Source organism: Burkholderia sp. Ac-20353, assembly GCF_017104785.1.
Classification (GTDB): domain Bacteria; phylum Pseudomonadota; class Gammaproteobacteria; order Burkholderiales; family Burkholderiaceae; genus Burkholderia.
The window spans coordinates 55,143-110,872 of sequence record NZ_JAAGPL010000011.1 but is presented as its reverse complement, the minus strand read 5'-3'; the positions used below and the strand labels follow the sequence as shown (position 1 = coordinate 110,872).

The window sequence follows — 55,730 nt, the reverse complement described above, 5'->3', positions numbered from 1 at the left end:
GCTTCCCTCGCTGGACGAACTGCAAAATATGCAGCGCTCGTTTACGCAAACAAGGCAATGGCGCACCTGGGTGGAGCTGATGCTGCGCGAATGCGAGAACTGCCAGCCGACACAAGCCGAGCTGGCGGACCTGATCAATGTCAGCGCGCATACGCTGGCCCGCAGATTGCGCGAGGAAGGGTGCAGCTTCCGGGAGCTGTCCGGGACCATTCGTCACCAACGGGCGTTGGAGATGCTGAGTCAGGGGAGATATTCAATCGAGCAGATTGCCGGGAGACTTGGCTACGAACAGGTTTCAAACTTTAGCCATGCCTTCTCAAAAATCGAAGGCATCAGTCCGCGAACAGCTAAGGATGCCTTACATCGATAGGATGCTGCTCCGACATTCCTGGCTAACGGACGGCAATAGGAGGGGCGTCAAATCGGTCACGCGGGGTAGTCAGCAAGTGCTTTATTGAAAAGGAAATTTATACGGGGCTACAAGGCGTACCCACGCTAGGCTTAGGTGCCCCTATCTGGAAAATTGCTCGAAAATCAAAGGCTCCCCTGAGCATCGTTCATTCTCCCTGATCAAGGTCCGCCGTACCCCTCACGCCGGGTTAACGTGCAAGTTAATAGTGAGTGATCACTTACATCAGGATCGACTAGTTGTTCGAACACCACCGAAAACGAAGATTGCGCGCATACCCCGTATCTCAAAAATTTGATCGACACTTTCTCATAAATTAGACACGTCAAGCACCAATTGCAAAAAAATGCGTCTTTTATTCAAAGACAACATATTGAGACTGCGGACATCTTTTCTGAGAGACAACAAAAGTCAACAACAAACAACACATCCGCCTCCGCCCCCGTACCGGCAACCGTCAAACAAACTGTACCGGTACCGTACCGCCAACCGTCGCTAAACTGCCTCCATCCCCCCGCTTCACCGATGGAGATCACCACCATGGAATTCCTCACGCTCAGCGCGCTGCCCGCCGGCATGCTGTTCGCGCTCGTCACGTCGATCACACCCGGCCCGAACAACACAATGCTGCTCGCATCGGGCGTCAACTTCGGATTCCGCCGCACGATGCCGCATCTGTTCGGCATCAGCACCGGCGTCGCGATCCTGATGCTGTGCGTCGGTTTCGGCCTCGGCGAAGCATTCAAGCGCGTGCCGGTGCTGTACACGCTCCTCGAGATCGCGAGCGTCGCCTACCTGCTGTATCTCGCGTGGCGGATCGGTACGTCGGGCGAGGTCCGCGCGAACGGCGGCAAGGCGCGGCCGATGACGTTCATCGAGGCCGCCGCGTTCCAGTGGGTCAACCCGAAGGCATGGATGATGGTGCTGACCGCCGCGACGACGATCCGGCTGTCCGCCGACTACGGTATGAACGCCGCGTGGATGGCCGTCGTGTTCATCCTGATCGGCTTCCCGTGCATCAGCCTGTGGGCCGCGTTCGGCCTCGGCCTGCGGCGCTTTCTGTCGAACCGCCGCGTGCTGCGCATGTTCAACGTCACGATGGCCGTGCTGCTGATTCTGTCCCTGTATCCGCTCGTCGAGCACCTGCTGCCGCAGTGAGCGCACGCTAACGCGCGCCCGTTGAGATTCGCCGTGTGCAGGCGTACGCTTGTATTCCGGGCGCGCAGAACCGCTTCGCCGGTCGAGCCGCCACTGTCGGGAGACGACCGATGAAGCCAATGCTGAGAACGGGCGAGCACATCGAAGGAATGCACTGGATCGCCGAATATCACCAGCTGACGCATGACATCCGGGTATTGCGCGAAAGCATCGAGGTCGGCACGTATTGCGCGCCGCCGACCTTGTTCGGCGAAGAGGAGGACATGGGCGCCCCCAACCTCGCCGATCATCGCAGCCGCGATGCCGCGCTCCGCGCGTATCTGCGTCACTTCGTCAAGGAACACGACGCGGAAGAATAGCGGCGCGCACGCCGCGCCACCTCGATCAGTGTCCGAGCGTCTGCGCACCGGTCGGCGTCTGCTCGACCTCGTGCGGCCGCGCCATCTGCTTGATCAGCAACGCAACGCACGACAGCACGCCAGCCACGGCAATCGTCGCGAACACACCTGCGAACGTGAAATGGCGGCGCGTCAGTTCAGCGACGAGGAACGAACCCGCGATCCCGCCGAAGCGCCCGACGCCGAGCATCCACGCGACGCCGGTGCCGCGCCCTTCCGTCGGATAGAACGCCGCGGCCAGCGCCGGCATCGACGATTGCGCGGTGTTCATCAGCACGCCGGCGACGAACACGACCAGCACGAGCAGCCCGACATTGCCGGCCGCCTGCCCGATCGCATAGACGCTGACGGCCGTCAGCGCATAGCACACGGCGATCACGCGGTTCGCGTTGAAGCGGTCCATCAGCACGCCGCACAGCACGGCGCCGACGCCGCCGAGCGGGAACAGCGCCGAAATCAGCGTCGCACGTTGCGGAGAAAGCCCTGCGTCCTTCAGCAGGATCGGCATCCAGTTGATCGACGCGTAGAAGATCACGAGGCCCATGAAGTACGCGAGCCACAGCATCACCGAACCGACGAGGTACGACCGCGACAGCACGACGCCGGCCCCCTTGCTGCCCGTGTGCGGCGCAGTCTCGGTCATCGCGAACGAGCCGGCGTTCAGCGCGTCGCGCGAAATGCGCGCGAGCGTCGCGCGGATCCGCTCGACGGGCTGGCTGTTCGCGACCATGAAGCGCACCGATTCCGGCATCTTGACGAGCAGCAGCACACCGAGCACCAGCGGCGTCACGCCGCCGAGCATCAGCACGCTGCGCCAGCCGAAATGGGGAATCATCCAAGCGGCGAGGAAGCCGCCGAAGGCCGCGCCGAGCGGAAAGCCGCAGAACATCAGGTTGATCACGGTTGCGCGGCGCTTGTCCGGGCAGAACTCGCCCATCATCGTGACCGCGTTCGGCATCGCGGCACCCAGCCCGACGCCGGTCACGAAGCGCAGGATCGTGAGCTGCCCGATGCTCGTCGAAAACGCGGAGACGAAGCAGGCGACGCCGAACAGGAATACCGAACCGAGCAGCAGCGAGCGGCGCCCGAGGCGATCGGACAGCGGGCCTGACACGAGCGCGCCGCATGCGAGCCCGAACAGCGCGGCACTCAGCACGGGCGCGAGATCGGGTTTCGTCAGATGCCATTCGGTCAGCAGCGATGGCGCGATGAAGCCGATCGCGGCGGTATCGAAGCCGTCGAGCAGCACGATCACGAAACACATCGCGAAGATGAGCCACTGAAAGCCGCCGAACGGCTGCTCGTTGATAAAGGTCTGTACGTTGACGACCGTGGTGCGATTCATCGCTTGTCTCCTGGGAACCGGCGTCAGCGCATTGGCGCTACGCTGGTTCGATGCCTTGCGGTCAACCAGCGTTGGCGCTTCAGCGCTTGCCCTGGTCCCGTTCAAAGCCGATCTGTAAACGGCGCGGCTCTTGGGCCGCGTCCTTCCTTTGCTTGCGCGCCGCAACCGGTGCGCAGCGCGCCGAAGCATTGCCGGCGCGGCTTTACGTCATCGATCGCATACCGCGACGTGCGTCGTGACATGTAACCGACCCGGCGTCAGCCAGCCGCACCCAGGCGGCCCCACCTAGCCGGCCACATCCTGTTCCTTGAAGATCCGGTCCGCGAGATGGAACGCCGAGTTCGCCGCCGGCACGCCGCAATAGATCGCGGTCTGCAGCAGCACTTCCTTGATCTCGTCACGCGTCACGCCGTTGTTGCGCGCGGCGCGCAGATGCAGCGCGAGTTCCTCGCCGCGGTTCAGCGCGACCATCATCGCGATGGTCAGCAGGCTGCGCGTGTGGCGCGGCAGCCCGTCGCGCGTCCAGATCTCGCCCCATGCATAGCGCGTGATCAGGTTCTGGAATTCATCGGTCACCTCGGTGCGGTTCTCGAGCGAACGGTCGACGTGCGCATCGCCGAGCACCGCACGGCGCACCTTCATTCCCGCTTCGTAACGTTGCTGGTCGTCCATCGCGAACTCCTCAGGCGGTCAGGAAATCGAGCAGCGCGCGGTTGAAGCCGTCGGTGCATTCGATGTTCGAGATATGCGCGGCATCGAATTCGACGTGCTGCGCACCGGGAATCGCAGCCGCGAGCGCGCGGCCCTGGTCGGGCGGCGTCGACAGGTCGTGCGCGCCCGTCACGACGAGCACCGGCAGCGCGATGCCCGTCACTTCGTCACGCAGGTCGGCCACATTGAGCGCGTCGCAGTTCGCCGCATAGCCGTCCTTGTCGGTATGCACGAACGTGTCGCGGATTGCATCGATCAGGCGCGGCTCGCGCTCGGCGAACCCATTCGTAAACCAGCGCGGCAGCACCGCATCCGCGAGCGCCGCCATCCCTTCGGTGCGCGCCTTCTGCGCGCGCGGCCCCCACACTTCCGGCGAGCCGATCTTCGCGGCGGTGTTCGCGAGCACCGCGCGCCCGATCCGCGACGGAAAACGCGCGGCGAGCGCGGCGCCCGTCAGGCCACCCATCGAGATCCCGCAGAAATGCGCGCGCGCGATGCCGACGTGATCGAGCAGGCCGATCACGTCGCCCGCGAGCTGGTCGACCGTGTACGAGCCGGCCGGCGCGGCCGAGTGGCCGTGGCCGCGCGTGTCGTAGCGCAGGATGTTGAAGTGCTGCGTGAGCGGACGGATCTGCGGCGCCCACATCTGCAGGTCGGCACCGAGCGAGTTCGAGAAGACGAGCCACGGCGCGTCGTCGCGCGCGGCGCGATCGATCCGGTAATGCAGTTGCACGCCGTTGACAGTGGCGAAAGGCATCAGTGTTCTCCTTGTGGAATCGCACTCGCGCAAGCGGCGAGCACGGCGTCGACATAGGCCTGCGCCTCGCCGACGTAATGTGCAGGATCGAGCAGCCGCGCGAGCGCATCGCGCGACAGATGGGCGGAAACGGCCGGATCGGCAGCGAGCACGTCGAACAGCGGCGCGCCGGTGCGTACCGCTTCCTTCGATGCGTGTTCGACGACGTGGTGCGCATCGAGCCGGCCGATCTTGTCGCCGAGCGCGAGCATCACCGCCTCGCCGAGGATCAGGCCATGTGTCAGGTCGAGATTGGCGGCCAGGCGCTCGGTATTGACGTCGAGGCCCGCGACGATCTGCGCGATCTGCGCAAGCGCGCCGCCCGTCAGGCGTGCGAGGTCGGGCAGCGCATCCCATTCGGCCTGCCAGCCGCCGAGCGCGCGCTCGTGCTCCTGGACCATCCCCGCGAACACCGTCGCGACGAGGCCCGGCGCACGCACCGCGGCCGTCAGCACGGCCGCGCAGCCGACCGGATTGCGCTTGTGCGGCATCGTCGACGAGCCGCCCTTGCCGGCCGCGGCCGGCTCGCCGAGCTCGCCGACTTCGGTCTGCATCTGCAGCGACACGTCGCGCGCGATCTTGCCGAGCGTACCGGTCAGCATGCCGAAGCATGCAGCGGCCTCGGCGATGCGATCCCGCTGCGTGTGCCACGGCACATCCGGCACCGCGAGTTTCAGGTCGCCGGCAAGCGCGGCCGTCACGCCGCGCGCGTGCTCGCGCAGGCTCGCGAGCGTGCCCGCCGCGCCGCCGAACTGCAGCACCAGCGCACGCTCACGCAATTCAGCGAAACGCGCGCGGTGACGCAGCAGCGCATCGAGCCATTGCGCGAACTTGAGGCCGAGCGTGATCGGCAGTGCCTGTTGCAGCCACGTGCGGCCGATCATCGGCGTCGCGCGATGCGTGCGGGCCAGCTCGGCCAGCGATGCGCAGGCTTCATCGAGCATCGGTTCGAGCACGTCGAGCGTGTCTCGCAGCTGCAGGACTGTCGCGGTATCGATGATGTCCTGGCTCGTCGCGCCCCAATGCACGAATTTCGCGGCGTCGGGGTCGTCGGCCTTCACGCGCGCGGTCAGCTGCTTGACGAGCGGAATCGCGAGGTTGCCGCCGAGCGCGGCATCGCGCGCGAGCGCGTCCGCGTCGAGCCGGCCGGCATCGCACGCGCGCTCGATCGGCGCAACCGCGGCAGCGGGAATCACCTGCTGCGCGGCAAGCGCGCGAGCGAGCGCCGCCTCGACGTCGAGCATGCGCTGGATGGTCGCGCGGGGCGACCAGATCCGGTTGAGCGGCTCGGTGCCGCAGATGAGGGAGGTCAGGCGGGCGCTGTCTTCGAGCATGGCATCAGGATGGGAAACGGCGTGCGCCTATTGTCCACCGAAGCTCGCCGGCGTGCGCTTCAAGCGCACACCGGCTGCTTCCGGTTCAGGCGGCGGCCTTCTGCGTTGCGTCGATGAGCGGCACGCCGGTCAGCTTCTGCAGCTCGTCGAACGACAGGTCGGTGAAGATCTCGGATACCGTGAGGCCGTCAGGCGTCACGTCGAGCACCGCGAGATCCGTATAGATGCGGCTCACGCACTGCACGCCCGTGACCGGGTACGAGCACTGCGCGACGATCTTGCTCTCGCCCTGTTTCGTCAGGTGCTCCATCATCACGAACACCTGCTTCGCGCCGATCGCGAGATCCATCGCGCCGCCGACCGCGGGAATCGCGTCGGGTGCGCCCGTATGCCAGTTCGCGAGGTCGCCCGTCGCGGACACCTGGAACGCGCCGAGCACGCAGTAGTCGAGATGGCCGCCGCGCATCATCGCGAACGAATCGGCGTGGTGGAAAAACGCGCCGCCTGTGAGCAGCGTCACGTGCTGCTTGCCGGCGTTGATCAGCTCGTCGTCTTCGTCGCCGGGCGCGGGCGCCGGGCCCATGCCGAGCAGGCCGTTCTCGCTGTGCAGGAAGATTTCCTTGGCGGGATCGAGGTGGTTGCCCACCAGCGTCGGCACGCCGATGCCAAGGTTCACGTACGCGCCTTCGGGAATATCCTGCGCGACGCGCTTGGCCATTTCATCGCGGGTCAATCGTTTCATCTGGGTTCTCCTGTCGACCGGAGTCAGCGCTTTGGCGGCTACTCCGGTCTCATGCATGGCTCGGGCGGTCAGGCGGCTTCGGATGTGGCGCTTTCTGCGGCACGGTCTGCGGCCAGTTCGGCCGCATGCGCGGCCTGCGGCACTTCGACGATCCGCTGCACGAAAATGCCCGGCGTCACGATGTGTTCCGGGTTCAGCCCGCCGAGCGGCACGACTTCCGATACCTGGACGATCGATACTTTCGCCGCGCTCGCCATGATCGGCCCGAAGTTGCGCGCGGTCTTGCGGAACACGAGGTTGCCCCAGCGGTCGCCCTTGTACGCCTTCACGAGCGCGAAATCGGCGTGGATCGGCTTCTCGAACACATAGAGCTTGCCGTCGATCTCGCGCGTTTCCTTGCCTTCGGCCAGCTTCGTGCCATAGCCGGTCGGCGTGAAGAACCCGCCGATGCCGGCGCCCGCCGCGCGGATGCGCTCGGCGAGGTTGCCCTGCGGCACGAGCTCGAGCTCGATCTCGCCCGCGCGGTACAGCGCGTCGAACACCTGCGAATCGCTCTGGCGCGGGAACGAACAGATGATCTTGCGCACCCGCTTCGCCTTCAGCAGCGCGGCGAGACCGGTCTCGCCGTTGCCCGCGTTGTTGTTGACGATCGTCAGGTCGCGCGCGCCCTGCTCGATCAGCGCGTCGATCAGCTCGGACGGCATGCCGGCCGTGCCGAAGCCGCCGATCATGATCGTCGCGCCGTCGTAAACGTCGGCGACCGCCGACTGAAGCGAATCGAAAATCTTGTTGACCATGTCTCTTCCTGATACGTACCCGCGGCACGATGCGCGGCTGTCGATGGAACACGCGTGTGCCGCGTGCCGCGCCGGGCCCGTATCCGGATCCGGCATTTGTTCGCTATTCGAACCTAGATTCGATTAGCGAACGATGGCCGATCATAGGGTTACGCACAGCGCGTTGTCAAGGCGGGTTCCTTCGGAGGCCGCCTCGTCGTCGAACGGCAGGCCGACGTAGTTCTCGGCGAGCGCCTGCGCGGCCGCCCGGGAGCGCGTCACATACTTGAGCTCGGCGAGTTTCAGGCGATTGACGAACGGCGTGTCGTCCGCGGACGGGTGCAGCATGTTCGTCATGAAGTACGAGAAGTGCTCGGCGCGCCACACGCGCTCGAGGCAGGTGGCCGAATACGTGTCGAGCAGCGCCGCGTCGCCGTGCCGGTAACGCGCGCCGAGCGCGCGGGCGAGCGCACGGACGTCGGCCACCGCGAGATTCATCCCCTTCGCGCCGGTCGGCGGCACGATGTGCGCGGCGTCGCCGGCGAGGAACAGGCGCCCGTACTGCATCGTCTCCGACACGAAGCTGCGCATCGGCGTCACGCTCTTCTGCGTGATCCGGCCCTCGGCCGGCGTCCAGCCCGTGTCGTTCGAAAAACGCGTGTGCAATTCGTCCCAGATCCGCGCATCGGACCATTCGTCGAGGTTCTCGTCCGGCCGGCATTGCAGATAGAGCCGCGTGACGGCGGGCGAGCGCATCGAAAACAGCGCGAAGCCGCGCTCGTGGTGCGCATAGACGAGCTCGTCGAGCGACGGTGCCGCGTCGGCCAGGATGCCGAGCCACGCGTATGGGTAGACCCGCTCGAACGTGCGCTGGTGTTCGGCCGGAATTGTCTGCCGCGCGATGCCGTGGAAACCGTCGCAGCCGGCGATGTAGTCGCAGTCGATGCGGTCCGCGCGGCCGTCCGCATGCGTGAAGGTCACGAACGGCTGGTCGCCGTCGATGTCGTGCAATGCGACGTCGCTGACCTCGAAATGCATCGCGTGCCCGTGCTCGACGCCGGCCGCGATCAGGTCGCGCACCACTTCGTGCTGGCTGTAGACGGTGATCGCGCGCCCGCCGGTGAGCCCGGTCAGGTCGATGCGGTGACGCTGGCCCGCAAACAGCAGCTCGATGCCGTGATGCTCGAGCCCTTCGCGGCGCATCCGGTCGCCGAGGCCGGCCGCGTTCAGCGTGTCGACCGTGCCCTGCTCGAGCACGCCGGCGCGGATCCGGTTCTCGCAATACTCACGCGAGCGCGCTTCGACGAGGATCGAATCGACGCCTTGCAGGCGCAGCAGATGGGAAAGCAGAAGGCCGGACGGACCGGCGCCGATGATCGCGACCTGGGTGCGCATTGTTCGTCTCCAGAACACTGGTTCGAATAATGAAACGAATTTCAGCGCTTTCCCGACTATGCGGCAACGCGATTCAGGAGATAAGTTGTATACGTTTTACGAATATGGGTGCCGCGATGGACGCGCTCGATCTGAACCTGATTCCCTACCTCGTCGCGCTCGACGACACGCGCAACGTGAGCCGCGCCGGCGACCTGCTCGGCGTGAGCCAGCCGCGCGTGAGCGCGGCACTCGGCCGCCTGCGCGAATACTTCGGCGATCCGCTGTTCGTGCGGACGTCGCACGGGATGGAGCCGACGCCGCGCGCGCTGGCGCTGTTGCCCGCCGCGCGCGACGCGCTCGCGCAGATCGAACGCGGGCTCGTCGCGCCGCACGATTTCGATCCGGCGGCGAGCACGCATACGTTCTCGATCGCGCTGTCGGACGTCGGCGAGATCGTGTTCCTGCCGAAGCTGCTGCAGGCGTTCGCGACACTCGCGCCGCATGCGAACCTGCGCTCGGTGTCGCTGTCGCACGATGAACTCGGCCGCGGCCTCGAAGCCGGTTCGATCGATCTCGCGGTCGGCTATTTCCCCGATCTCGACGGCAACAACATCTTCCAGCAGCGGCTCTTCACGCACCGCTTCGTGTGCCTGATGCGGCGCGGCCACCCGCTCGAACGGGCGCGGCCATTCACGGTCGAGCAGTTCCTCGCGTGCGGGCATGCGGTCGTGCGCGCCGAAGGGCGCAGCCAGGAAGTGCTCGAGAAATACCTCGCGAAGCAGCGGATGCATCGCCGCGCCGTGCTCGAGACGCCGCACTTCATGAGCCTGCCGTTCATCCTGAGCCGCACGGACCTGATCGCGACGGTGCCGCACGCGATCGGCTATGCGTACGCGGCCGAGCATGCGTTCATCACGCCCGTCGAACCGCCGCTGCCGCTGCCGCGCTTCGATCTCAAGCAGCACTGGCACCGCAAGTTTCACAACGATCCGCGCCTCGCGTGGCTGCGCGGCGTCGTCGCGTCGCTGTTCAATGACGAGCAGGACGAGTGGCCGAAGTAAGCGGGCAGCACGAGCATCGAAAGCATGAAACAATGCTCCCGATCGCGCCGCCGCAGGCGGCCGTACTCGATGGAGCGAATACATGGGTAAAAAATCCTCGCGGCCCGAACCGGCCGCGTCCCGGCCGAGCCGTTCGGAAGCCGAGGAAGCCGTCCGCGTGCTGCTGCGCTGGGCCGGCGACGATCCGGCGCGCGAAGGCCTCGTCGATACGCCGGCGCGCGTCGTGCGCGCTTACGAGGAGTTCTTCTCCGGCTATACGATCGAGCCGCGCGACATCCTCGCGCGCACGTTCAGCGAGGTCGACGGCTACGACGAGATGATCGTGCTGAAGGACATCCGCTTCGAAAGCTACTGCGAGCACCATATGGTGCCGATCATCGGCCGCGCGCATGTCGCGTACCTGCCGAACCACCGCGTCGTCGGCATCTCGAAGCTCGCGCGGCTCGTCGACGCGTTCGCGAAGCGGCTGCAGATCCAGGAAAAGATGACCGTGCAGATCGCCGATACGCTGTTCGACGTGCTGCAGCCGAAAGGCGTCGGCGTGATTCTCGAAGCCGCGCATCAGTGCATCTCGACGCGCGGCATCCACAAGCCGGGTGTCGAGATGGTCACGTCGCGCATGCTCGGCACGTTCCGCACCGATCCGTCGACGCGGCGCGAATTCCTGTCGATCGTCGCGAATCCTTCTTCAGTGAACCTGACGAATACGTAAATGCAGCCTACGAAGCAAACGGCCGATGCGCCCGTGGTACTCGTGACCGGCGCCGCGCGCCGCGCGGGGCGCGCGTTCGCCGAGTATTTCGCCGCACAGGGCTACCGCACCGCGATTCACTACGACCAGTCGGCCGACGCCGCGCACGCGGCCGCCGCTGCGATCGCCGCACGCGGGCCGGATTCGGCGGCGCTGCAGGCGGACTTGTCCGATGCCGCGCAGATCACCGCGCTGATCGACGCCGCCTATGCGCGCTTCGGCCGCCTCGACGTGCTGATCAACAACGCATCGGTGTTCTGGCAGGACCATTTCCCGAGCTTCGACCTCGCCGCGTTCGACCAGGCGTGGAGCGTCAATTGCCGCGCGCCGATCCTGCTCACGCGCGCGTTCTACGAGCGTGCGCGTGCGGCGGGCAAGCAAGGTGTGGTCGTGAACGTCGTCGACCAGAAGATCAAGGAAAACTTCCATCGCGACCACTTCAGCTACACGGTCGCGAAAGCGGCGCTCGGCAACCTGACGCAGATGCTCGCGCTGTCGGCCGCGCCGGTGCTGCGTGTTAACGCGGTGTTCCCGGGCCTGATGCTGCCGAGCGACGACCAGACCCAGGCCGACTTCGAACACGCGAGCCGCGCATCGACGCCGCTCGAGCGGATCGCCGGCCCGGACGATGTCGCGCGCGCGATCCTGCTGCTGACCGGCGCCGCATACAACGGCGTGGATTTTGTCGTCGACGCGGGGCAGAACCTGATCCGTGTCGATCAGGACGTGCTGTACAAGCACCGTTCGCCGACCGGCGAGCACTGACACCGGCGTACCAGGTTTCGCGCTTCGAACGATCCGTCCGGCAATGACCGTGACACGGCGCGCGTCCGGCGCCGTGTCCGCGCCGTATCCGGCTACTCGGCCTTTATCGGCCTCTATCAACCTTCACGGCTTCTCCGCGCGGTCGCCTTCGCGCACCTTGCCCTGCGACACGCTCGTGCACGGCGGCACGCTGTGCGTGAGCCACACGTTGCCGCCGATCACCGAGCCGCGGCCGATCCTCACGCGGCCGAGAATCGTCGCGCCTGCATAGATCACCACGTCGTCCTCGACGATCGGATGGCGCGCGTTGCCCTTGACGAGCGCGCCGTCACCGTCGGCCGGGAAGCTCTTCGCGCCGAGCGTGACGGCCTGGTAAACACGCACGCGCTCGCCGATGATCGCCGTTTCGCCGATCACCACGCCGGTGCCGTGGTCGATGAAGAAGCTCGGCCCGATCTGCGCGCCGGGGTGGATATCGATGCCGGTGGCCGAATGCGCGATCTCGTTGATGAAGCGTGCGAGCAGCGGCACGCCGAGCTGGTGCAGCGCATGCGCAAGCCGGTGGTGCATCATCGCGAGCACGCCGGGATAGCACAGCAGGATTTCGGTGATGTGCTGCGCGGCCGGGTCGCCCGCATACGCGGCCTGAATATCGCTGACGAGCAGCGCGCGGATCGCCGGCAGCTGACGGCCGAATTCGCGCGCAATGCCGAACGCGCGCTCCTCGAGTTCGGCAAACGGCGTGTCCGAGTGTTCGGGCAGGAACGTCAATGCACGGCGGATCTGTTCGGACAGGATGCGCAACGTGCTTTCGAGCGTATGGCCGACATAATAGTCGACGCTTTCGTCGGTCAGGTCCGGCGCACCGTAGTGCGTCGGAAACATCGCTGCACGCAGGCCGGTGACGATCTTGCATATCGCATCCCGGGACGGAAGTTCACGGATGCCGCGCGGATGGCGCGTACGATGCAGTTCCTCACGCGACTCGCGCAAACCGGCGACGATCTCTTCGAGGCCCCAATGACGGGCAGGCGATTTCGACATAGGCAAAAGCGGGCGGCGGGCGCGATCTGCGCACGGCCGCAAATAAAAGTGACGGGTTTGGCAAGATTACCGCGTTTTTCGATCGGAGGCCGTTCCCGGCGGGTCGGCCGGACGGCCAACGCTGGCCTGCGCCGTGCGCACCAGATCAGATCGTGATGCTGCTCGCGTCGATCCAGCGCACCGCCCAGTCGCGCGCATGCGCGATCGCAGCGCCTTCGTCGTTGAACTGGAGTTCCGTCGGAAAGAAACGATTCGCGACGAGTTCTCCGTCGCTCGATCGTGAGATCACGACATAGGGTTTGAACGACCCGTCGCCGGCGCGCGCAGGCGCGCAGTTCAACAGATAACCGCGATGCGTGAAGGCTGATGTCGCTTGCATGAGTCCGTCACCTTAAGTCCCTTGTTTCTTGTTTACGTACCGTCTGTTAAGGGTGATGCGCCGCCTTGGTGCAGGCGGAAGCAGCGATACTTCGTCCCCTGTCGCCGCTTCGTAGGAAAAGAATCATACTCTGTAGAAAACGGCTCTTCTAGGTGAAATAAATCACGACAAATCAGCGCGCGCCGCGCAGCCGCGGCGACTGCACGCGCGCCGTTTCCCGTCGTGTCCGGAACGGGACTTGCATCGATCCGGAACACATCGCCGCCAGGAGATTCGCGATGGAATCGTCTGCACAAACGCGTGCCTCGCATCCGCGCAGCATCGAGTTGTACAACGACGACACGCACGACAGCACCGTCGATACGGACGGCAAGAACCGTGAGGCCGCACGCCTCGCGCGTGGCGAACCGATGTCGCCCGACCAGGTGACGACGAGCAATGCGTCGCTCGACAACGCGATGCCCGAATCCAATGACGGCCTTGCCGGTTACGACAGCCGGCCGGGTGGCAATCACCCGGTGTTCGCGCTGCGCGCGGGCTACGTGATGATCGAAAAAGGATTCGACGCGCCGCGGCCCATCGGCGATGAAATACTCGGCGTGGTGCACCGGATGTATGGCCGCGAACATTGGCCCGGCCACGCGCGGCGGCCGGAACGCGTGATCGAGCTGACCACGGTGCCGCGTTAAGCGTGGCGTTTGAAGCGAACGTTTGCGAAGCGGTGTTCACCTGTACTTTAGGATGCTTCGGTGCGGATACCGGCTACGGCTGGCTGTTCGGCCGAAGCATCCGTAGCACGGTCCGCCGTTTCGCATCGCATCCGCCTGTCATGCGACGCATGCGTCGCCGTTTGCCGTTCGACACACATCGGCACGACGCGCACTGAGTGCGTCGCCACGCGAACAGAATCTGTGCATCCATTGACCAGAATCACGTTACGCTGAATCAGCTGCGCTTCAATGACGATGTGCCGGCGCCGTCGAGCCGACCGTTGCGCGAGCACGGAATCCGATACCCATCCCGTCGGGCAAAGCCGCCAGCTCGGCCTCACGATGCGCCACACGCATCGCCGCATGCGACGTCACCGCGCTGCAAACGCGCCTGCATTCGTTTACTCTGCGTCGCAGCAGTGCGCCGCTCGACTGGCCATTCGGCCAGTTCCATTTCACCCCGCCTCTCGGAGACACTATGTACAAACGTATCCTGGTTGCCGTCGACGGCAGCGACACCTCCCGTCATGCGTTCGATGCCGCGCTGGCACTTGCGCAGTCGCACGGCGCGGAGCTGCAACCGTTCTACGTGGTCGAGAACGCCGCGATCTATTACAACGTGCCCGGCTACGATCCGTCCGTGCTGCGCGATCAGCTCGTCGCGCAGGGCAACGATCTCGCAAAGGAATTCACGCAGCGGATGCAGGCCGCCGGCGTGAAGGGCGAGGCCAGGCTCGGCGAAGCATCGTCGCTCACGGACGTCGCATCACTGATCCTCGAAGGCGCGAACGCGTTCGGCGCCGACCTGCTCGTGCTCGGCACACATGGCCGCCGCGGCTTTCGCCGCCTCGTGCTCGGCAGCATCGCCGAGCAATGCGTGCGGCATGCATCGCTGCCCGTGCTGCTGATTCCCGCGGCCGCGCACGCCGACGAGCAGTCGAGCTGAGCGGCATCAGGCCCGGGCGCGGCAGGCGGTGACGGGCTGCGGCAACCCCGCGCGGCGAGTCGCGACGTTTTGTCACCCGACAAGCACAGATTGCGGTGGGACAATGATTCCGTCGATTCAACGCCGGAGAACACGATCATGTTGACGCCCGTCGCCACGCGCGCTGCTGCCACGCCCCACGTCGGAAGTTGGGCCCCCCGCCAGGCTTCGCATTGCTCGTCGTGCGCGATGCGCCACCTGTGCATGCCTCAAGGCCTGGCGCCCGAAGCGCTGAGCCGCCTCGAAGCGGTGATCTGCGCCGCGCGCGCGGTGAAGCGCGGCGAAGCGCTGTTCCGCGAAGGCGACGCCTTCGACAACCTGTATGCGGTGCGTTCGGGCTCGCTGAAGACCGTCGCAACCCGCCACGATGGCCGCGAGCAGGTCACCGGCCTGCATCTCGCAGGTGAGGCGCTCGGCCTCGACGGCATCTGCGACGATTCGCATCCACGCACCGCGGTCGCGCTCGAAGACAGCTCCGTCTGCGTGATTCCCTACAGCGCGCTCAAGTCGCTGTGCTCCGAAGCCGGCTCGATGCAGCTGCGGATGCACAAGCTGATGAGCGAGCAGATCGTGCGCGAAACGTCGCAGACGATGCTGCTCGGCTCGCTGAACGCCGAAGAGCGGGTCGCCGCATTCCTGCTCGACGTGTCGGCGCGCTACCTGAAGCGCGGCTATTCGCCGACGGAATTCAACCTGCGGATGACGCGCGAGGATATCGGCAGCTACCTCGGCATGACGCTCGAAACGGTCAGCCGCACGCTGTCGAAGTTCCAGAAGCGCGGCCTGATCGAGATGCACGGCCGCCTCGTGCACATCGTCGATTTCGACGGCCTGCATCAGGTCTGACAGGCAGGATCGGCAGGATACGCAGGCCGACGCGCACGCACGGTCTGCGCGCCGGCCTCGTCAATCGAGAAACAACGCAGCGCGCGCCTTGAGCGCCGCGCTGAATTCGTCGAGCCAGCCGATCGACAGGCGCCAGCTTTGCCAGTACAGCTCGATGTCGACGGTGCGCCCCGCCGACATGTCGACGAGCTCGCCCGCCGCCAGCTGGCGCTCGACCATCCGGTCGGGACACATCCCCCATCCCAACCCCGTCTCGCATGCGCGCAGATAACCGGCGACATGCGGTATCCAGTGCTGCGGCGGATCGAGGTCCGTGCGCGTCACGCGCCGGATGAAGCGCGCCTGCAATCCGTCCTTCGAATTGAACATCACGCACGGCGCGCGGCTCAGCGCATCGCGGTTGATCCCCGCGCTGAAATAGCGCGCGTGAAACCCGGGCGAACACACGGCGCGATAGCGGATGCGCCCGAGCCGCGTCGAGCGGCACCCCTGGATCGGCTCCGCCTGCGCGGTCACCGCGCCCTGCACGCTGCCGTCCCGGATCCGCGCCGCCGTATGGTCCTGGTCGTCGATCACGAGGTCGAGCAGCGTCTCGCGCTCCGCGCAGAACGGCGCCACCGCGTCGATGAACCAGGTCGCGACGCTGTCGTCGTTCACCGCGACGCGCAGCGTCGGCCAGTCCGCCGCGAGCGCGCCCGGCAATGCGGGTATCCGGCCGGACAGCTCCGCCTCGAGCAGTTGCACGCGCTCGGTGTGGCGGCACAGCAGCGCACCCGACGTCGTTGCGACACACGGCTGCCCGCGCTTCACGAGCACGCTGCCGACCCGTTCCTCGAGCAGTTTCACGCGCTGCGACACCGCCGACGGCGTGACGTTCAGCTCCTTCGCCGCGCGCTCGAACGAGCCGTGCCGGATCACCGCCGCGAGCGCATCGAGCAATGCGTAGTCGAGCATTAGATTTCCTTAATCGACATTAGCTGATTTAGCTTCTCTTATTTCAGCGATGCCAGCAGACTAGCGCTACCCGATTCATTCGTCTACTGCTGTCATCTACTATGAACTGGCTCGCTTTTTCCCACGGCGCCGCGCTGTGCGCGTCGCTCATCGTCACCATCGGCGCGCAGAATGCGTTCGTGCTGCGTCAGGGCATCATGCGCTCGCACGTCGGCAAGATCGTGCTGCTCTGTGCGCTGTCCGACATGATCCTGATCGGCGCGGGCGTCGGCGGTGCATCGGTGCTCGTCGAACGCTATCCGACTTTCGTCCACGCAGTGCTGTACGTCGGTCTCGCGTATCTCGCGTGGTTCGGCATCAACGCGCTGCGTCGCGCGTTCAAGCCGGGACATGAAACGCTCGACGTCCGCGGCGATGCGGTCGCGCCGCCGCCGCAAGGCGCGCTCGCGGTCGTGCTGATGACGCTCGCGTTCACGTGGCTCAATCCGCACGTGTATCTCGACACGTTCCTGCTGATCGGCACGGCCGGCGCGCGCGAGCCGGAAGGTGCGCGGCTCGCGTTCGCGATCGGCGCGATGACGGTCAGCGTCGTGTGGTTCCTCGGGCTCGGATACGGCGCGCGTCTGCTGGCGCCGTGGTTCCGCAAGGCCGTTGCGTGGCGCGTGCTGGACGGCGCGATCGGCAGCATGGTGCTGTTTCTCGCGGCCGTGCAGTTGCGGTAACGCACAGGCGGCCGCACAAGCGGCCACGCAGGGCCACGCAACGGACAAGCCGTCCGTTATCTTCCGCAAGTCGTCCATCATCCCGGCCTCGCGCCGCCTGCACGAATCCAGCCGATCGGAGAGAATGTCCGGGGCCCCGCGGCAACCGCGCAACCGCTCCGCGCACGCCGCCGTGTCACCGCGATCGACGCAGTCGATCCCGCAGGTCAATCTCGTCACCCCGCAGATATCGGAGAGAAAGATGGCACTACGCACGCTCGGTACGTCGGACATTCAGGTATCGCCGCTCGCATTCGGCGGCAACGTATTCGGCTGGACCGTCGATGAGGACACGTCGTTCTCGCTGCTCGACGCACTCGCTGACACCGGCATCAATTTCATCGACACGGCCGACATCTATTCGGCCTGGGCGCCCGGCAACAGCGGCGGCGAATCGGAAACGATCATCGGCAAGTGGCTGAAGCGCTCGGGCAAGCGCGAACAGGTCGTGATCTCGACCAAGGTCGGCCTGCTCGGCACGCGTGCGGGCCTGTCGAAGGACAACATCGTGCAAGCGGCCGACGATTCGCTGCGCCGCCTGCAGACCGACTATATCGATCTCTATTTTTCGCATAGCGACCTGCCCGACTCGGCGCCGCTGGAAGAAACGCTCGGCGCGTACCAGACGCTGATCGATGCGGGCAAGGTGCGCATCATCGGCGCATCCAACTACAGCGGCCAACGCCTGCGGGAAGCGGCCGAAATCAGCCGCCGCGACGGCCTGCCTGCGTATCAGGTGATCCAGCCCGAATACAACCTGTACGATCGCGCGGACTACGAGCGCGACCTCGAGCCGGTGGTGCGTGACCTGAAGCTCGGCGTCGTCAACTACTATGCGCTCGCGAGCGGCTTCCTGTCCGGCAAGTACCGTTCCGAGGCCGATCTGAAGAAGAGCGTGCGCGGCGAGCGCGTTGCCGCCTATCTCGACGATCGCGGCCTGCGGATCCTGGCCGCGCTCGACGCCGTATCGGCGAAACACGGTACGCAGCCCGCCGCGATCGCGCTGGCGTGGCAGATCGCGCGGCCGACGATCACCGCGCCGATCGCGAGCGCGACGTCGCTCGCGCAACTCGCGCTGCTGGGTGAGGCGATTCGCATCCGGCTGGACCAGGACGATATCCTGCGGATCGACGAAGCCAGCGCGATCTGAATACGAAAGAGGTGCGCGAACCTGCATGTCGATGATGCTGGTTCGCCCCGTGGGCGTCAGGTCACTGAAAAGGCGACGCACCGAACAACGCATCCTGCGACGAAGCGCAGCGAACCGACGCTCGCGCGGCCTCAGATCGTCGGCGATTCTTCCGCGAACTTGTTGAATACATCCTGCACCAGCGCGTTGATCCTGCACGTCGTGACCGATTGGGTCCTGCCCGCGAGCACCACGATCCCGAAATGTGCGGATCCGGCCAGCGGCGGATCGAGCCGGATCTGATGCAACCGTCCCGCCCGGACCGCCTCGTCGAAAACAGGACGGCTACCGAGAATGACGACGTCGCTCACTGCGGCTGCGGCTTCCAGTTCCCCGAAATCGTCGCTCTGGAGCTTGATGCGATCGGCAATCGGAGACCCGAGATGCTGCTGAAGATCGTCGAGCGCGTACTTCGACAGATGCGTGCACCCGACCGGGTACTTCAGCAATGCTTCCGGCGATACACGTGCCATGCCGCCAAGCGCGTGCGCGCGACCGCAAAAGAAGGCGGCCGGCCATCTGGGTAGCGGCGTGATCTCGATTTCCGGCTGTGGCGCGAGCGACGCGATGTCGCCGACAAACATGTCGATGCGCTCCGCCAGCAACATGCCGAGCAGATCCGCGGTATTGCCGCGTTTGAGCACCACTCGCACGTTGGGCGCGTTGACGGCCCCAAACGTCAGGATCGGTTGCCTGAGCAACGCGGCCGGTGTCGCGCCCAGGCCAATGCAGATCTCACCGAATTCCCCGCGCTCGAGCAGCGCGAGATCACGCATCAGTTCCCGAACCTCGAAATCGATCCGGCGCGCGCGATCGACGAACACCTTGCCGTGCGGAGTCAGCGTGATGCGTTGCGCACTGCGGTCGAACAACGGAAAGCCGAGTTCCGTTTCGATCGACTGGATGCTTCGGGACAGCGCAGATTGACTCAGATGTACCTCCGTGCATGCGCGACTGAAGTTCTGATACTGGGCGAGCGCGAGGACGTGTTGCAGTTTGCGGAGATTCATTGGACACCCGGGACAGGACGCGACGCGTTCACGGACAGCGCCCATACGGCCACAAACGCCAAGTATAGTCGCGCCGCCCCTCATCCGGCGCGGTCACAGCGACGGCGCGCCCGCGCGTCCGCACGCGTGACAACCCGCCTCTTTCCAAACGCAATTCCCGCGCGCGACGCTCGGCTCAAAACTTGTGGTTTATCCCGACGCTCACGCCGACCTGACTCTTGCCACGCTGGCCCACGTTTGAATAGCTGTTGACACCGAACCCGCTGTCGCCTGAGTTCCAGACCGTGCCGACATGACCATAGACAAACGTCGCCTTCGACAGCAGATACTCCGCACCACCGACGAATAGCGTCGGATGTTCGGGGGCGCGCTGGAAATCGTAACGGCCGCCCAGCAGGTACCATTGAATCGTCGGTGTCGCGAATCCTTTCGCACCGCCCCAGTAAATCGTGCCGCGCGGCGTCAGTTGCAGGTCGCCCAGCACGCGGGTGACTCCCGCGGACAGCGTAACGCCGCCCACCGTATAGCGAAGCGCCGCGCTGTAACGCTCGTCCGCGTGTCCGGACGCATCGATGCCGCCGTTGCTCGTGCCCCGACTCTGCTCGTAGAGCACGCGAGCGGCAAACGTTCCTCGGACATATTCGAGCGCCGCACCGACATAACGGCCGGCCAGCATGTTGCCGGGCAGTTGTTGGCCGAAGCCGTACTCGGCATCGACATTGAATCCGTAAAGCGACTCCGACTGGAACTTCACCGCATTGTTCAGCCGCAGTGTCGCGAGCGGGATCAGATTCAGCGAAAGCGTCGAATCATTGGCGAAATACGTCGGATCGTAGAGCACCGTCTTGTCGAACTGCACGCTGTATTGACGCCCGAACGTCAGCCGGCCATAAGGCGAGCGAATCCCCACACTCGAAAGCCGGTTGAACAGCGTGCCGGGTGTCACGAGCGTACCCTTGCCGAGGTCGAACCCGTTCTCGAGCTGAAAGATCGCACCATAGCCGCCACCGAGATCCTCGTCGCCCTTGAATCCGAAGCGGGACGGCAAGAATGCGCTGCCCAGCATGCCCAACGACGATGTGCCGTCCTTTCCGGCATTGGTCAGGCTCTGCACGCCGACATCCAGAATGCCGTACATGAGCACCGAGCTCTGCGCGTGCGCCGTGCCCGTGCAGATCGCACACGCAAGCGTCAGCGAAGCCGCTGCCAGTCTCCTCATTGATTTTTTATGATTCATCTCGTTCCATCTCTTGATTGGGTTCCATGGCGACCGGTGACTACCGGTGACTCAGTCACTCGGTCGACACGTCTGCTTCGTTCGGCGCCGTGTCGTCGGGACCAGCGACCGAGGCGCTTTCCCGATTTCCGTCGACGCGTCGTCAGCATCAAACGCAGCTCGGCCAATTCATTCGCATATCGAATCATTACAAATGGGATCCGCCATCTGACACGACGCGAGTGAACCGCTGCGTGCATTTTCAATACTGCGACGCATCGTAAGCAGCTAAAAATGCGTGATCCAATGAGATTCTTGCCCACTGGCTATGCACGAGCTGCATTGAATCCGAGCAGCAGAGCGAAGCCGCGCGAGGTGCGCGTACGAGCACATCGCTTTCCGGTTCCCTCGGAAAAAGCAGTGCGTTCAGCCGTGGGTCCGGCTCCGTCAGGCACACAAACTTCGTCGTCGAAAAAAAAGCGCGTATCAGCTGTAGAACTGATACGCGCTCAAGGAGACACGGTTCGGGCGCAGATCGCTCGCCCTCAGCCTGACCTCGCACTACCGCGAAGGGCGACGATCTGCACACACGTATCCGACTGTCCGACTGTCTCTACGCAGGCGCACGCATGCTGAATGGCAAGCATTCAGCGCACCGTCGTGCGCCGTAATTCATTGCCGCAGATCCGGATTTTCCGCCGGTTCGCTCATTGGCCAACGCGGCGAACGAGCGGGTCGATCCACCGGTCCGCTATCCACACGTATGCACCTGTCGCGATCGCGCAAAACCAGTACAAGCCGATGCCGATCACAATGCCGACCGTTACGCGCGACTCTGCGGCGAAAGGCAGCGTCAGCACGCCCGGCGCAAACGCGATGACCAGGATGAAAGCAAAGTAGGCAACCAGCACGAGCACGCTCATGCCGAGGCTCAAGCGAATCCGGCGCTGCACCAGGCTAGCGACATCGGCAGTGTGCGGCGTGTCGTTCGGGTTCGCCGCGACGCCGTCCGGATTGGACGTCGTCAGATTGACGTTCGACATAGTTGCTCCGGGGGTCAGTGAGTTTGAGCAGCGCTGCTGCCGATTCCGGTCACACTGCGGAACATCTGCGCATCGAAGCGCGCACGCTCCGCCGCCGCGCGACCTGACGTATCGGTGATCGACGCGAGCCATGCGGTGCCGAACGCCAGCGTCATCGAAAACAAGGCCGGATTCGCGTACGGAAAGAGCGCCACGTCGTGCTTCAGAATACCCACCCAGATCGTCGGCCCGGCGACGAGCAGACCCACCGACGACACGAGTCCGATGATTCCCCCCGCAAGCACGCCGCGCGTCGTCAGTCGCCGCCAGAACATCGACAACATCAGGATCGGAAAGTTGGTGCTCGCCGAAATCGAGAACGCGAGTCCGACCAGAAAGCTGATGTTGAGATTCTGCACGGCGTGCGACAGCAGCAACCCGGCCGCTACCAGCACGAACGTCGCGCAGCGGGACACGGTCAGTTCGCGCGCCGGATCCGCTTGCCCCCGGCACACGATTCGCTTGTACAGATCGTGCCCGACCGCCGACGCGCCGGATATCGTCAGTCCCGCGACAACCGCCAGGATCGTGGCGAACGCAACGGCAGACATGATGCCGAGGAACACATCGCCGCCGAAGTAATGACTCAGGTGCATCGCCGTCATGTTCCCGCCGCCGATCAGCACATGTGTTGCCGGGTCAACGAACGCGGGATTGCGGAGCACGAACACGATCGCGCCTGCGCCGATCACGACGACCGCGGTATAGAACCACGCGATGAGGCCGGTCGCATAGAACGCCGATTGCCGGGCTGCGGCGCCGTCGCGCACGGTGAACAGGCGGCTCAGGATATGCGGCAGCCCGACCATGCCGAAGATCAATGACATGCCGAGCGAAATGGCGTCGACAGGATCCGTGACGAGCCGGCTCGGCGCAAGCACCGCCGCGCCGGCCGGATGGGATTGGACGACCGCGCCGATCAGCCGGTTCGCGCTGAAGCCGGTCGCCTGCAGCACCGTGAATGCCAGATACGTGCCGATCACGAGCATCAGCACCGCCTTGACGATCTGCACCCAGGTGGTGGCCAGCATGCCGCCGATCAGCACATAGACCAGCACCAGTGCGCCGACCGCCAGCATCGCGACCATGTACGGCACGCCGAACAGCAACTGGATCAGCTTGCCGGCTCCGACCAGCTGGATGACGAGATAGAACAGCACGATGACCAGCGAATTCACCGCGGCGAGAATCCGCACCGGACGCTCTTCCAGACGGAACGCGACGACGTCGGCGAGCGTGAAGCGTCCGAGATTGCGCAACGGTTCCGCGACGAGAAACAACAGGATCGGCCAACCGATGAGCGTGCCGACGCCGTAAATGATCGAGTCGTAACCGGAGCCGGCCATCATGCCGACCGCGCCGAGGAACGACGATGCGGACATGTAGTCGCCGGCGAGCGCGAAACCGTTCTGCAGCGGCGTGACGCTGCCGCCTGCCGTATAGAACTGCGATACCGAACGGTTTCGATGCGAAGCCCAGTACGTGATACCCAGCGTCAACGCGACGAAAAACAGAAACGGCGCAAGCGTATACCCGCTCGCGACGCCCTTCGAGACCGTGCCGGCCGCGCATGCGCTGCCCGATACGAGCGCGGCGCTCACACCTTTCGACAGGACGGCCAGCGTCCGTCGGACCCGGAAAGTTCCGTGTCCCATGATGTTCTCCTCCAGTTTCTTATGAATGTTCGGTTCGCGCGACGTCGATTCGGTCGCGTGCCCGTGGTATCAGACGCCGAGACGAAGCCGCACGATCTCGTCGAATATCGCCACACCGATCGGCGCCACGTCGTCGTTGAAGTCGTATTCGGGGTGATGGCACATGCGCCCGCCCTGCCCGAGGAAGAAATAACAGCCAGGCCGCGCTTCGAGAAAGCGCGCGACGTCATCGCCCGCCATCAGCGGCTCCACGTCGGTCAACACGTTTTCTGCGCCAACGATCATGCCAGCCGCCTCCACGACGCGCCGCGCCGGGGCTTCCGCGTTGATCGTCGGCGGCGTGCCGTGCGAGATGTCGAGATCGATCGTGCAACCGTGCGACAGCGCGACGCCTTCGCAGATTTCGCGCAAACGTCGGTGCACGCGTTCGCGTGCCATCGGCGACAGCGCGCGCGTGGTGCCCTGCAGCGATGCGCGATCCGGAATGACGTTTGCCGTCGCGCCCGCAACGAACTGGCAGATGCTCAGGACCGCGCTGTCGAGCGGGTCGATCGAGCGGCTGACGACGGTCTGCAATGCGCTCACCAGCAATGCACCGATCGCGATCGGATCGACGCTGCAATGCGGCGTCCCGCCGTGACTGCCGGTGCCGTGAATCTCGATCGAGAAGAAGTCCACTGCGGCAAGCTGCGAACCGATGCGTACGCCGATTTTCCCCGGTTGAAGCTGCGGATGATTGTGCAACCCGTAGATTTCGTCGAACGGGAAACGCTCGAGCAACTGATCGTCGAGCATCGCCTGGCTGCCTTTGACGATTTCCTCGGCCGGCTGGAATACCAGCACGACCCGCCCTTTGAATCGGCGATGACCGGCAAGCAGCTTTGCGGCACCGAGCAGGATCGCGGTATGTCCGTCGTGGCCGCAGCCATGAAACAGTCCGTGATGGACCGAGCGATAAACGGGCCGGCCCTCTTCGTGGATCGGCAGCGCGTCCATGTCGGCGCGCAGCGCAATCGTGGGACCGGGCCCGCCTTCGCCATCGATCACGCCCACCACACCGGTGCGGCCGATGCCGGTGTGCGTGTCGACTCCGAATGAGCGCAGCAAGTCCGCGACGAACGCAGCGGTGCCGGTTTCCTGAAACGCGATTTCCGGGCGACTGTGGATCTGTCGGCGCCAGCTTTTCATGTCCTGGGACAGCGCGGCGATGGGCGTACTGATCTGCATGAAGCGACTCCTGGTATTGCTGACGCGCAGCAAGCGCGGCGGGGGAAACGAACCCTTCGAACAGGGTTCAACATTCGCCCGATTCTAGAAATCGCAAAATGAGCCGTCCAATGCAAAGTTCCGGCGTTCCCTATGTAGGGAGTGCATAGGCACGCGCCACTGCGTGAACGTGGCCGACCACGAGAACGTGAAATTCGACGACAATATTCCTCTGTCGAATCTGCTGAATGACATCCGCCAATCCGCTTTGGAGCCTGGAATTGAATTCAACGACACTGCTGCTATACGTGGTCGCGGTCTCGGTCGTCACCATCACGCCGGGTCCGACGATGCTGCTGGCGCTGAATAACGGCGCGACGCGCGGCTTGCGTGTCGCAGCCTACGGAATTGCCGGCGCCGCATTGTCCGATCTCATTCTGATCGGCGCAGTGGGATGCGGATTGGGTGCGATTCTGCAAGCATCGGAGCAATTGTTCGCCGCGGTGAAATGGATCGGCGCCGCCTATCTGCTGTATCTCGCATGGGCACTTTGGCGCGCTCCCGCGATGCTCTCCCCCACCGACATGACGGAGACCAACACCGCGTACGACGGCTGGTCCGCATTCCGGCGTTCGCTATTGGTCGCGCTGTCCAATCCCAAAGGACTGCTGTTCTTTTCCGCCTTCTTGCCGCAGTTCATTCAGACCCAGACCGACGTCACGCGCCAATACGTCACGCTCGCGATCGTGACGGCGCTCATCGACATCGCGCTGATGAGCGTCTACGCGATCGGCGGCCATCATGCGATGAAAGTGTTGTCCGGGCGAGCGCTGCAGTGGCTGAATCGAGGCTGTGCCGGGATGCTGGCCGGGTTGGCCGTTGCACTCAGCCTGTATCGGCGTAACGCGGGAAGCTAGGCCAAAACGAAAAGGGCTGAGTCCCGTGCAAGACGGAACTCAGCCCGGTCAGCCCCGGCCGTTGGAACTGCTCCGCTTTGCGTGGGCAGCTCAGACCGGCGGGGCTTTCTCCAAAGTGGGCAATCAGAAGCTCATGCCGTAACCATTGGCCACCGCGCGCAGGCCGCCGGCGTAGCCTTGGCCGACCGCGCGGAACTTCCACTCGTTGTTGTGGCGGTACAGCTCCGCGAAGATCATCGCGGTTTCGGTCGATGCGTCTTCGGCGAGGTCGTAGCGGACGATCTCCGCGCTGTTGGTCTCGTTGACGATGCGGATGAACGAGTTGCTGACCTGGCCGAAGTTCTGCTTGCGCGCGTCGGCGTCGTGGATGGTGACGGTGAACGCAATCTTGTCGATGTCGGCCGGCACGCGGCTCAGGTCGACCTTGATCACCTCGTCGTCGCCGTCGCCGGCACCGGTGCGGTTGTCGCCGGCGTGCTCGACGGAGCCGTCCGCGCTCTTCAGCTGGTTATAGAAGATGAAGTCGGCATCGCCGCGAACCTTGCCGCTGGCACCCAGCAGGAACGCGCTGGCGTCCAGGTCGAACTCGGTGCCGTCGGTCGCGCGCGGGTCCCAGCCCAGGCCGACCAGGATCCTGGTCAGGCCGGGGGCTTCTTTGGACAGGGAGAGGTTGCCGCCTTTTTGAAGAGTCAGTGCCATGAGTACAGCTCCTTGTGGTTGCTACGGGTTACGGGTTGTCGGTCGACGCTGATGATGTCGATCGACGCCACATTTGAGTCAGTCAGAGTTCGAAGTCCGCCGGGTTCAGGCCCAGCTCCTGACAGATCAGGCGACAGGCGGCCTTCTCCTTGTCATCGAAATTGCCGTCCGAGCCGCCGATGGCAATGCACACCCGCACCAGCAGGCGCGCTTCGCCGTCCTTGCCCTTGATCTTGCTGATGGTCTTCAGCGCCTCGGCCTGTCCGACCTGAAAGTCGAATTCGAACTTCGCGCACGCGTCGGTGAAGACCTTGATCACATCGGTCAGGTTGAAGACCTTCAGTTCCGGCGAGTGGTTGATGAAGCCGACCATCTTCATCTTCTCCTCGGACTGGACCACGCCGTCGGCCGCGGCGATGAGCGCGCAGCCATTGGCTAGCGCTTCCATGAAGGTCCGGTTCTTGAACTTGGCGACTTCCGTCGTCAAGGTTTCGCGTGCTTTTGCCGCGTTGGTTTTCAGCCACTCGAGCATGATTTCCTCCTCGTTGGGCGGGGCGCGTCGGCCCCGCCGGATAGATCGTTACTTGGAGCCGGCGCGCCAGCTCATCCCCCATCCGTACGCACGGTCCATCTCCTGATGCCCACGGTGAAAGTCGACTCGGCGGGTGACCTTGACCGCGCCGCCCACGTTTTCAAGCATCGCGATCGCGCACATCCCGTAGCGGCCACCTTCCTCGTTCAATCGCACTTCGATCTCGGGCTGGCCGGGAACGAAAATGGTCACCACGCCGTCGGTCGCCTTCCAGTTGGGGGCGCCTTCGTAGATGAAGGCAAAGATCAGCACACGCTTGATCTCGCTCCAATGCCTGCCGTTGATGTGCAGCCATTCGCCGCCCGCGACGGAGCCGGTGCGGTCGTCACCCATGAGCTGGATGTAGGGCTCGTCATTCAGGTCGCCGAAACAGTTGCCGAGTGCCTGGATCACACTCTTGTCGCCATCCTGCAGTTCGAACAGGCAGCCCACGTCGAGGTCGATGGTGTTGCTCTTGCCGAAGATGCCGCCCAGCAGACCGCTGCCGCTGCCGCGGTTCCAGTTCAGGTTCACCTTGATCTCGCCGAAGCCGGCCACCGGCTTGTCGAGGCTGATGCTGGAGCGCGTCTTGTCCAGCGTGACCTTGCTCAGGCTTACCGTCGATTTCGGCGATGCCGGAGGCACCGGTGCCGAAGCCGGCGCAGCAGCAGGGGCCGGCGTCGGCGCGGCAATGTCGACACCGAAGTGCTTTGCCAGCGGCTCCAGACCGCCCGCGAAGCCTTGACCCACGCAGCGGAACTTCCACGCGCCCTGACGCAGATAGAACTCGCCGAGGATCAGCGCGGTCTCGTTCATGCCGCGCGTCGGAATCTGGGCCTCGATGCCGCCGGTGACGCTCATCGCCAGGGTCGACACGCGGTCGAACGAGGCCTTGTTCTCGTAGATGGTTGCGGTCAACGCCACCTTCTCGACTGCAGGGTCGAGACGCCCGAGCTCCAGCGTGAATCCGGCGCGACCTGACGAACTGCCGGTCAGCTCGACGGCACCACCCAGGATGCGGGTCTGGCCGTAGAAGCACATGTCGCCGTCACCACGAACCTTGCCAGTGGCGGCCAGCGCGAATGCGGAGATGTCGATATCGGCGCCCGGGATCGGCGTGTAGTTGATGTCGACGCGAAGCTGGCCGGTGGCGACCGGCGCATTGCCGCCAGGCAGCAGCGCGGTCATGCACGCACCGCCTGGATAGCCAGGTTGACGAGATCTTCGGCGGTGCGGCCGTTGGTCGACTGGCCGATCGCCTTGAACTCCCAGCCGCTGTTCCCACGGCTCAGGCTGGCCATCACCACGCCGGTGTGGCCGCCTTTCTCGGCGAGGTTGAAGCGCGCGAGCTCCGCGTTGCTGGATTCGTTCAGGATGCGGCAGTACGCGTTTTCGACCTGATCGAAGGTCTGGCCGCGGAAGCTGTTCACGGTGAAGACCAGATGCGTCGCCATGGCCGGCAGGCGCTGCAGGTCCACGTAGATGGTTTCGTCATCGCCATCGCCTTCGCCGGTCAGGTTGTCGCCCGAGTGTTCGATCGAGCCATCCTTCGAAGCCAGCTGGCGGAACCAGACGACATCGATCGGCGCGTAGTCGCCATCCAGCACGATGCACGACGCATCGAGGTCGATCGAGTCGCTGCCGCTGCCCAGCAGCCTGGAGAGGAAGCCGCTGGGCTTCACCGGATCCCAGCCCAGTCCCAGGCTGACGTTGCTCAGGCCAGTGCCGGCCGTTTTCTCCAGCGAGATGCTCTGATTCTTGCTCAGGGTGAGTGCCATGATTACGCTCCTTGTTGATCTTCGGCGTTCGGTTGGGAGGGAAAGGTCGCCAATGGGCGTCCTGCGCTGCGGCAGGGGTTTCCATCGAATCTCGATGCTCGTCGGTTGGCCTCCGCTAAGCGGATGCCGGGCTCGCCGCTGCCGGCCTCGGCTGGCTTGACCCCAAGCCATTTGGCACGCTCGAGGATGTGGGTCGCCCACTTGTGATGGGTGGCGGGTTCGCACATCGCGTCGTTGTGCCTGAACACGGCCTGTGCACGCCGATCGACGATCAGCCTGGCGGCGTTGAGATCCTCGAGGCTCACGCGCAGCGCGTCCTGGATGAGACTGATCTGGTGCGGGTGAATGGCCGTCTTGCCCACCAGCCCGTGGGAGATATCCAGTTCCAGCTCGGCTTTCAGGAGTTCCGGCGCGGCCAGCTGTTCGAACACCGGGGCCGTCAACGAAAACCCTTGAGCGCCCATGACGCCGGCCAGCATCGGGATGACGTAACTCATCGGGGTGTCGTACAGCGTGCGGTTCGGGTTGCGACGGAGCCCGAGACACCCCATCAGGTCGTTGCCGCCAATCCGTAGCGCGATGATGCGTTCGTTCAGGCTGGCTCTCAGCGCCTGGCCCAGTTCCACCATCGCACCGGGGTTGTAGACGTCGGCTGTTTCGAGCGTCGGCATCAGGAGAAGATTCGGGTTACTGACCGCTTGCTCCCAGAAACCCAGATTCTTCAAGGTCAGCTTCGGCACCACGAAACCGTCTACATGCTTCATCAGGGGCCAGTCGTTCAGCACGGCTGCCATGCCCACATCGCGGGGCCGGACGAACACGAGCGGGCCTTCTGCGGGACGTCCGCCGCGTGCGTCGATCTGCATGAGAAGCGCCTGCAGGTTCGCCAGCGCGCGCTCGACGTCGATCTCCGCCACCGCGTCTTCCAGGCACACCACGAGCGAGCGGAGCTCGGGGAGTTTGCTGCCGAAGACCATGTCCACAATGTCGCCACGGGTGGCCGGCATGTACAGGGTCGCCCCGAGCGCAAACGGCGAAATCGCTTTCATCCGTTCACGCTCCGAATGAGGGTCACTGCGCGGTACGGACCCAGGGCCGCACCCGCTTCTTCGACGGTCACGCCGGCGCGCTCGGTGAGGTGCATCAGCAACTGCACGTCGCTGTCGCCGCGAGCGCGGACCAGCACATGGTCGGGCACACGGCGAAGGACGGCGCGCGTCGCCTCGGCGATGCCGGGCTTCACGCGGTTCATGTTCGCGATCTCGAAGCGCGCGGCGAGCGCATGCACGACGCGTTCTGCCTCCGCCTGAAGCTTCACGCGCTGATCGGCAGTCCACGGCGAGGCCGGCGGCACCTCGCCCAATGTACGGCGCCTGGTCTCGATCTGCTCGATGAAGTCGCGGGTGACGTCGTGCTCGTGCAGGTGGTCATACACCACGCAGCCATGCAGGCCGCCTTGTGCCGGCCAGATGGAACGCGATACCAGTCCCGATACGGTGGCGCCCAGAATGCCCGACGGAATCACCCAATCGTCGGCCGACGCTGCCAGCCACGCGCGGCCGCACGGGTCTGCCAGCACGACGAGGCGCGGCGCTTCCGGAAAGCGTTTGTCTGCGCCGAGCGTCCGCATGAGTTCGCCGGAAATCGCGCCTTTGCCGGTCCAGCCATCCACGAAGACGATGTTCTCCGCGCCGTGCAGACGGATGACCGCTTCGAGGGCAACCATGTCGATGCCGCGGTCGCGGACGATGCTGACGCCGTAGTGGTGGGCGTCGCGCCCCATCCCGACCAGCGCACGGCGCAGCAGCACACCCAGCGGCAGACCAGCGCGAACGAACGAGACGAGCGCGATGCCGGGGCCCGTGCAGGCGGCGTTCAACGCCAGCGCCAGCGACTGCACGTCGGTGGCCATGCGCTTGCCGTTCTGCACCAGCGCACGCGCGTAGAGGCGCTTGTGCAGCTCGCTCGGCGCATGCTCGATGCTGATCATCTCGGAGTAGTGCTTAAGGTTCGTCTGGATCAGGCGCTCCTTCTCGCGAACGTCCGTCGCCTCCATGTGCGTGGGCTGCAGCAGCACATGCACGTCATCCGGCGCATAGCTGCCGCTGCCGACGGTCACGAGGGACGCGAAAGGATCACGCATGGATCAGGCCCTCCGCTGCCTTCGCCAACTGACTGCGGGCCGGCGTGGCCCACATGTGGCAGAGATCCATGAAACCGAGGTCGGTAATGCTGTCGCCCAGGCCCAGCACCGGGCGTTCGCCGTTGAGCGCGCGGTCGCGGCGCAACCACTCCTGGGCGGCCACGCGCTTGGCCAGCCCGTCGGGCAGGAAGGCCAGGTTGTTGCCGTTGGCGTGGACGTGCATCCCCTTCAGCAGACCTCGGGCCTGAACTTCGGCCAGCACCGTGGAGAGCACGGCGTCGTCCGATTCGTTGTGCTTGGTCACCACGTAGTGGCCCAGCCCATCCTCCGCGACGACCCAGCCGCGCAGGGAGAAGCCGAGCGCGTCGCCGATCTGCAGCGTGGTTTCGCTCAGCGCCGGCAGACGATCCTGGAAGGCTCGGAGGGCATCCGCCATCTGGCGGTGCCAGTCCTGATCGAGCGTGCCATCGGCGCGCAGGATCACGCCCCCGTGCGAGCAGATTGCGCCTTGCGCGAACGGCAGCTTCACACGGCGGTAAGCCTCGACGCTGCGCGCGGTAACCGGAACCACGTCGGCGGATGCCAGCAGCCAGCCGATGAACGCCTGTTGCACCGGGTTCATGTAGCCGTTGGGCTGGCCGTGCACATCCACGGTTGCCGGGGTGCGCGGAGTGCCTTCCGGCATCTTGCGTGCGGTCTGGAACAGCGTGTCGTCGAGATCGACGAGCACCAGCGGACGACTACTGCGCATCGACGATGACCTCCGCGCGCAGCGCGTCGACCAGCGCTGCGGGCAGCGCCTGCGCAGGGGTTTCGGTGCAGATCAGCACCCGGTCGAACTGGCCGGGCTTCACGTTGTAGAGGAAGTTCGGGATGCCGAGGCCATAGTTGTCCGGGAAGGAAAGAGCATGCTCGATCGCATGGCCGACGGCGATGGGGGAACGCGTGGTGGAGCTGAAGTGGACGTCCGCGCCGGCGCGCGCCAGGCGTTCGGCCAGCAGGAAAGGCCGCCACACGAATTCGCTGGTGCCGATCACGATGATCTTCTCGCCGGGCGCGACCCGAAGGTCCGGCGCGAGGGTGTCTTCCACGTTGCGCACACCCAGGCGCCCCCAGTCGTTCCGGGCGGAGAGCCGCCATTCACCGACGGAGACCGCGCCCACGTCCGGCATGTCCGGCAGCGGCGCGGACGGGTCTTCATGGAACCGGTAGGAACCCTTCATCAACGAAACCGACGTGGCCGATGCGCCGATGGCTTTTTCTACGGCCCCCGCGGACCAGTCGGTCAGCACGCAGGTGACGACCCGCTCGAGCTTCGTCAGGCCAGCGTCCACCAGCGCGCGATGCAGGTTGACGAAGGTCTTGCCGGTGGACGCTTCGTCGTCCACCAGCACCAGCGATCTGGCCTGCAGCATCATCTCCCGCACGTCGGGCTCGACCGGCATGTGGATCAGGTGGGCGCTGGCGTGGCTGTGCTCTTCCTCGAAGCGGGCGAAGAGTTCGGTGCCAAGCGGATGGCGGGTGCTGACCAGATAAACGGTATCGGGCCGGGTTGCGCTCAATGCACGGTGCACACCGGCACCGAGCCCGACCGCGGTTTCCGCCATGCCGATCACGAGCACGGGGCCGGGCAGGTCCGCCGGGATCGCTGCGGCCAGGCGCTCGAAGCTGGCGGACATGACGGACGGGCGCACCGGTATATGCCGGCCCAGCACCCTGGACACGAACAGGAACGCCCGCTTCGGGTTACGGCGCTCGGCAAAGCCGAACAGCGCAGACGCAGGCACGACGGCGTCGTCGACTTCGACTTCGAGCAGCCCCCGCATCAGCTGTGCGCGGAGGGATACGGGTGCTACAGGGCTTTCCATAACGGCTTCCTGGATTGGCGCGAGTGGCAAACCCGACGCCGCTTCTACGGGGTTCAAGTCGACGTGCATCTACGGGTTCCGCGCGTCGATTCGCCATAGACATTGCTGGGCCTCACGGGATATCTGCGCTGTGGAGAAAGTCTTGCCCGACGGGGTTCTGGACGCGATCACGCCGCAGGCATCCAGGAACGCCAGTGCGAGGCCGGCCTTCACCGCGAAATTCATGTTCTGGGCATCCGGGACCGTTGACGTGACCATCCCGACGACCGCACTGGACGTATCGAACAAAGGGCTGCCACTCGATCCGGGCTGGATCGGGGCCGTGAACTGCAGCAGGCTCGCGTCGTTGTGCAGGCCGAACAGCGCGGAGACGCCACCCTGCGTGACGTGCACGCCCCCGCCGGCCAGGCCGGCCAGCGGGTAACCCATGGCGACGACCTGCTCGCCCAGGTCGCAGCCCGTGCCGTCCCTGAAAGAGACTTGCCTGAAGGCCGGCGCCCCCTGGACGCGCAGCAGCGCCAGATCGTTCCGGCGATCCACCACCACCGGCTCTGCGCGGTGGCGGCCCTCGAACGAAGCGATGTGGATTTCCTGCATGTCCTCGATGACATGCGCACAGGTGAGGATGTGCGTCGCGCTGACGGCGAAACCGGTGCCGGTGGCAGAGCGGCCTGAATCGGAAGAACGTGGGCGCCGATCGGGATGCGCGTCGTCGATGGCCAGCCCGATCCTGCGGCCGAGGGCGGAGAGTCCGTACGCAGAGCCTTCGGCCAACGCGCGGAACTTCCACTGCTGGTTTCGGCAGTAGAACTCGCCGATGATGATCGCTGATTCGCCGTTCCCGGAGAGGTTCAGGCTGAACTCGATCTGGTCGTCGATCTGCAGACGAACCGAGCGGAGTTCGCTCACCGGGCCGATGGCCGAGAAGGTGTACACGACCACGCAGACACGGTCGGCGCCGGCTGGAAGTGCGGAAAGGTTCAGTCGGCAGCCGATTCTCGCCTGGCTGCCGCTCCACGCCATCCAGCCTCGTTCGACCTGGAACAACGCCGCCTCCCCCTTGGGCTGACGCTTGTCGTCAACCGGGAGCAAAGCGACTGCAGCATATTCCCCGAAGGCCGAGGGGTTCGCGCATTCCAGCGTCCAGGAGCATTGAGGCGCCCCTAGAGCGGTGTTTGCGCCAGGCGCCAGCACCATCATCCCTGCTTCGCTCCTCGAATCAGAACCATACGGAATAAATTCATAAACCATACAAATACATTATGTACGGTAACACACTTAATGATTTTGTAAGAAAACGATTGGCCCGTCTTGACGGATCGCGCTACACCGCGCGCCGGTCTGCCCTGACGCTGAGCCAGGAAAAGGTCGGACTCGAAAGGGGACTCGAAAGGAGAGAAATTCGGCGTGATGTGTCCGAGCGGGCAGTGCCGGGGACAACCGCTCACATTGCCATTACCAATGTGAAATTCTGTGGCGGAACGACGGTGCGTGGCAGCAACGCGCAGGGTTTTCGCGCCCTTGCGTTGGCACCCGTATCTGCCATTCTGAATCGGATAAGGGACGCACTTTTGACGCGAGTGGCGCTAAAGCCAGGCGAGTGGCGCTTTCGGTACCTGAGTGCTGAAGTTGAATCGTCAGCGAGGAGGTCGTATGGAACTGCACATTCAATCACACCATTGGGAACGGCGCCTGCCCGACTGGCTCTCCGCTGCGGTGGCCGGTCTTGCGGGCGGTGCGTTGGTGATCGTGCTGGAATTCTTCTGGTCGACCATGGTGCTCCATGAAAGCCCGTGGCAACCGACCCACAAGATCGCGGCGATGGTGATGGGCCCGAGTGCGCTCGAACAGATGTCGCAATTCAGCTTTGGCATCGTGACGACGGCGCTGGTACTGCACTACGTGCTCGGCGCGATCATGGGGATGATACTCGGAGCGATCATTGCGCCTTTCCGCTTCGATTCGAGTGTGGCCATGGAGGCTGTCGTCGGGGTGGCCTTCGGGATCGCCGCGTATGTGTGGAACTTCCATGTGATGACGGCCGTGTTCCCATGGTTCGTCTCGGAGCGGGGTTCCGGCCCCTTGCTGGCAAACCTGCTGTTCGGCGTGGTCACCGCCATCGTCTACGGCATGCTGGCACGGCGCAGGCAGGACGCAATGCACTGACGCGCCGTTTTGCCTTTCATCGGAGCACGTGACGCCGCCATTCGCGCGATTCGCAAATGGGGCGCGCTCCCCGTTGCGCTGCCTTGCACGATGCAGGGGAGAGGACTACCTTTTCTTTAGGGCCGCTTACGACATTCGGCGAAGCGGCTCCAGCGAGTGACACGCAGCGAGGCGGCCCATGGCGCTTGCCATTGCCCTGATCCTGATCATCGTATTGGCGGTGGGGTTTCACTTTGCCAGTCCGTGGTGGATCACGCCGATCGCCTCGAACTGGGTGCGCATGGACGACATGCTGACGATCACGCTCGTCATTACCGGCGCATTCTTCATAGCGATCAACCTGTTCATCGTCGTCGCACTGGTGCGCTTCCGGCATCGCAGCGGTCATCGCGCAACTTACGAGCCGCACAACAAGCGCCTGGAATGGTGGCTGATCGGCCTGACCGCGGTCGGCGTGGCCGCGTTGCTGGCGCCGGGCCTGTTCGTCTACGCGGACTACATACGGCCGCCGCCCAACGTGCTGCAGATGGAAGTGCTCGGCCAGCAATGGCAATGGCGCTTCCGCTTTGCCGGCCCCGGCGGCAAGCTGGGCACGACGGACGTGCGCTACATCAGCAACGACAACCCGTTCGGCCTGAACCCCGGCGACCCCAACGGCCGCGACAACTACCTGATCGAGACGCCCGAGGTGCACCTGCCGCTGAACCAGCCGATCCAGGTGCTGACACGGTCGCGCGACGTGCTGCACGACTTCTACGTACCGCCGTTCCGCGCGCGCATGAACATGGTGCCCGGCATGGTGACCACCTTCTGGTTCACGCCGACCAAGGCAGGGCGCTACGACATCCTGTGCGCGCAGCTCTGTGGCATCGGGCACTCGAACATGCGCGGCGTGGTGGTGGTGGAAGACGATGCATCGTTCAAGCGCTGGCTCGCGCAGCAAAGCACGTTCGCGCAGCGGCAGCAGGCCCGCGTGCAGGCCGCATCCGCCGCCGCAGGCGGCAGCGCCCAGGCGCTTGCCGACCAGGGCAAGACGCTCGCCGCGGCCAAGGGCTGCGTCGCCTGCCATACCGTGGACGGCAGCCCGCGCGTGGGCCCGACCTGGAAAGGCCTGTACGGCAAGACCGAAGCGATGGCCGACGGCAGCACCGCGAAGGTGGACGAAGCCTACCTGCGCGCGTTCATCCGCGACCCGAAGGCCCGCGTCGTGAAGGGCTTCTCGCCGATCATGCCGACCTTCGACCTGAGCGAGCAGGAGCTGACCGCGCTGGTGACCTACATCGAATCGCTAGGCGGCCCGGCGGCCAGCACCGCAGCTCAACCCTAGCGTAGCCCCAAAGTAGCCCCACCCTGGCGAGCAGACGCAATGACCTACGCACACACCGACCACGCCCCGCAAAGCTTCTGGACCCGCTATGTGTGGAGCCAGGACCACAAGGTCATCGCCGTGCAGTATTCGCTGACGGCCATCGCCATCGGCCTGGTCGGCCTCGTGCTGTCGGACCTGATGCGGCTGCAGCTCGGCTTCCCGGGCAAGTTCAGTTTCATCGACGCCAACCATTACTACCAGTTCGTCACGATGCACGGGATGATCATGGTGATCTACCTGCTGACGGCGCTGTTCCTGGGCGGCTTCGGCAACTACCTGATCCCGCTGATGCTCGGTGCGCGCGACATGGTGTTCCCGTTTCTCAACATGCTGAGCTACTGGGTCTACCTGCTGGCCGTGCTGGTGCTGACGGCGAGCTTCTTCGTGCCGGGCGGGCCGACCGGCGCGGGCTGGACGCTGTATCCGCCGCAGGCGATCCTGCCGGGCACGCCGGGCGTCGAATGGGGCATCGTGCTGATGCTGGTGTCGCTGGCGATCTTCATCGTCGCGGCGACGATGGGCGGCCTGAATTACGTGACCACCACGCTGCAGGCGCGCACGCGCGGCATGACGCTGATGCGCATGCCGCTCACGGTGTGGGGCATCTTCATCGCGACCATCATGGCGCTGCTGGCGTTTCCGGCGCTATTCGTGTCGGCGGTGATGATGCTGCTCGACAGGACCCTCGGCACCAGCTTCTTCGTGCCGGCCGTCGTGTCGATGGGGCAGACGCTCACGCATGCCGGCGGCAGCCCGCTGCTGTTCCAGCACCTGTTCTGGTTCTTCGGACATCCGGAGGTCTACATCGTCGCGCTGCCGGCCTTCGGCATCGTGTCGGACCTCATCAGCACGCACGCGCGCAAGAACATCTTCGGCTACAAGATGATGGTGTGGGCCATCATCATCATCGGCGCGTTGAGCTTCGTGGTCTGGGCGCACCACATGTTCATCGCCGGCATGAATCCGTACTTCGGCTTCTTCTTTGCCACCACCACGCTGATCATCGCCGTCCCGACCGCCCTCAAGGTCTACAACTGGGTGCTGACGCTGTGGCGCGGCGATATCCACCTGACCGTGCCGATGCTGTTTGCGATCGGCTTCGTCAGCACCTTCGTGCTGGGCGGGCTGACGGGGCTCTACCTCGGCAACGTGAGCGTGGACATTCCGCTGTCGAACACGTACTTCGTGGTCGCGCACTTCCATATGGTGATGGCCGTGTCGCCGATCCTCGTGGTGTTTGGCGGCCTCTACCACTGGTATCCGAAGGTGACGGGCCGCATGCTCAACGACACGCTCGGGCGCGCGCACTTCTGGGTTACCTTCGTCGGCACCTATGCGATCTACTTCCCGATGCACTATCTCGGCATCCTGGGCATGCCGCGGCGGTATTACGCGTATGACGGCTACAGCTTCATTCCGCATTCGGCGCAGACGCTCAACACGTTCATCACCGTCGTTGCGCTGATCGTCGCGGTGGCGCAGTTGCTGTTCCTGTTCAACCTGGCGTGGAGCCTCACGCACGGCAAGCGTGCCGACGGCAACCCGTGGCGGGCCACCACACTGGAATGGCAGACGCCGCAAACGCCGCCCGTGCACGGCAACTGGGGCGCCGCGCCGCCCGTCGTCTACCGCTGGGCGTACGAATACAGCCCGCCGGGACAAGAGGAAGACTTCGTCCCGCAAAACCAGCCACCCGCGACGGCGCCTGAAGCGGCCCACCCGACGCTACAATCCGGCGAGGCACGCGAATGACCACCCTGCCACGCCCGTTCGGCCCTGGCGCGCCACCCGTCTTGCCGAATGCGAGCCGCATCGGCCTGATCGTCTTCATGGCGGTCGCGACGACGTTGTTTTCACTGCTGCTGCTCGCGTATGGAATGCGCATGCGCGAGCCCGACTGGCAGCCGATCCCGCATCCGGTGCTGCTCTGGTGGAACACCGGCGCGCTGGTGCTGGCGAGCATTGCGATGCAGCGTGCGCGGCAGATGACCTTGCATCGCGCCGCGTGGCTCGTGTCCGGCGGTGTGCTGGCGGCCGTGTTCGTGATCGGCCAACTGACCGCGTGGCACATTCTGTCGGCGGCCGGGCAGACCGTCACCGTCAATCCGTCCAACAGCTTCCTCTACCTGCTCACCGGTCTGCACGGGTTGCACGTGCTGGGCGGGCTGGTGGCCTGGGCCGTGACGATCGCGCATCTGCAGCGCGCGGACCCGTTCCGCGCGCAGCGCGCGATCGTGCTGTGCGCGATCTACTGGCATTTCCTGCTGGCTGTCTGGCTCGTGCTGCTGGCGGCGATGTGGTGGATCACCCCTGAGATCGTCGCTGCCATCTGCGGGCCGCTGTATGGAGCCGCGCCATGACCTCGCCCACGCTCCCCACCGGCTCCGCTGGCGAGTCTGCCGCCGAATCGGCTTCCGAATCCGCCGCCGAATCTGCTTCCATCGCGCCCGCCGACGCCGGACCCGACGGCTGGCGCGGCATCGTCACGGATTGGTCGGCCGACCGCGAAGCCTTCAAGGTGCCGTGGGGCAAGGCGATGATGTGGATCTTCCTGCTGTCGGACACCTTCGTCTTCAGCAGCTTCCTGATCGGCTACATGACGGTGCGCATCTCGACCACGGCGCCGTGGCCGGACACGTCGAAGGTGTTCGGGCTTACTGTGGGCGGCCTGGATGTGCCCTTGCTGCTGATCGCGATCATGACGTTCATCCTGATCACCAGCAGCGGCACGATGGCGATGGCCGTCAACTTCGGCTACCGGCGCAACGCCAGGCGCGCCGGCGCACTGTTGCTGGCGACCGCGCTGCTGGGCGCGACCTTCGTGTCGATGCAGGCCCTCGAATGGACCAAGCTGATCGTGCACGAAGGCATCCGCCCGTGGGGCAATCCGCTGGGCGCGGCGCAGTTTGGCGCGTGCTTCTTCACGATCACCGGGTTCCACGGTTTTCATGTGACCTGCGGCGTGATCTACCTGCTGCTGATCGCACGCAAGATCCGGCAACCGGGGTTCACCGAGCACGGCAACTTCCAGATCGTCGAGATCGCCGGCTTGTACTGGCACTTCGTCGACCTCGTGTGGGTGTTCATCTTTGCGCTGTTCTATTTGTGGTGAGTCAGACCATGGACCACACCGATCCCGCCCATCGACCCGACGCCGCGCACGGCCAGCAGCATCCGATCGGCCTCTACCTGAAGATCTGGGGCCTGCTGTTCCTGCTGAGCACGATGTCGTACCTGGTCGATTACTTCCATGTGCAGGGGCTGCTGCGCTGGGTGCTGATCGTCGTGCTGATGATCGCCAAGGCCGGGCTGATCGTGTCGATTTTCATGCACATGCTGTGGGAGCGGCTGGCGCTGGTCTACGCGATCCTGATTCCGCCGCTGTGCCTGCTGGTGCTGATGGTGCTGATGGCCGCCGAAGCGCATCACACGTTCGGCATGCGGGAGCTGTTCTTTCACTGACGCATCTCGGGAACGTGATCATGGCTCACGATCTTCCCGTGCACAGGCGGTCAACATGCCGTGCAGCGTCTTGATGGTCGGCACTCGCCGGTCAGACACACCGTCGCGATCCAGATGCAATGCATGCATGCCGGATTGGCGGGCACCTTCGTAGTCTGCGTCGAAGGTATCGCCAACCATCACGATCTGGTCGGGCGACAAATCGAGCATCTGCGATGCCGCCGTGAAAATTGCCGAATCCGGCTTCAAGGATCCAACCGAAAACGACCATGCATAGGCGTCAAGGTCGAACGGCAATAATCGTAGCAGCGGCTCGGCATAAGGCTGAGCCAGGTTGGAAACAACACCCAGCCGAAGGCCACTGGCACGCAGATGCGTGAGCACTTCGGAAACTTCCTCGAAGAGTTCGATACTGGCCAATTCGGCAACCAGATCGTCTTCCAGCTCATCGAGATCCAGACCATCTACGTCGAATTCCCGTGCGGCTTCGCGCAGATTGAACGGTCGCGTCATCACGAGATCGCGCGCTCGTTGGCGATCCGGGCTCGCATTGACCAGTTTCGCAAACGGCCGCCGCTTGTCGCGAATTTCGCAAAGCGTGCCGTATGCATCGAACAGAACACCTTTGACATCCACCCCATTCCCCCCGGCGATTGACCTGCCTCTGCTCTCGCACCACGCGTACAAAAAGCTCAGGCGCTCGTTTCGGAATTCTCTTGTCGTGCGCTCTGCGCAGGTGCTGCCAAAAATGACGCACCAGCGTTTTCCAGCCAGATACGAAAACTCCGTGGACAAGAGAATGTAAGCATGGCGGTCAATGTATCAGTTCGAGCCCTTTTTTGAGAAGGGATTCACGAACCACTCGCCGCAGTTGGTGGGCAGCGCGGAGGCAATACGAGGGAAGGCGTGCCTTAACGCTCTCCGGAGCCACATTTTTGCAAACCAGCAGGTATGTAGGTTCGCAAAATATGTGGCCTCGCAGGCCCATGCGAATCAATGATTTAGCCACCTTTTCTGCGAATTTCTCCGCGCAGCCGTTGCAGAAAAGGTGGCCTTTCCCTATAAATTTTGCAGAAAAGTTGACCTCTGCAGAGAGCACGTCAGACATTCTCTAAAAAATCAAAGACTTGCAGTAGGTCCTGAGCAGTGTGACCATCGCCCGGGCGGTGTCCCCCTCAGACGAGGTCGAGGTCGAGGTCACCTAAGTTCAGTTAGATCGGATTTGAAGAGAATGAAGGTGTCCGTTTGCAAGACAATCAGGGCCCGAATCATGCTCAGAAGCTTGCTCGGTGAGCAGGATTTCGTCTTTCTGGATCAACTTTATCGTCTGTCATCGCATTTCGCCGACGCGGCTCGGTTTTTGTTGGATCGCGCCATCTCCCTCCCGAAAGAAATGCCTCCGCTGATCCAAGCCCCTGCCGCTCCGCGGCGTTCTTCGCCGCACGTATTGCGGCGTCGAAATTTTCTTCGGTCGCGACGTGGGTTCGATCAACGTTCACGACCCACCTGTCAAACATGTAGCGCCATCGAATCCGGCGCTCCTCGAGAAGCGCCGAAAACCAACGCCAGATTGACGCATCTTCCGCATTGGCCGCCGCCGCTGCGTCGAGGCGAACTCGTTCCATCGCGCCCATATTCGTCACCCCGGATCCGAACATCACCAGCAAGAAGGCCTCGCAAAAAAACCGTTACGCCAGTTGTGCCACCAGTTCAGGGATCTCCGAGAACAGATCGCCAACGAGGCCGTAATCGGCCACGCTGAAGATCGGTGCTTCGGGATCCTTGTTGATCGCGACGATCACCTTCGAATCCTTCATGCCGGCCAGGTGCTGGATCGCACCCGAGATGCCGACCGCGATGTACAGCTGCGGTGCGACGATCTTGCCGGTCTGGCCGACCTGGTAGTCGTTCGGCACGTAGCCGGCGTCGACTGCCGCGCGCGATGCGCCCAGCGCCGCGCTCAGCTTGTCCGCCAGCGGCTCCAGCACCAACGCGAAGTTCTCGCCGCTGCCCAGACCGCGGCCGCCCGATACGATGATGCTTGCCGACGTCAGTTCCGGACGGTCCAGCTTCGTCACTTCACGGCTGACGAACTGCGACTTGCCTGCGTCGGCCGCTGCTTCGATCTTCTCGACCGCTGCGCTGCCGCCTTCAGCCGCCACCGGGTCGAAGCCCGTCGCACGCACCGTGATCACCTTGATCGCGTCGCTCGACTGCACCGTCGCGATCGCGTTGCCTGCGTAGATCGGGCGCTCGAACGTGTCGGCCGAATCGACCGCCGTGATGTCCGAAATCTGCGCGACGTCCAGCTTCGCGGCGATGCGCGGCGCGATGTTCTTGCCGTAGGCCGTTGCCGGCGCGAGGATGTGCGAATAGTCCTTCGCGATGTTCAGCGCGGTCGCTTCGACGTTTTCCGCGAGGCCCGCTTCGAGTTGCGGCGCGTCGGCCAGGAGTACCTTCGACACACCTGCGATCTTCGCTGCTGCGTCCGCTGCCGCTTGTGCATTGTGGCCCGCGACCAGCACGTGAATGTCGCCACCGATCTTCGCTGCCGCTGCCACGGTGTTCAGCGTCGCCGCCTTGATCGACGCGTTGTCGTGTTCCGCAATCACCAGAATCGTCATTTCTCTGCGCTCCCTCTTACAGTACCTTGGCTTCGGTCTTCAGCTTCTCGACCAGCGTCTTCACATCCGGCACCTTCACGCCGGCTGCGCGCTTCGGCGGTTCGACCACCTTCAGCGTCTTCAGACGCGGTGCGACGTCCACGCCGAGGTCTTCCGGCTTCACGGTCTCGAGCGGCTTCTTCTTCGCCTTCATGATGTTCGGCAACGTGACGTAGCGCGGCTCGTTCAGGCGCAGGTCGGTCGTCACGACCGCCGGCAGCGTCAGCGACAGCGTTTCCGCGCCGCCGTCGATTTCACGCGCGACCGTGGCCTTGCCGTCGGCGATCGTCACCTTCGACGCGAACGTCGCTTGCGGCAGACCGGCCAGCGCAGCCAGCATCTGCCCCGTCTGGTTCGAATCGTCGTCGATCGCCTGCTTGCCGAGGATCACCAGCTGCGGCTGCTCCTTGTCGACCAGCGCCTTCAGGATCTTCGCGACGGCGAGCGGCTCGACGCCGTCGTTCGACTCGACGAGGATCGCGCGATCCGCGCCGATCGCCAGCGCCGTACGCAGCGTTTCCTGCGCTTGCGCGACGCCGACCGACACCGCGATCACTTCGGTCGCCACGCCCGCTTCCTTCAGGCGCACCGCTTCTTCCACCGCGATTTCGTCGAACGGGTTCATCGACATCTTCACGTTTGCGATGTCGACGCCCGTGTTGTCCGACTTCACGCGGACCTTCACGTTGTAATCGACCACTCTTTTCACTGGCACCAGAATTTTCATCACATGTCCTCGAAAGATTCTAGTCAGCAGTGTGCATATCGAACGATCCTGCTGGAATTCAAGATTCTGAAACAGGGCCTTCAAACCCTTCGAATTCGTCGATCCAACGTACATCCGAAGCTTGCCAGACGGGGAGTTACCCCACGTTAACTGGAGGTTAAACGCCCATTACGCAATCGCAAATTGAGTTTGGGGTATTGCTACGGCACGCTTGTCTCATCCGCAAACGCAGTGCATATCGGCGCATGCCGGTCACGCGATATCCCTTTATCTACTCTCGACGTCAACCGTCCAGCCCATCATGTCAGCTAACTGGCCCGATACCATCTTCGAGCATTTCAAATCCTCCGACGTACGCCAGGTCGCGTACGTGCCCGACGCCGGCCACAAGCGCCTCATCGAGCTTTGCGAAGGCGATTCCGACATTCACGCCGTATCCCTGACCACCGAAGAAGAAGGCGTTGCCATGATGGGTGGCGCCTGGGTCGGCGGACAACGTGGCGTGCTGCTGCTGCAATCGAGCGGCGTCGGCAACTGCATCAACATGCTGTCGCTGCAGCACGAGTGCCGAATGCCGATTCTGATGCTCGTCACGATGCGTGGCGAGTGGGGCGAGTTCAACCCGTGGCAAGTCGCGATGGGCAAATCGACCCAGGAAGCCCTGGAATCCGCCGGCGTCTATGTGTACCGCGCGGACGATGCCGACGAAGTAGCCCCGACCGTCCAGGCAGCGCTGAATTTCGCATTCAATACGTCGCGTATGGTGGCCGTACTGATCGGCCAGCGCGTGATCGGCACGAAGAACTTCAAAAAGTGAGCATCGACATGACGCAACAGACCACTCCCCTGAACCGCCGGACGGCCGTTCAGCGCATCCTTCGCGATCGCGCGGATCGCGTACTGGCCGTCACGAGCCTCGGCAACCCGACCTTCGACGTTGCCGCCGCCGGCGACACGCCGCAAAACTTCTATCTCTGGGGTGCGATGGGCGGCGCCGTGACGTTCGGGCTCGGCATCGCACGCGCACAACCGTCCAAGCGTGTCGTGGTGTTCGTGGGCGACGGCGAAATGATGATGGGCCTCGGCTCACTGGCGACCGTCGGCGTCGATCGCCCGTCCAATCTGTCGATCGTCGTGATCGACAACGGTCACTATGCCGAAACCGGCATGCAGCCCGCACATGCCGGACGAGGCGTCGACGTCACGGCTGTCGCACGGGCAGCCTGCATCGAAAACGCACGCACGATCACGACGGAAGCGCAACTCGACGATTTCGTCGACGCCATCCTGAACGGTGACGGTCCGGTACTCGCAACCGTCAAGGTCAGCACCGACCCGGCTCCGGTGTGCCTGCCGCCGCGCGACGGCCCTTATCTGCGCAGCCGCTTCCGCGAAGCGCTGCTCGGGTCCGCCGCACACGCAAGCCAATAAGGCTCTTACGCCGGCAGATCGCCGTGCACGAAGGGTTCCGCCCACTGCGGAACCCTTTTTTCCATTCCTGGACGTCGCCTATCGTCCCGGTACAATCGGCATCCGGTTCCCTTTTTGCCCAGAGTCCGCATGCCGTCCCAAACCGACAAAGACATGCTCGTCGCGCTGATCAGACAGTTGGATCGCCATCCGGAGCTGCTGGAGCGAGTCTTCGATTGCCTCCCCGACGTTCTCTATTACGTCAAGGACGCCAATGCGCGCTATCTGTCCGTCAACCAGACGCTGATCGATCGAAGCGGCCTTGCACGCGACGACGTCATCGGCAAGACAGCAGACCAACTCTTTCCCGTGACCGGCGCAAGCACCGTCGCACAGGACTTGTCCGTCATCGAAAACAAGTCGCCGATCGTTGACCGACTTCGTCTGTACTCGACCGGCATCGGTCACAAATACTGGTGTCTCAGTTCGAAGTTTCCAATCATCGACGAGAATGAAAGCGGCATCGGCATGATCGGTGTCTCCCGCGACCTGCCGCGCCCCGATGAGCGCCATCACGGATACCGGCGGCTTTTCGACTTTCTTGCCTATCTGGAACAGCACCTGAGTCAGAACATCCTCATCACGGAGGCGGCCGATCATGCATCGATCTCGGTCGACACGCTCGAGCGCCTGACACGCGAAGTATTCCACCTGACACCGAAGCAGCTACTGATGAAGATGCGAATCGATCACGCATGCAAGCTGCTCGAAACCACCGATCACAGCATTACCGAAATTGCAGCCAGCTGCGGTTACGCGGACCATAGCGCGTTTACACGCCAGTTCAAGCTAGCCACGCATCTGACCCCGCGGCAGTATCGCGATGCCCGCGGACGTGGCCTTCACCCGGCCTGACGGCAACAACATCGCCCCCCCAAAGAGAACGCGCCGGACACCATAACGGTGACCGGCGCGTCCGCCTCCAGCGTGACCTCGCCACGCTCAGTAAACAGCCTCCTCGACTACCAGATTTCCCGTATCGATTCGATCGGCCGACAGCGCAGTCAGATCGATCGTCTGGTACTCACCGAACGACAGAAGTTCGGCCATGCCACGGCCCACGCCAGGGCTATGCATCATTCCGTGACCACTGAATCCCGCGGCGACGAACGAATTCTCCGGGCCGCTTCGACCGATGAGGCCGTTGTGATCGAGCACGTTGTATTCGTAGTAGCCAGCCCACGCGTGTTCGACACGTAGTGCTTCGAAAGCCGGGATCCGTTCCGCGAGGGTCGGCCAAATAATGTCGTCGAACTCCGCGAAGTTGACGTCGAGCGGCAAGTCGTCGAGATCATGCTCGGCAGACGGCGACACGATGCACAGGAAGTGATTTTGCTCGCGCCTCAGATAGATACCCGAGGTGTCGATCAAAATCGGAAGGTCCGGTATTGCAGTGGGACAGGACACGACAAATGCGCAACGCCGGCGCGGTCGAATCGGTAGATCGACCCCGACCGTGCTCGCGAGCTTCGACGACCACGCACCACCCGCATTCACGAATTGATCCCCGGCAATCAGACGGCCATCGGTCAATTCGACATGCGTGATGCGATTGCCGGCCGTCCGGTATGCCGCCGCGTCACCTGTTACGAACTGGACGCCAGCTTCACGTGCCCGATTGCGATACCACTGCATCAGACTGTATCCGTCGAACCAGCCTTCTCCGGACAAACCCTCTGCTGCATATGCGAGATCGCTGACGTTCAACCACGGATAGCGCGCAATCAGCTCCTCCGGCGATCGCTCGGCGATGGCGACGCCCATCGACCGGGCCAGCGCAGTTCGCTTGCGCAGCACGGGCGCCTGGTCGGACGTACCAACGAACAGATAGCCGCAGTCGGTCAGATCGACGCCCGCGCCGAATCGCTCCTTGTCGCGTTCAATCGAACGCATGAACTCGTAACCGAATCGCGACAGCTGGATGCAGGACGGTGTGGAGAACTGTTGACGGATCGAGCTGGCCGACAGCGCCGACGATGCGATCCGGTATGTCGGATCGCGTTCGATCACCCAGATCTCACGATCGGTGCGACCCTGCTGGGTCAGAAAGTAGGCGATGGAACACCCGATACCGCCGCCACCGGTAATGACGATTCTTTCGCTCATGACATGCCTCTTGGTGATGCGTCGTGGTTCGATGCGTCAGATCGAATTCAGGCCAGCAACTTCGCGCATGCCGCCTCGATACGCTGGAGCGCTTCTTCCAGTTGCTCGACGGATGCGGCATATGAAAGCCTGAAATAAGGAGAAAGCAGGAACCCTGTCCCGGAGACGACTGCAACATTGGCATCGTCCAGCAGGTAGCGGACGAAATCCTGGTCGCTGCCGATGCGCGCACCGGACAACGTATGCCGCCCGATCAATTCCTGGCAGCCGACGAACGCGTAGAACGCCCCTTCCGGCTCGCGGCATTGCAGCCCGGGAATGCGACGCAACGCGTCAACGACCTGCTTGCGTCGCTGATTGAACGCGCGTAGCGACGTCTCGACAAACACCTGACTACCGGTGAGCGCTTCAACCGATGCGTATTGCGCGATGGACGTAGCGCTCGTGACGATCTGCCCCTGCACGAGATTCATCGCCTTGATGAGCTGCGCAGGCCCTGCTGCGTAGCCGATACGCCACCCGGTCATCGCATACACCTTCGACACACCATTGATGAGAAGCGTGCGTTCGTACAGGTCGGGGGCGACGTTCAGGATGTTGCTGAACGGGACGTCGATGTAAATCAGCTTCTCGTAGATGTCGTCCGACAGTACCCAGACATGCGGGTGCCGACGCAGCACGTCGGCGAGCGACATCAGTTCGTCGTGCGAATACACGGCACCTGTCGGATTGGATGGCGAATTCAGCATCAACCACTTGGTGCGTGGCGTAATGGCGGCCTCGAGTTGTGCCGCCGTGAGCTTGAAGCCTGCGGTTTCCGGGCACGGGACACAGACCGGCGTACCGCCCGACATCTTCACGATCTCGGGGTAGGACACCCAGCAGGGTGTCGGCACAATCACTTCGTCACCGACGTTCAGCGACGCAAAGAACGCCGCGAAGATCGCCTGCTTCGCCCCCGACGACACGCTGATACCCGCGACCGGGTAGATCAGGCCATTGTCGTTCGCGAGCTTCGCCGCAATTGCCTCGCGCAACTCCGGGATGCCCGCCGCCTCGGTATAGCGCGTCTTGCCGCTGCGCATTGCCCGAATGGCCGCCTCCTGGATGTTCTCTGGGGTAGCAAAATCCGGCTCGCCCTGCGACAGCGATATCACGTTCCGCCCAGCCCGGCGCAGTTCCGCTGCACGCGCGGCCATCGCCATCGTCTCCGCGGGCGCGATCTGCCCGATTCTGTCCGCAATGATGTTCATTTAAGTTTTCAGGTCCGGAAAAAAAACCGGCCCGGCGCATGGACGTACGCCGGACCGGGACATCAAACTTACAGACGCTCGGCGACAGCCTTGATCTGCATGAACTGAAGCAGGTAGTCCGGGCCACCGGTCTTCGTATCGGTACCGGTGAGATTGAAACCACCGAACGGCTGGATCCCGACGAGCGCGCCGGTGCATTTGCGGTTGAAGTACAGGTTGCCGACGTGGAACTCGCGGCGAGCGATTTCGATGCGCTCGCGGTCGTTCGAGAACAACGCGCCGGTCAGACCGTAAACCGTGTTGTTCGCGACCTGCAGGCCTTCGGAGAAGTCCTTCACGCGGATCGCCGCCACGAACGGACCGAACACTTCTTCCTGCGCGATGCGCGCAGTCGGCGACACGTCGCCGAAGATCGTCGGCTCGATCAGGTAGCCCGGTGCGTCGGCAACCTTGCCACCCGTCAGCAGCTTGCCCTCGCCGCGGCCGACGTCGATGTACGACTGGACCTTCTTGTACTGCATTTCGTTGCACACAGGCCCGAGGTTCGGGTTGTTTTTAGCCTCATCGACGACCAGCTTCTTCGTACGCTCGATCACGCGCTCGATCAGCGCGTCGTAAACGGAATCCACCACGATCAGGCGCGAGCAAGCCGAGCATTTCTGGCCCGAATAGCCGAACGCGGCCTGAATGACACCGGTTGCGGCATCGTCCAGGTTGGCGGTCTCGTCGACCAGGATGCCGTCCTTGCCCCCGAGTTCGAGGAATACGCGCTTGAACCACTTCTGGCCAGGTGCGAGCTTCGCGGCGGACTCGTTGATTGCCGCACCGGTCGCGAGAGAGCCCGTAAAGTTGACGAACCGGGTACGCGGATGTGCGACGAGATACGAGCCCACGTCGCGGCCAGTGCCAGGCAGATAGTTGACGACGCCCGGCGGCAAACCGGCTTCTTCGAAGATGTCGAAGACCTTCGACAGCGACACGACTGTGTCCTCCGCCGGCTTGCACACGACCGTGTTGCCGACCACGATCGCACCCACGGTCATGCCCGTCATCAGGGCCATCGGGAAGTTCCACGGCGAAATCGTCACGCCAGCGCCGAGCGGAATGTAGAAGCTCTCGTTCTCCTCGCCCGGATAGTGGATCAGCGAACCCAGTCCACCGACGTGGGTCAGCGCCTGTCGTGCATAGTACTCGGTGAAGTCGATCATCTCTGCGACTTCAGCGCTTGCCTCGACATAGTTCTTGCCGATCTCGTAGACGAGCCACGCTTCGAGCTCGCGCTTGCGGCGACGCATGATCGCTGCAGCCTTCAGCATCACACGCGAGCGATCTTCCTGCGTCCAGCGTTTCCACGATTCGAACGCCTTCCATGCCGCATCGAGTGCCGCATCGGCGTGCTGCTGCGTTGCCTTCGCCGAGTAACCGACGATTTCCGCCGGATTCGACGGGTTCGTCGAGACGAGCTTGTCGTCCGTCATGACGCGTTCGCCATTGATGATCAGAGGATACGTCTCGCCAAAGCGGGTACGTACCTTGTCGAGCGCACCGCGCATTTCGGCGACGGCGGCGTCGGTGTCAAAGAGGTCGAACGGCTCGTTCGCGTACGGTGCAATCAACATCGCTATCTCCTGTAGAGGGTAGTCGGATCGACGGAGGATTCGTTACGCTCCCCCGACGTTGAGCGGATTGTCGATCGACGAAAACGAGCCGTCTTGATTTGAGTCGAGATTATTTTGCGGAATTTTGCATAGTTACATCACTGAAACCGCACCATTAGACCTCTATACACACCTATTTATATGGTTAACTCGGAAATATAAGCCCGTAGATGGAATCCTTACTTTTGCGGATTTTTTCATGTTGCTATGATTCGCTCATCGGCACGCCAAAGCTAAGAGGCAAATCATGGGAATGCATTTCGATCTGGTCGATCTCCGCCTGATGAGCGCCATCGCGGAAACGAACAGCCTGACACGCGGCGCTGAGCGCTCGTGCATGTCGGTACCCGCCGCAAGCACACGCATCAAGAATCTCGAAGAGAGCATGGGCTCCAAGCTACTGTTCCGGACGAGTCAAGGTGTGACGCTTACCCCTCCCGGGCAGGCGTTCCTGCATCACGCGCGGCTCGTGCTGTCACAACTCGAAAACTTGCGCGGCGACATGCAGGAGTACGCGCGCGGCATCAAGGGTCACATCCGATTGTTCGCCAATACCACCGCGACAACGGAGTTCCTCCCTAACGACCTGCGAGACTTTCTTGCAACCCACCCGGACGTCAACATCGGCCTGAAGGAAAGACTGAGCCACGATATCGTCCGCGCGATCAGCGAAGGGTGGGCGGACGTCGGCATCGTGGCGGGAGAAGTCAGGACCGAATCGCTAATGACGCTGCCCTATCGCAGGGACAAGCTGATCCTCGCCGTCCATCCGTCGCATCCGCTGGCCGACCGCCAATCGATCCCCTTCGCAGAGACCACAGGGTTCGACTTCATCGGGCTCCCTGAAGCGAGCGCGATCCACACTTTCCTTAATCGAGTCGTCAACGATCTCCACAAGACACTTCAAGTGCGGATCGAAGTGGGCAACTTCGAAGCACTGTGCCGAATGGTCGAAGCGAACGTAGGGATCGGTGTGCTGCCATTCTCGTCGGCGGCACGGTATGCGCGGCTCATGAACGTCAAGCTCGTATCGATCGAGGATGACTGGGCAACCCGCAACCTACTGATCTGCATACGCAGTCTCGATCTGTTGCCGTCGTTCACACGTGAACTGGTCGATCAGCTCACCGGCAAAGCCCAGGACGACGACCATCTTCACGATGCGGCTCAGGTCACTGCAGCACCTTAAACACCACTTAAAGCCCCGTTTCCGAAGCACAAATTGTCGCCGGCAGTCCGGTGCGTCACTCTTGCAGCAACGACGCATTTTTGGAAAACCGACGACATGTCCGCAGAATTCGACAACCTTCGCAACTGGATCGGGCGGACGCAATCCGAACGCGAAACCGTCTCACCTCGACTCGTCGCACAGCTCGCCGCGTTGCTCGACCACGAAGCGACGCTCGAACCGGGCGATGCGCTTCCGCCGCTCTGGCACTGGGCGCTCTTTCCCGCCATTGCTCGTCAGTCGCACGTCGGCGTCGACGGCCACCCTACACGCGGCGGGTTCCTGCCACCCGTACCGTTGCCGCGCCGCATGTGGGCCGGCAGCCGGGTGCAATTCGAACGTCCGGTTCGAATCGGCCACGACGTCACTCGAACCTCGCAGATCGTCGATGTCGGCGTGAAAGATGGTCGCAGCGGACAGCTGGTGTTCGTTCGTGTTCGCCATCAGCTCGAAGATCTCGACGGCACGTTGCTGTCTGAAGACCAGGACATCGTCTACCGCGACGCACCTCGGGTACCGAGCTCCCCGGATAGCGGAATCGACGCGCCAAGCGACGGCACCTGGCGGCGCCTGATCGTGCCCGATCCCGTGCTGCTGTTCCGCTATTCGGCCGTGACCTACAACGGCCACCGGATCCACTACGACCGTCCGTACGCTACCGAGCAGGAAGGGTATCCCGCGCTGGTTGTCCACGGTCCGCTGACCGCCACGCTGCTCGTCGATCTCGTACGCCGCAACCTGCCGCGCGCACAGATCGCCGGATTTTCATTCAAGGCTATCGGCCCGCTCTTCGACAACGAACCGTTCTACGTGTGCGCAACCCACGACCCGACATCGCCCGAGATCCGCATCTGGGCTGAGAGCGCCCGTGGTCGGTTATGCGTCGATGGGCGCGTGACGCTGACCGAAGCCCATCCCGCCACAGGAAACTAAGAGGAGATTCACGTGTTGGATATCGCCGCACCGCACCAAGAGATTCGCGAGGCCATCCGCGATCTGTGTTCGAACTTCCCGTCGGAATATTTCCGCAAGATCGACGAGGAACGCGCGTACCCGGAGGCCTTCGTCCAGGCGCTGACCGATGCAGGTTGGCTTGCCGCGCTGATTCCGCAGGAATACGGCGGATCCGGTCTCGGCCTGACCGAGGCATCGGTGATCATGGAAGAAATCAATCGCAGCGGCGGCAACTCGGGGGCCTGCCACGGTCAGATGTACAACATGGGCACGCTGCTGCGCCACGGCTCGGCCGAGCAGAAGTCGAAGTATCTGCCGCAGATCGCCAGCGGCAAGCTCCGGTTGCAATCGATGGGCGTGACCGAACCCACAACGGGCACCGACACGACGAAGTTGAAGACGACAGCCATTCGCAAGGGCGATCGCTACGTCGTCAACGGACAGAAGGTCTGGATCTCGCGCGTCCAGCATTCCGATCTGATGATTCTGCTGGCTCGTACGACGCCGATCGACCAGGTAGCGAAGAAATCCGAAGGTATGTCGATTTTCCTCGTAGACCTTCGCGAGGCAATCGGCAACGGCATGACGGTGCGCCCGATCCCGAACATGGTGAATCACGAGACGAACGAATTGTTCTTCGACAACCTCGAGATTCCCGCGGAAAACCTGATCGGCGAAGAAGGCAAGGGCTTCAAGTACATCCTCGACGGCCTGAACGCCGAACGGACGCTGATCGCTGCCGAATGCATCGGCGACGGGTACTGGTTCCTCGACAAGGTCTCGAAGTACGTGAAGGAACGCGTCGTGTTCGGCCGGCCGATCGGTCAGAACCAGGGCGTGCAGTTCCCGATCGCGCGCGCCTACGTGAACGTCGAGGCCGCGAGCCTGATGCGCTACAAGGCATGCGAGCTGTTCGACGCGAAGCAGCCGGCCGGTGCGCAAGCCAACATGGCCAAGCTGCTTGCGGCCGACGCATCGTGGGAAGCCGCGAACGCATGCCTGCAGTTCCACGGCGGATTCGGCTTCGCTAACGAATACGACGTCGAGCGCAAGTTCCGCGAGACGCGCCTGTATCAGGTTGCACCAATCTCGACGAACCTGATCCTGTCGTACGTCGCCGAGCATCTGCTCGGTCTGCCGCGATCTTTCTAGGAGCGCGCCATGAAACCACTGACCGGCATCAAGGTCATCACGCTCGAGCACGCGATCGCGGCGCCTTTCTGCACACGGCAGCTCGCCGATCTGGGCGCACGCGTCATCAAGGTCGAGCGTCCTGGCGTGGGCGATTTCGCACGAGCCTATGACGAACGCGTCAACGGCGAAGCATCGCACTTTGTCTGGTGCAACCGTTCGAAGGAAAGCCTGACGCTCGACGTGAAGGCGCCGGATGCCAAGGCTGTACTCGGAAAACTGCTCGCAGACGCCGACGTGCTCGTGCAGAACCTCGCCCCCGGTGCAGCGGCACGCCTCGGCCTGTCCTACGACGCGTTGCATGCGTCTCATCCCGGGCTGATCGTCTGCAACATCTCCGGCTATGGGCCGGACGGTCCGTATCGCGACAAGAAGGCCTACGACCTGCTGATCCAGAGCGAATCCGGCTTTCTGTCCGTGACGGGTGGCGCCGATTCCCCGGCAAAAGCGGGCTGTTCGATCGCCGACATCGCCGCTGGCATGTACGCATACACCAATATCCTGGCGGCACTGCTCGAGCGATCCAAGACCGGGCTCGGCAAGGAGATCAACGTCTCGATGCTCGAAAGCATGGTCGAATGGATGAACTACCCGATGTACTACGCATTCGACGGTGCATCGCCGCCCCCTCGGGCAGGCGCGGCACACGCCACGATCTATCCCTACGGACCCTTCCTGGCCGGAGATGGCAAGTCGGTGATGCTCGGCCTGCAGAACGAGCGTGAATGGGCCGCATTCTGCGAGCACGTCCTTCATGTACCGCAACTGGCGGAAGATCCTCGTTTCAATTCGAATGCGAAGCGCGTGGCGTCACGCGATGCGCTGTGCGCGATCATCGTCGATGCATTCTCGAAGCTCACTGCGGCGGAAGTCGTTGATCGACTCGACACCGCACAGATCGCCAATGCCCACATGAACGAGATGGCCGACGTCTGGGCGCATCCGCAGCTTCGCGCGCGCAATCGGTGGGTCGAAGTCGATTCTCCTGCCGGCCGCATCCCGGCGCTCCTTCCGCCCGGCGTCGATCACGCGGAAGACGTTCGCATGGATGCCGTCCCCGCCCTGGGGCAACACACCGATGCACTTCTCCACGAACTCGGTTTCACCGACGCAGACGTTCGCAGATGGCGCGACACGCGCGTGATCTAACCCGCAACCGCAAGCGACTCGAACATGACCCATACCCAAACTCTCGCGAACTTCGCGGCACAACTCCGCTTCGACCAGATTCCCGTCGACGTGATTCGTCGCACCGAAGACCTTTTCCTCGACTGGTACGGCTCGGCACTCGCGGGCCGTGGCGCCCGCCCGGTGGAAACCATCCACGAGCTCGCGTTCAAGTTCGGGCCCGCATCCGGACCGTGCGAAGTGCTGATTTCGCGGCGCACGACAAGCTCGTTTTTCGCTGCGCTGGTCAATGCGGCCGCCTCGCACTTTGCCGAGCAGGACGATCTCCACAATAGTTCCGTATTGCATCCGGCCACGGTCGTCTTTCCCGCTGCATTGGCCGCCGCGCAATCACTCGGGCGCAGCGGAAAAGAGTTCTTGACCGCATGCGTCGCGGGCTATGAAGTCGGCGTGCGGGTCGGCGAATTCCTTGGCCGCTCCCACTACAAGACGTTTCATACCACCGGTACCGTCGGCACGCTTGCTGCCGCTGCAGCAGTCAGCCACTTGCTGAACCTTGACGGTGAACAAATGCTGCACGCGTTCGGCTCGGCCGGTACGCAAGCGGCGGGTCTGTGGCAATTCCTCAAGGATGCGGCAGATTCGAAACAGTTGCATACGGCAAAGGCCGCAGCAAGCGGCCTTTTCGCGGCCTATCTCGCGGCAGAGGGTTTCACCGGCGCGGCAGACATTCTCGAAGGCGAGAAGGGAATGGGGGCGGGGATGTCAGACCAGACGTACCCGGACAAACTGGTTGATCGGCTCGGCACACGCTGGGCACTGGCCGAAACCTCGTTCAAGTACCACGCGTCGTGCCGACACACCCATCCGGCTGCCGACGCGTTGTTGCAAATCATCGAGCGCAATGCGCTGAAGCCGGACGACATCGAACGCGTGGTCACGCACGTTCACCAGGCCGCAATAGACGTCCTCGGGCCGGTCGTGAATCCGCAGACGGTCCATCAGGCGAAGTTCTCGATGGGGACGGTGCTCGGCCTCGTAGCGGCCTACGGGCATGCCGGCGTGCGCGAGTTCGACGCACATTACGCGTCACCCGACATCGTGCGCTTCCGCGACAAGGTTCGAATGGAACTCGACCCGGAAGTCGACTCCGCCTATCCGGCACGCTGGATCGGCAAAGTCACCGTGACGACGAAGGACGGCCGCACCCTGGAAGGTCGCGTCGACGATCCGAAGGGCGACCCCGGCAATACGTTGTCGCGTGCCGAACTGGAACACAAGGTTCGCACGCTCGCGCTGTATGCCGACGCGGCAACCGAAGCCGAAGTCACCGAATCGATCGGGAAGATCTGGGCCATCGCTGACGCCAAGGTCGTTCCGTCACTGCTCGCCTCACGCAACCCGGAGAATCGACATGTCTGAGCTCGCACCCCGTTCCTATCTGTTTGTTCCCGGTAATCGACCGGATCGCTTTGCGAAGGCCGCCGCCTCGGGCGTCGACGTCGTGGTGATCGACCTCGAAGATGCGGTGCCGCCCGCCGAGAAGAAGGTCGCACGCGCCGCGCTTGCCGAGTGGCTGGCAACCAACGACACACCGGTCGCCGTACGCATCAACGACGTCAACAGTGAATGGTTCCGCGAAGATATCGCGCTGTGCCGCGCACCGTCTGTCAAGACGGTCATGCTGCCGAAGACCGAGCGCATCGACGACATCTTCCT

The 55,730-nt window shown here is 63.7% G+C and carries 59 protein-coding genes (2 of these 59 cut by a window edge); 28 read left to right on the top strand and 31 right to left on the bottom strand.

The genetic code is table 11. From position 1 onward, the window contains the following. From G3N94_RS05565 to G3N94_RS05555, 3 genes are all read left to right on the top strand, one after another. Window positions 1–370, top strand: partial view of an AraC family transcriptional regulator gene (locus G3N94_RS05565; RefSeq protein WP_205791098.1) — the final stretch only. Its footprint begins 656 nt before the window's first position; 370 of the gene's 1,026 nt are visible here — the last part of the coding sequence; its start codon lies off the left edge, out of view; its stop codon occupies window positions 368–370. 579 nt (window positions 371–949) lie between these two features. Further along, window positions 950–1,567: a LysE family translocator gene (locus G3N94_RS05560; protein WP_205791097.1), complete on the top strand. Its 618-nt coding sequence runs from the start codon at window positions 950–952 to the stop codon at window positions 1,565–1,567. A 110-nt stretch (window positions 1,568–1,677) separates the two neighbouring features. Continuing rightward, entirely contained in the window at window positions 1,678–1,926 is a 249-nt protein-coding gene (locus G3N94_RS05555; RefSeq protein WP_205791096.1) for a hypothetical protein, read from the top strand. A gap of 25 nt (window positions 1,927–1,951) precedes the next feature. Here the strand turns inward: G3N94_RS05555 and G3N94_RS05550 are convergent, their stop codons facing one another. The 7 genes from G3N94_RS05550 to G3N94_RS05520 all read right to left on the bottom strand — a co-directional run bounded on the left by G3N94_RS05550 (window position 1,952) and on the right by G3N94_RS05520 (window position 9,064). After that, window positions 1,952–3,310 carry an MFS transporter gene (locus tag G3N94_RS05550; RefSeq protein WP_205791095.1) on the bottom strand — a complete coding sequence of 453 codons (1,359 nt, stop codon included), beginning with the start codon at window positions 3,308–3,310 and terminating at the stop codon, window positions 1,952–1,954. Window positions 3,311–3,595: 285 nt separating this feature from the next. Next, window positions 3,596–3,982: a 4-carboxymuconolactone decarboxylase gene (gene pcaC / locus G3N94_RS05545; protein ID WP_205791094.1), complete on the bottom strand. Its 387-nt coding sequence runs from the start codon at window positions 3,980–3,982 to the stop codon at window positions 3,596–3,598. Window positions 3,983–3,992: 10 nt separating this feature from the next. Beyond that, on the bottom strand, window positions 3,993–4,778 hold the full coding sequence (pcaD, locus tag G3N94_RS05540; protein WP_205791093.1) for a 3-oxoadipate enol-lactonase: 786 nt from the start codon (window positions 4,776–4,778) through the stop codon (window positions 3,993–3,995). Continuing rightward, window positions 4,778–6,151 (bottom strand): 3-carboxy-cis,cis-muconate cycloisomerase, encoded by a 1,374-nt coding sequence (locus tag G3N94_RS05535; RefSeq protein ID WP_205791092.1) that lies wholly within the window; start codon window positions 6,149–6,151, stop codon window positions 4,778–4,780. The genes pcaD and G3N94_RS05535 overlap by 1 nt, the downstream gene beginning before the upstream one ends. Before the next feature lie 85 nt (window positions 6,152–6,236). After that, the gene (locus tag G3N94_RS05530) at window positions 6,237–6,893 is read right to left on the bottom strand and encodes a 3-oxoacid CoA-transferase subunit B (protein WP_205791091.1); all 657 of its coding nucleotides are present in this window, start codon (window positions 6,891–6,893) and stop codon (window positions 6,237–6,239) included. A gap of 68 nt (window positions 6,894–6,961) precedes the next feature. Then, complete coding sequence (locus G3N94_RS05525; RefSeq protein ID WP_205791090.1) at window positions 6,962–7,690, bottom strand: 3-oxoacid CoA-transferase subunit A; 729 nt, start codon at window positions 7,688–7,690, stop codon at window positions 6,962–6,964. Window positions 7,691–7,831: 141 nt separating this feature from the next. Continuing rightward, window positions 7,832–9,064: a 4-hydroxybenzoate 3-monooxygenase gene (locus tag G3N94_RS05520; protein WP_205791089.1), complete on the bottom strand. Its 1,233-nt coding sequence runs from the start codon at window positions 9,062–9,064 to the stop codon at window positions 7,832–7,834. Window positions 9,065–9,180: 116 nt separating this feature from the next. Here G3N94_RS05520 and G3N94_RS05515 point away from each other — a divergent pair, with 116 nt between their 5' ends. The 3 genes from G3N94_RS05515 (at window position 9,181) to G3N94_RS05505 (ending at window position 11,623) form a co-directional block, all read left to right on the top strand. Then, window positions 9,181–10,107 carry a LysR family transcriptional regulator gene (locus G3N94_RS05515; RefSeq protein WP_205791088.1) on the top strand — a complete coding sequence of 309 codons (927 nt, stop codon included), beginning with the start codon at window positions 9,181–9,183 and terminating at the stop codon, window positions 10,105–10,107. An 82-nt stretch (window positions 10,108–10,189) separates the two neighbouring features. Beyond that, window positions 10,190–10,819 (top strand): GTP cyclohydrolase I FolE, encoded by a 630-nt coding sequence (gene folE, locus G3N94_RS05510; RefSeq protein WP_205791087.1) that lies wholly within the window; start codon window positions 10,190–10,192, stop codon window positions 10,817–10,819. Next, a complete protein-coding gene (locus tag G3N94_RS05505; protein WP_205791086.1) occupies window positions 10,820–11,623 on the top strand; it encodes an SDR family oxidoreductase in 804 nt (267 codons plus the stop codon). A 123-nt stretch (window positions 11,624–11,746) separates the two neighbouring features. On the opposite strand, the gene epsC is transcribed toward G3N94_RS05505, so the two are convergent. Together epsC and G3N94_RS05495 are read right to left on the bottom strand one after the other, a co-directional pair. Beyond that, window positions 11,747–12,667, bottom strand: a complete 921-nt coding sequence (gene epsC, locus G3N94_RS05500) for a serine O-acetyltransferase EpsC (protein ID WP_205791085.1) — start codon at window positions 12,665–12,667, stop codon at window positions 11,747–11,749. 145 nt (window positions 12,668–12,812) lie between these two features. Beyond that, window positions 12,813–13,046 carry a hypothetical protein gene (locus G3N94_RS05495; protein WP_205791084.1) on the bottom strand — a complete coding sequence of 78 codons (234 nt, stop codon included), beginning with the start codon at window positions 13,044–13,046 and terminating at the stop codon, window positions 12,813–12,815. Window positions 13,047–13,324: 278 nt separating this feature from the next. On the opposite strand from G3N94_RS05495, the gene G3N94_RS05490 reads away from it, so the two are divergent. The 3 genes from G3N94_RS05490 to fnr all read left to right on the top strand — a co-directional run bounded on the left by G3N94_RS05490 (window position 13,325) and on the right by fnr (window position 15,587). Continuing rightward, window positions 13,325–13,735 (top strand): DUF3005 domain-containing protein, encoded by a 411-nt coding sequence (locus tag G3N94_RS05490; RefSeq protein WP_205791083.1) that lies wholly within the window; start codon window positions 13,325–13,327, stop codon window positions 13,733–13,735. Between the two features lie 499 nt (window positions 13,736–14,234). Continuing rightward, entirely contained in the window at window positions 14,235–14,702 is a 468-nt protein-coding gene (locus G3N94_RS05485; protein ID WP_205791082.1) for a universal stress protein, read from the top strand. A 138-nt stretch (window positions 14,703–14,840) separates the two neighbouring features. Next, window positions 14,841–15,587 carry a fumarate/nitrate reduction transcriptional regulator Fnr gene (gene fnr / locus G3N94_RS05480; RefSeq protein WP_205791081.1) on the top strand — a complete coding sequence of 249 codons (747 nt, stop codon included), beginning with the start codon at window positions 14,841–14,843 and terminating at the stop codon, window positions 15,585–15,587. A gap of 60 nt (window positions 15,588–15,647) precedes the next feature. On the opposite strand, the gene G3N94_RS05475 is transcribed toward fnr, so the two are convergent. Beyond that, window positions 15,648–16,541 carry a LysR family transcriptional regulator ArgP gene (locus G3N94_RS05475; protein ID WP_205791080.1) on the bottom strand — a complete coding sequence of 298 codons (894 nt, stop codon included), beginning with the start codon at window positions 16,539–16,541 and terminating at the stop codon, window positions 15,648–15,650. A gap of 101 nt (window positions 16,542–16,642) precedes the next feature. Here G3N94_RS05475 and G3N94_RS05470 point away from each other — a divergent pair, with 101 nt between their 5' ends. Then, on the top strand, window positions 16,643–17,263 hold the full coding sequence (locus tag G3N94_RS05470) for a LysE/ArgO family amino acid transporter (RefSeq protein WP_205791079.1): 621 nt from the start codon (window positions 16,643–16,645) through the stop codon (window positions 17,261–17,263). A 241-nt stretch (window positions 17,264–17,504) separates the two neighbouring features. Then, window positions 17,505–18,452 (top strand): aldo/keto reductase, encoded by a 948-nt coding sequence (locus G3N94_RS05465; protein ID WP_205791078.1) that lies wholly within the window; start codon window positions 17,505–17,507, stop codon window positions 18,450–18,452. A 131-nt stretch (window positions 18,453–18,583) separates the two neighbouring features. Here G3N94_RS05465 and G3N94_RS05460 read toward each other — a convergent pair whose 3' ends face one another. The 5 genes from G3N94_RS05460 to G3N94_RS05440 form a co-directional block, all read right to left on the bottom strand. Then, a complete protein-coding gene (locus G3N94_RS05460; protein WP_205791077.1) occupies window positions 18,584–19,501 on the bottom strand; it encodes a LysR family transcriptional regulator in 918 nt (305 codons plus the stop codon). Between the two features lie 175 nt (window positions 19,502–19,676). After that, complete coding sequence (locus G3N94_RS05455; RefSeq protein ID WP_205791076.1) at window positions 19,677–20,720, bottom strand: porin; 1,044 nt, start codon at window positions 20,718–20,720, stop codon at window positions 19,677–19,679. Between the two features lie 704 nt (window positions 20,721–21,424). Then, window positions 21,425–21,760 (bottom strand): DUF485 domain-containing protein, encoded by a 336-nt coding sequence (locus tag G3N94_RS05450; protein ID WP_205791075.1) that lies wholly within the window; start codon window positions 21,758–21,760, stop codon window positions 21,425–21,427. A 14-nt stretch (window positions 21,761–21,774) separates the two neighbouring features. After that, window positions 21,775–23,454, bottom strand: coding sequence for a cation acetate symporter (gene actP, locus G3N94_RS05445; protein ID WP_205791074.1), 1,680 nt, complete (start codon window positions 23,452–23,454; stop codon window positions 21,775–21,777). A gap of 69 nt (window positions 23,455–23,523) precedes the next feature. Beyond that, a complete protein-coding gene (locus G3N94_RS05440) occupies window positions 23,524–24,681 on the bottom strand; it encodes a M20 aminoacylase family protein (RefSeq protein WP_205791073.1) in 1,158 nt (385 codons plus the stop codon). A gap of 187 nt (window positions 24,682–24,868) precedes the next feature. Between G3N94_RS05440 and G3N94_RS43150 the strand changes: the two genes are divergently transcribed. Then, window positions 24,869–25,030, top strand: a complete 162-nt coding sequence (locus G3N94_RS43150; RefSeq protein ID WP_346778652.1) for a hypothetical protein — start codon at window positions 24,869–24,871, stop codon at window positions 25,028–25,030. Further along, a complete protein-coding gene (locus G3N94_RS05435) occupies window positions 25,011–25,577 on the top strand; it encodes a LysE family translocator (protein ID WP_346778651.1) in 567 nt (188 codons plus the stop codon). Before G3N94_RS43150 ends, G3N94_RS05435 begins: the two co-directional genes overlap by 20 nt. A gap of 123 nt (window positions 25,578–25,700) precedes the next feature. Here the strand turns inward: G3N94_RS05435 and G3N94_RS05430 are convergent, their stop codons facing one another. From G3N94_RS05430 to G3N94_RS05390, 9 genes are all read right to left on the bottom strand, one after another. Beyond that, the gene (locus G3N94_RS05430; protein ID WP_205791071.1) at window positions 25,701–26,276 is read right to left on the bottom strand and encodes a TerD family protein; all 576 of its coding nucleotides are present in this window, start codon (window positions 26,274–26,276) and stop codon (window positions 25,701–25,703) included. 82 nt (window positions 26,277–26,358) lie between these two features. Beyond that, complete coding sequence (locus G3N94_RS05425; protein ID WP_205791070.1) at window positions 26,359–26,808, bottom strand: tellurite resistance TerB family protein; 450 nt, start codon at window positions 26,806–26,808, stop codon at window positions 26,359–26,361. 48 nt (window positions 26,809–26,856) lie between these two features. Continuing rightward, window positions 26,857–28,035, bottom strand: a complete 1,179-nt coding sequence (locus G3N94_RS05420; protein ID WP_205791069.1) for a TerD family protein — start codon at window positions 28,033–28,035, stop codon at window positions 26,857–26,859. Continuing rightward, on the bottom strand, window positions 28,032–28,625 hold the full coding sequence (locus G3N94_RS05415) for a TerD family protein (protein ID WP_205791068.1): 594 nt from the start codon (window positions 28,623–28,625) through the stop codon (window positions 28,032–28,034). The genes G3N94_RS05420 and G3N94_RS05415 overlap by 4 nt, the downstream gene beginning before the upstream one ends. Window positions 28,626–28,627: 2 nt before the next feature. Then, window positions 28,628–29,674: an HpcH/HpaI aldolase/citrate lyase family protein gene (locus G3N94_RS05410; RefSeq protein WP_241021608.1), complete on the bottom strand. Its 1,047-nt coding sequence runs from the start codon at window positions 29,672–29,674 to the stop codon at window positions 28,628–28,630. After that, window positions 29,671–30,768: a cysteine protease StiP domain-containing protein gene (locus G3N94_RS05405; RefSeq protein WP_205791067.1), complete on the bottom strand. Its 1,098-nt coding sequence runs from the start codon at window positions 30,766–30,768 to the stop codon at window positions 29,671–29,673. The genes G3N94_RS05410 and G3N94_RS05405 overlap by 4 nt, the downstream gene beginning before the upstream one ends. Next, on the bottom strand, window positions 30,761–31,519 hold the full coding sequence (locus G3N94_RS05400; RefSeq protein WP_205791066.1) for a trehalose phosphatase: 759 nt from the start codon (window positions 31,517–31,519) through the stop codon (window positions 30,761–30,763). Before G3N94_RS05400 ends, G3N94_RS05405 begins: the two co-directional genes overlap by 8 nt. Continuing rightward, window positions 31,509–32,636, bottom strand: coding sequence for a phosphoribosyltransferase domain-containing protein (locus G3N94_RS05395; protein ID WP_205791065.1), 1,128 nt, complete (start codon window positions 32,634–32,636; stop codon window positions 31,509–31,511). The genes G3N94_RS05400 and G3N94_RS05395 overlap by 11 nt, the downstream gene beginning before the upstream one ends. Window positions 32,637–32,705: 69 nt before the next feature. Beyond that, window positions 32,706–33,836 (bottom strand): trypsin-like peptidase domain-containing protein, encoded by a 1,131-nt coding sequence (locus tag G3N94_RS05390; protein ID WP_205791064.1) that lies wholly within the window; start codon window positions 33,834–33,836, stop codon window positions 32,706–32,708. Between the two features lie 453 nt (window positions 33,837–34,289). On the opposite strand from G3N94_RS05390, the gene G3N94_RS05385 reads away from it, so the two are divergent. The 6 genes from G3N94_RS05385 (at window position 34,290) to G3N94_RS05360 (ending at window position 39,633) form a co-directional block, all read left to right on the top strand. Beyond that, window positions 34,290–34,802, top strand: coding sequence for a hypothetical protein (locus G3N94_RS05385; RefSeq protein ID WP_205791063.1), 513 nt, complete (start codon window positions 34,290–34,292; stop codon window positions 34,800–34,802). A 178-nt stretch (window positions 34,803–34,980) separates the two neighbouring features. Continuing rightward, window positions 34,981–36,129 carry a c-type cytochrome gene (locus tag G3N94_RS05380; RefSeq protein ID WP_205791062.1) on the top strand — a complete coding sequence of 383 codons (1,149 nt, stop codon included), beginning with the start codon at window positions 34,981–34,983 and terminating at the stop codon, window positions 36,127–36,129. Between the two features lie 39 nt (window positions 36,130–36,168). Then, complete coding sequence (gene ctaD, locus G3N94_RS05375; protein ID WP_205791061.1) at window positions 36,169–37,923, top strand: cytochrome c oxidase subunit I; 1,755 nt, start codon at window positions 36,169–36,171, stop codon at window positions 37,921–37,923. Continuing rightward, entirely contained in the window at window positions 37,920–38,531 is a 612-nt protein-coding gene (locus tag G3N94_RS05370) for a cytochrome c oxidase subunit 3 (protein WP_205791060.1), read from the top strand. Before ctaD ends, G3N94_RS05370 begins: the two co-directional genes overlap by 4 nt. Continuing rightward, on the top strand, window positions 38,528–39,283 hold the full coding sequence (locus tag G3N94_RS05365; RefSeq protein ID WP_205791059.1) for a heme-copper oxidase subunit III family protein: 756 nt from the start codon (window positions 38,528–38,530) through the stop codon (window positions 39,281–39,283). Before G3N94_RS05370 ends, G3N94_RS05365 begins: the two co-directional genes overlap by 4 nt. An 8-nt stretch (window positions 39,284–39,291) precedes the next feature. Next, a complete protein-coding gene (locus G3N94_RS05360) occupies window positions 39,292–39,633 on the top strand; it encodes a cytochrome C oxidase subunit IV family protein (RefSeq protein ID WP_205791058.1) in 342 nt (113 codons plus the stop codon). An 18-nt stretch (window positions 39,634–39,651) separates the two neighbouring features. Here G3N94_RS05360 and G3N94_RS05355 read toward each other — a convergent pair whose 3' ends face one another. The 4 genes from G3N94_RS05355 to G3N94_RS05340 all read right to left on the bottom strand — a co-directional run bounded on the left by G3N94_RS05355 (window position 39,652) and on the right by G3N94_RS05340 (window position 43,023). Continuing rightward, window positions 39,652–40,269: an HAD-IA family hydrolase gene (locus G3N94_RS05355; RefSeq protein ID WP_205791057.1), complete on the bottom strand. Its 618-nt coding sequence runs from the start codon at window positions 40,267–40,269 to the stop codon at window positions 39,652–39,654. A 638-nt stretch (window positions 40,270–40,907) separates the two neighbouring features. Continuing rightward, window positions 40,908–41,300 (bottom strand): hypothetical protein, encoded by a 393-nt coding sequence (locus tag G3N94_RS42210; RefSeq protein ID WP_241021607.1) that lies wholly within the window; start codon window positions 41,298–41,300, stop codon window positions 40,908–40,910. A 21-nt stretch (window positions 41,301–41,321) separates the two neighbouring features. Beyond that, complete coding sequence (locus G3N94_RS05345; protein ID WP_205791056.1) at window positions 41,322–42,257, bottom strand: electron transfer flavoprotein subunit alpha/FixB family protein; 936 nt, start codon at window positions 42,255–42,257, stop codon at window positions 41,322–41,324. 16 nt (window positions 42,258–42,273) lie between these two features. Further along, entirely contained in the window at window positions 42,274–43,023 is a 750-nt protein-coding gene (locus G3N94_RS05340; RefSeq protein WP_205791055.1) for an electron transfer flavoprotein subunit beta/FixA family protein, read from the bottom strand. Between the two features lie 301 nt (window positions 43,024–43,324). Here G3N94_RS05340 and G3N94_RS05335 point away from each other — a divergent pair, with 301 nt between their 5' ends. The 3 genes from G3N94_RS05335 to G3N94_RS05325 all read left to right on the top strand — a co-directional run bounded on the left by G3N94_RS05335 (window position 43,325) and on the right by G3N94_RS05325 (window position 45,348). Further along, window positions 43,325–43,840, top strand: coding sequence for a thiamine pyrophosphate-binding protein (locus G3N94_RS05335; RefSeq protein ID WP_124617616.1), 516 nt, complete (start codon window positions 43,325–43,327; stop codon window positions 43,838–43,840). 8 nt (window positions 43,841–43,848) lie between these two features. After that, the gene (locus G3N94_RS05330) at window positions 43,849–44,454 is read left to right on the top strand and encodes a thiamine pyrophosphate-dependent enzyme (protein WP_205791054.1); all 606 of its coding nucleotides are present in this window, start codon (window positions 43,849–43,851) and stop codon (window positions 44,452–44,454) included. A 129-nt stretch (window positions 44,455–44,583) separates the two neighbouring features. Next, the gene (locus G3N94_RS05325) at window positions 44,584–45,348 is read left to right on the top strand and encodes a helix-turn-helix domain-containing protein (RefSeq protein WP_205791053.1); all 765 of its coding nucleotides are present in this window, start codon (window positions 44,584–44,586) and stop codon (window positions 45,346–45,348) included. 87 nt (window positions 45,349–45,435) lie between these two features. Here the strand turns inward: G3N94_RS05325 and G3N94_RS05320 are convergent, their stop codons facing one another. From G3N94_RS05320 to pruA, 3 genes are all read right to left on the bottom strand, one after another. Next, entirely contained in the window at window positions 45,436–46,599 is a 1,164-nt protein-coding gene (locus G3N94_RS05320; RefSeq protein WP_205791052.1) for an FAD-dependent oxidoreductase, read from the bottom strand. A 47-nt stretch (window positions 46,600–46,646) separates the two neighbouring features. Next, window positions 46,647–47,852 (bottom strand): pyridoxal phosphate-dependent aminotransferase, encoded by a 1,206-nt coding sequence (locus tag G3N94_RS05315; protein WP_205791051.1) that lies wholly within the window; start codon window positions 47,850–47,852, stop codon window positions 46,647–46,649. Window positions 47,853–47,920: 68 nt separating this feature from the next. Beyond that, a complete protein-coding gene (gene pruA / locus G3N94_RS05310; protein WP_205791050.1) occupies window positions 47,921–49,471 on the bottom strand; it encodes an L-glutamate gamma-semialdehyde dehydrogenase in 1,551 nt (516 codons plus the stop codon). A gap of 286 nt (window positions 49,472–49,757) precedes the next feature. Here pruA and G3N94_RS05305 point away from each other — a divergent pair, with 286 nt between their 5' ends. The 6 genes in view from G3N94_RS05305 to G3N94_RS05280 are tightly spaced (at most 33 nt apart) and all read left to right on the top strand, a layout consistent with a single transcriptional unit that may run on beyond the window. Next, window positions 49,758–50,699 carry a LysR substrate-binding domain-containing protein gene (locus G3N94_RS05305; protein WP_205791049.1) on the top strand — a complete coding sequence of 314 codons (942 nt, stop codon included), beginning with the start codon at window positions 49,758–49,760 and terminating at the stop codon, window positions 50,697–50,699. 33 nt (window positions 50,700–50,732) lie between these two features. After that, window positions 50,733–51,671: a MaoC family dehydratase N-terminal domain-containing protein gene (locus G3N94_RS05300; protein WP_241021606.1), complete on the top strand. Its 939-nt coding sequence runs from the start codon at window positions 50,733–50,735 to the stop codon at window positions 51,669–51,671. A gap of 15 nt (window positions 51,672–51,686) precedes the next feature. Next, window positions 51,687–52,844: an acyl-CoA dehydrogenase family protein gene (locus tag G3N94_RS05295; protein WP_205791116.1), complete on the top strand. Its 1,158-nt coding sequence runs from the start codon at window positions 51,687–51,689 to the stop codon at window positions 52,842–52,844. Between the two features lie 9 nt (window positions 52,845–52,853). Next, window positions 52,854–54,032 (top strand): CaiB/BaiF CoA-transferase family protein, encoded by a 1,179-nt coding sequence (locus G3N94_RS05290; RefSeq protein ID WP_205791048.1) that lies wholly within the window; start codon window positions 52,854–52,856, stop codon window positions 54,030–54,032. Window positions 54,033–54,056: 24 nt separating this feature from the next. Beyond that, window positions 54,057–55,433 (top strand): MmgE/PrpD family protein, encoded by a 1,377-nt coding sequence (locus G3N94_RS05285; protein WP_205791047.1) that lies wholly within the window; start codon window positions 54,057–54,059, stop codon window positions 55,431–55,433. Beyond that, window positions 55,426–55,730: the 5' portion of a CoA ester lyase gene (locus G3N94_RS05280; protein WP_205791046.1), read on the top strand. 523 nt of this gene lie beyond the right edge of the window; the window shows 305 of its 828 coding nt (coding positions 1–305); it begins with the start codon at window positions 55,426–55,428; its stop codon lies off the right edge, out of view. Before G3N94_RS05285 ends, G3N94_RS05280 begins: the two co-directional genes overlap by 8 nt.

Coding starts and splice junctions, on each gene's coding strand:
- fnr (WP_205791081.1), top strand. CDS start 14,841: ATGTTGACGCCCGTCGCCACGCGCGCTGCTGCCACGCCCCACGTCGGA.
- G3N94_RS05380 (WP_205791062.1), top strand. CDS start 34,981: ATGGCGCTTGCCATTGCCCTGATCCTGATCATCGTATTGGCGGTGGGG.
- G3N94_RS05495 (WP_205791084.1), bottom strand. CDS start 13,046: ATGCAAGCGACATCAGCCTTCACGCATCGCGGTTATCTGTTGAACTGC.
- G3N94_RS05515 (WP_205791088.1), top strand. CDS start 9,181: ATGGACGCGCTCGATCTGAACCTGATTCCCTACCTCGTCGCGCTCGAC.
- G3N94_RS05475 (WP_205791080.1), bottom strand. CDS start 16,541: ATGCTCGACTACGCATTGCTCGATGCGCTCGCGGCGGTGATCCGGCAC.
- G3N94_RS05455 (WP_205791076.1), bottom strand. CDS start 20,720: ATGAGGAGACTGGCAGCGGCTTCGCTGACGCTTGCGTGTGCGATCTGC.
- actP (WP_205791074.1), bottom strand. CDS start 23,454: ATGGGACACGGAACTTTCCGGGTCCGACGGACGCTGGCCGTCCTGTCG.
- G3N94_RS05305 (WP_205791049.1), top strand. CDS start 49,758: ATGGGAATGCATTTCGATCTGGTCGATCTCCGCCTGATGAGCGCCATC.
- G3N94_RS05470 (WP_205791079.1), top strand. CDS start 16,643: ATGAACTGGCTCGCTTTTTCCCACGGCGCCGCGCTGTGCGCGTCGCTC.
- G3N94_RS05550 (WP_205791095.1), bottom strand. CDS start 3,310: ATGAATCGCACCACGGTCGTCAACGTACAGACCTTTATCAACGAGCAG.
- G3N94_RS05505 (WP_205791086.1), top strand. CDS start 10,820: ATGCAGCCTACGAAGCAAACGGCCGATGCGCCCGTGGTACTCGTGACC.
- folE (WP_205791087.1), top strand. CDS start 10,190: ATGGGTAAAAAATCCTCGCGGCCCGAACCGGCCGCGTCCCGGCCGAGC.
- G3N94_RS05525 (WP_205791090.1), bottom strand. CDS start 7,690: ATGGTCAACAAGATTTTCGATTCGCTTCAGTCGGCGGTCGCCGACGTT.
- G3N94_RS05555 (WP_205791096.1), top strand. CDS start 1,678: ATGAAGCCAATGCTGAGAACGGGCGAGCACATCGAAGGAATGCACTGG.
- G3N94_RS05315 (WP_205791051.1), bottom strand. CDS start 47,852: ATGAACATCATTGCGGACAGAATCGGGCAGATCGCGCCCGCGGAGACG.
- pruA (WP_205791050.1), bottom strand. CDS start 49,471: ATGTTGATTGCACCGTACGCGAACGAGCCGTTCGACCTCTTTGACACC.
- G3N94_RS05400 (WP_205791066.1), bottom strand. CDS start 31,519: ATGCGCAGTAGTCGTCCGCTGGTGCTCGTCGATCTCGACGACACGCTG.
- G3N94_RS05420 (WP_205791069.1), bottom strand. CDS start 28,035: ATGACCGCGCTGCTGCCTGGCGGCAATGCGCCGGTCGCCACCGGCCAG.
- G3N94_RS05435 (WP_346778651.1), top strand. CDS start 25,011: ATGCTGCTGGCGCTGAATAACGGCGCGACGCGCGGCTTGCGTGTCGCA.
- G3N94_RS05450 (WP_205791075.1), bottom strand. CDS start 21,760: ATGTCGAACGTCAATCTGACGACGTCCAATCCGGACGGCGTCGCGGCG.
- G3N94_RS05325 (WP_205791053.1), top strand. CDS start 44,584: ATGCCGTCCCAAACCGACAAAGACATGCTCGTCGCGCTGATCAGACAG.
- G3N94_RS05320 (WP_205791052.1), bottom strand. CDS start 46,599: ATGAGCGAAAGAATCGTCATTACCGGTGGCGGCGGTATCGGGTGTTCC.
- G3N94_RS05335 (WP_124617616.1), top strand. CDS start 43,325: ATGTCAGCTAACTGGCCCGATACCATCTTCGAGCATTTCAAATCCTCC.
- G3N94_RS05440 (WP_205791073.1), bottom strand. CDS start 24,681: ATGCAGATCAGTACGCCCATCGCCGCGCTGTCCCAGGACATGAAAAGC.
- G3N94_RS05345 (WP_205791056.1), bottom strand. CDS start 42,257: ATGACGATTCTGGTGATTGCGGAACACGACAACGCGTCGATCAAGGCG.
- G3N94_RS05290 (WP_205791048.1), top strand. CDS start 52,854: ATGAAACCACTGACCGGCATCAAGGTCATCACGCTCGAGCACGCGATC.
- G3N94_RS05340 (WP_205791055.1), bottom strand. CDS start 43,023: ATGAAAATTCTGGTGCCAGTGAAAAGAGTGGTCGATTACAACGTGAAG.
- G3N94_RS05405 (WP_205791067.1), bottom strand. CDS start 30,768: ATGCGTGATCCTTTCGCGTCCCTCGTGACCGTCGGCAGCGGCAGCTAT.
- G3N94_RS05560 (WP_205791097.1), top strand. CDS start 950: ATGGAATTCCTCACGCTCAGCGCGCTGCCCGCCGGCATGCTGTTCGCG.
- ctaD (WP_205791061.1), top strand. CDS start 36,169: ATGACCTACGCACACACCGACCACGCCCCGCAAAGCTTCTGGACCCGC.
- epsC (WP_205791085.1), bottom strand. CDS start 12,667: ATGTCGAAATCGCCTGCCCGTCATTGGGGCCTCGAAGAGATCGTCGCC.
- G3N94_RS05460 (WP_205791077.1), bottom strand. CDS start 19,501: ATGAATCTCCGCAAACTGCAACACGTCCTCGCGCTCGCCCAGTATCAG.
- G3N94_RS05395 (WP_205791065.1), bottom strand. CDS start 32,636: ATGGAAAGCCCTGTAGCACCCGTATCCCTCCGCGCACAGCTGATGCGG.
- pcaC (WP_205791094.1), bottom strand. CDS start 3,982: ATGGACGACCAGCAACGTTACGAAGCGGGAATGAAGGTGCGCCGTGCG.
- G3N94_RS05430 (WP_205791071.1), bottom strand. CDS start 26,276: ATGGCACTGACTCTTCAAAAAGGCGGCAACCTCTCCCTGTCCAAAGAA.
- G3N94_RS05370 (WP_205791060.1), top strand. CDS start 37,920: ATGACCACCCTGCCACGCCCGTTCGGCCCTGGCGCGCCACCCGTCTTG.
- G3N94_RS05520 (WP_205791089.1), bottom strand. CDS start 9,064: ATGCGCACCCAGGTCGCGATCATCGGCGCCGGTCCGTCCGGCCTTCTG.
- G3N94_RS05490 (WP_205791083.1), top strand. CDS start 13,325: ATGGAATCGTCTGCACAAACGCGTGCCTCGCATCCGCGCAGCATCGAG.
- pcaD (WP_205791093.1), bottom strand. CDS start 4,778: ATGCCTTTCGCCACTGTCAACGGCGTGCAACTGCATTACCGGATCGAT.
- G3N94_RS05415 (WP_205791068.1), bottom strand. CDS start 28,625: ATGGCACTCACCCTGAGCAAGAATCAGAGCATCTCGCTGGAGAAAACG.
- G3N94_RS05410 (WP_241021608.1), bottom strand. CDS start 29,674: ATGAAAGCGATTTCGCCGTTTGCGCTCGGGGCGACCCTGTACATGCCG.
- G3N94_RS05360 (WP_205791058.1), top strand. CDS start 39,292: ATGGACCACACCGATCCCGCCCATCGACCCGACGCCGCGCACGGCCAG.
- G3N94_RS05365 (WP_205791059.1), top strand. CDS start 38,528: ATGACCTCGCCCACGCTCCCCACCGGCTCCGCTGGCGAGTCTGCCGCC.
- G3N94_RS05425 (WP_205791070.1), bottom strand. CDS start 26,808: ATGCTCGAGTGGCTGAAAACCAACGCGGCAAAAGCACGCGAAACCTTG.
- G3N94_RS05535 (WP_205791092.1), bottom strand. CDS start 6,151: ATGCTCGAAGACAGCGCCCGCCTGACCTCCCTCATCTGCGGCACCGAG.
- G3N94_RS05385 (WP_205791063.1), top strand. CDS start 34,290: ATGGAACTGCACATTCAATCACACCATTGGGAACGGCGCCTGCCCGAC.
- G3N94_RS05485 (WP_205791082.1), top strand. CDS start 14,235: ATGTACAAACGTATCCTGGTTGCCGTCGACGGCAGCGACACCTCCCGT.
- G3N94_RS05530 (WP_205791091.1), bottom strand. CDS start 6,893: ATGAAACGATTGACCCGCGATGAAATGGCCAAGCGCGTCGCGCAGGAT.
- G3N94_RS05330 (WP_205791054.1), top strand. CDS start 43,849: ATGACGCAACAGACCACTCCCCTGAACCGCCGGACGGCCGTTCAGCGC.
- G3N94_RS05390 (WP_205791064.1), bottom strand. CDS start 33,836: ATGATGGTGCTGGCGCCTGGCGCAAACACCGCTCTAGGGGCGCCTCAA.
- G3N94_RS05465 (WP_205791078.1), top strand. CDS start 17,505: ATGGCACTACGCACGCTCGGTACGTCGGACATTCAGGTATCGCCGCTC.
- G3N94_RS05285 (WP_205791047.1), top strand. CDS start 54,057: ATGACCCATACCCAAACTCTCGCGAACTTCGCGGCACAACTCCGCTTC.